61 protein-coding genes and 1 other RNA gene (1 of these 62 only partly in view) are annotated in these 54258 nt (G+C 64.3%); 35 read left to right on the top strand and 27 right to left on the bottom strand.

Annotation, left to right across the window (positions count from 1 at the left end):
* Positions 1-31: 31 nt before the first annotated feature.
* Both LCL94_RS10955 and LCL94_RS10950 read left to right on the top strand, forming a co-directional pair.
* Positions 32-652, top strand: a complete 621-nt coding sequence (locus tag LCL94_RS10955; RefSeq protein WP_224832225.1) for an SOS response-associated peptidase — start codon at positions 32-34, stop codon at positions 650-652.
* Between the two features lie 32 nt (positions 653-684).
* On the top strand, positions 685-2253 hold the full coding sequence (locus LCL94_RS10950; RefSeq protein ID WP_224832224.1) for a cryptochrome/photolyase family protein: 1569 nt from the start codon (positions 685-687) through the stop codon (positions 2251-2253).
* On the opposite strand, the gene LCL94_RS10945 is transcribed toward LCL94_RS10950, so the two are convergent.
* A complete protein-coding gene (locus tag LCL94_RS10945; RefSeq protein ID WP_224832223.1) occupies positions 2250-2837 on the bottom strand; it encodes a J domain-containing protein in 588 nt (195 codons plus the stop codon). The genes LCL94_RS10950 and LCL94_RS10945 overlap by 4 nt on opposite strands.
* 154 nt (positions 2838-2991) lie before the next feature.
* A complete protein-coding gene (gene ada / locus LCL94_RS10940; protein ID WP_224832222.1) occupies positions 2992-4020 on the bottom strand; it encodes a bifunctional DNA-binding transcriptional regulator/O6-methylguanine-DNA methyltransferase Ada in 1029 nt (342 codons plus the stop codon).
* Between the two features lie 103 nt (positions 4021-4123).
* On the opposite strand from ada, the gene LCL94_RS10935 reads away from it, so the two are divergent.
* A complete protein-coding gene (locus tag LCL94_RS10935; RefSeq protein ID WP_224832221.1) occupies positions 4124-5689 on the top strand; it encodes a S1 family peptidase in 1566 nt (521 codons plus the stop codon).
* Between the two features lies 1 nt (position 5690).
* On the opposite strand, the gene LCL94_RS10930 is transcribed toward LCL94_RS10935, so the two are convergent.
* Complete coding sequence (locus tag LCL94_RS10930; protein ID WP_224832220.1) at positions 5691-6518, bottom strand: TauD/TfdA dioxygenase family protein; 828 nt, start codon at positions 6516-6518, stop codon at positions 5691-5693.
* 182 nt (positions 6519-6700) lie between these two features.
* On the opposite strand from LCL94_RS10930, the gene LCL94_RS10925 reads away from it, so the two are divergent.
* The 7 genes from LCL94_RS10925 (at position 6701) to LCL94_RS10895 (ending at position 14105) form a co-directional block, all read left to right on the top strand.
* Positions 6701-7255, top strand: a complete 555-nt coding sequence (locus LCL94_RS10925) for a F0F1 ATP synthase subunit delta (protein WP_222554321.1) — start codon at positions 6701-6703, stop codon at positions 7253-7255.
* Between the two features lie 16 nt (positions 7256-7271).
* Positions 7272-8801 (top strand): F0F1 ATP synthase subunit alpha, encoded by a 1530-nt coding sequence (gene atpA, locus LCL94_RS10920; RefSeq protein ID WP_160606357.1) that lies wholly within the window; start codon positions 7272-7274, stop codon positions 8799-8801.
* Positions 8802-8832: 31 nt separating this feature from the next.
* On the top strand, positions 8833-9702 hold the full coding sequence (locus LCL94_RS10915; protein WP_224832219.1) for a F0F1 ATP synthase subunit gamma: 870 nt from the start codon (positions 8833-8835) through the stop codon (positions 9700-9702).
* 14 nt (positions 9703-9716) lie between these two features.
* Positions 9717-10079, top strand: coding sequence for a hypothetical protein (locus tag LCL94_RS10910; RefSeq protein WP_224832218.1), 363 nt, complete (start codon positions 9717-9719; stop codon positions 10077-10079).
* Positions 10080-10099: 20 nt separating this feature from the next.
* Positions 10100-11557, top strand: coding sequence for a F0F1 ATP synthase subunit beta (atpD, locus tag LCL94_RS10905; protein ID WP_224832217.1), 1458 nt, complete (start codon positions 10100-10102; stop codon positions 11555-11557).
* A gap of 4 nt (positions 11558-11561) precedes the next feature.
* Positions 11562-11819: an ATP synthase F1 subunit epsilon gene (locus tag LCL94_RS10900; protein ID WP_160606353.1), complete on the top strand. Its 258-nt coding sequence runs from the start codon at positions 11562-11564 to the stop codon at positions 11817-11819.
* Between the two features lie 153 nt (positions 11820-11972).
* Positions 11973-14105 (top strand): prolyl oligopeptidase family serine peptidase, encoded by a 2133-nt coding sequence (locus tag LCL94_RS10895; protein WP_318245582.1) that lies wholly within the window; start codon positions 11973-11975, stop codon positions 14103-14105.
* A 63-nt stretch (positions 14106-14168) separates the two neighbouring features.
* On the opposite strand, the gene LCL94_RS10890 is transcribed toward LCL94_RS10895, so the two are convergent.
* From LCL94_RS10890 to glmU, 3 genes are all read right to left on the bottom strand, one after another.
* Positions 14169-14843 (bottom strand): SOUL family heme-binding protein, encoded by a 675-nt coding sequence (locus LCL94_RS10890; RefSeq protein WP_224832216.1) that lies wholly within the window; start codon positions 14841-14843, stop codon positions 14169-14171.
* 57 nt (positions 14844-14900) lie between these two features.
* Positions 14901-15107, bottom strand: a complete 207-nt coding sequence (locus LCL94_RS10885; RefSeq protein ID WP_318245581.1) for a hypothetical protein — start codon at positions 15105-15107, stop codon at positions 14901-14903.
* 68 nt (positions 15108-15175) lie between these two features.
* Positions 15176-16543 carry a bifunctional UDP-N-acetylglucosamine diphosphorylase/glucosamine-1-phosphate N-acetyltransferase GlmU gene (glmU, locus tag LCL94_RS10880; RefSeq protein ID WP_224832215.1) on the bottom strand — a complete coding sequence of 456 codons (1368 nt, stop codon included), beginning with the start codon at positions 16541-16543 and terminating at the stop codon, positions 15176-15178.
* A gap of 61 nt (positions 16544-16604) precedes the next feature.
* Between glmU and LCL94_RS10875 the strand changes: the two genes are divergently transcribed.
* The 5 genes from LCL94_RS10875 (at position 16605) to LCL94_RS10855 (ending at position 20826) form a co-directional block, all read left to right on the top strand.
* Positions 16605-17273, top strand: a complete 669-nt coding sequence (locus LCL94_RS10875; protein WP_224832214.1) for an HAD-IA family hydrolase — start codon at positions 16605-16607, stop codon at positions 17271-17273.
* A gap of 131 nt (positions 17274-17404) precedes the next feature.
* Positions 17405-18334, top strand: a complete 930-nt coding sequence (locus LCL94_RS10870; protein ID WP_160606349.1) for an SDR family NAD(P)-dependent oxidoreductase — start codon at positions 17405-17407, stop codon at positions 18332-18334.
* 72 nt (positions 18335-18406) lie between these two features.
* Positions 18407-19234: a DUF4328 domain-containing protein gene (locus LCL94_RS10865; RefSeq protein WP_224832213.1), complete on the top strand. Its 828-nt coding sequence runs from the start codon at positions 18407-18409 to the stop codon at positions 19232-19234.
* Between the two features lie 71 nt (positions 19235-19305).
* Entirely contained in the window at positions 19306-20364 is a 1059-nt protein-coding gene (locus LCL94_RS10860; protein ID WP_224832212.1) for a hypothetical protein, read from the top strand.
* 72 nt (positions 20365-20436) lie between these two features.
* Positions 20437-20826: a hypothetical protein gene (locus LCL94_RS10855; protein WP_224832211.1), complete on the top strand. Its 390-nt coding sequence runs from the start codon at positions 20437-20439 to the stop codon at positions 20824-20826.
* 19 nt (positions 20827-20845) lie between these two features.
* On the opposite strand, the gene LCL94_RS10850 is transcribed toward LCL94_RS10855, so the two are convergent.
* Genes LCL94_RS10850 through LCL94_RS10835 form a run of 4 tightly spaced genes read right to left on the bottom strand, consistent with a single transcriptional unit; the run spans position 20846 to position 23767 of the window.
* Positions 20846-21196, bottom strand: coding sequence for a DUF2794 domain-containing protein (locus LCL94_RS10850; RefSeq protein WP_224832210.1), 351 nt, complete (start codon positions 21194-21196; stop codon positions 20846-20848).
* Entirely contained in the window at positions 21196-21897 is a 702-nt protein-coding gene (epsC, locus tag LCL94_RS10845) for a serine O-acetyltransferase EpsC (RefSeq protein ID WP_160606344.1), read from the bottom strand. The genes LCL94_RS10850 and epsC overlap by 1 nt, the downstream gene beginning before the upstream one ends.
* A 27-nt stretch (positions 21898-21924) precedes the next feature.
* Positions 21925-22542 (bottom strand): ATPase, encoded by a 618-nt coding sequence (locus LCL94_RS10840; protein ID WP_224832209.1) that lies wholly within the window; start codon positions 22540-22542, stop codon positions 21925-21927.
* 16 nt (positions 22543-22558) lie between these two features.
* Positions 22559-23767 carry a heavy-metal-associated domain-containing protein gene (locus LCL94_RS10835; RefSeq protein ID WP_224832208.1) on the bottom strand — a complete coding sequence of 403 codons (1209 nt, stop codon included), beginning with the start codon at positions 23765-23767 and terminating at the stop codon, positions 22559-22561.
* Between the two features lie 132 nt (positions 23768-23899).
* On the opposite strand from LCL94_RS10835, the gene purM reads away from it, so the two are divergent.
* The 3 genes from purM to LCL94_RS10820 are packed head-to-tail and all read left to right on the top strand — an operon-like array spanning position 23900 to position 26161.
* Complete coding sequence (gene purM / locus LCL94_RS10830; RefSeq protein WP_224832207.1) at positions 23900-24997, top strand: phosphoribosylformylglycinamidine cyclo-ligase; 1098 nt, start codon at positions 23900-23902, stop codon at positions 24995-24997.
* Positions 24990-25955 carry a phosphoribosylglycinamide formyltransferase gene (gene purN, locus LCL94_RS10825; RefSeq protein WP_224832206.1) on the top strand — a complete coding sequence of 322 codons (966 nt, stop codon included), beginning with the start codon at positions 24990-24992 and terminating at the stop codon, positions 25953-25955. The genes purM and purN overlap by 8 nt, the downstream gene beginning before the upstream one ends.
* Positions 25955-26161 (top strand): hypothetical protein, encoded by a 207-nt coding sequence (locus LCL94_RS10820; protein WP_224832205.1) that lies wholly within the window; start codon positions 25955-25957, stop codon positions 26159-26161. The genes purN and LCL94_RS10820 overlap by 1 nt, the downstream gene beginning before the upstream one ends.
* Before the next feature lie 15 nt (positions 26162-26176).
* On the opposite strand, the gene LCL94_RS10815 is transcribed toward LCL94_RS10820, so the two are convergent.
* From LCL94_RS10815 to LCL94_RS10790, 6 genes are all read right to left on the bottom strand, one after another.
* The gene (locus LCL94_RS10815) at positions 26177-26617 is read right to left on the bottom strand and encodes a nuclear transport factor 2 family protein (RefSeq protein WP_224832204.1); all 441 of its coding nucleotides are present in this window, start codon (positions 26615-26617) and stop codon (positions 26177-26179) included.
* An 85-nt stretch (positions 26618-26702) separates the two neighbouring features.
* Positions 26703-27125 carry a nucleoside-diphosphate kinase gene (ndk, locus tag LCL94_RS10810; protein ID WP_160606337.1) on the bottom strand — a complete coding sequence of 141 codons (423 nt, stop codon included), beginning with the start codon at positions 27123-27125 and terminating at the stop codon, positions 26703-26705.
* Positions 27126-27212: 87 nt separating this feature from the next.
* Complete coding sequence (locus LCL94_RS10805) at positions 27213-27665, bottom strand: hypothetical protein (protein ID WP_224832203.1); 453 nt, start codon at positions 27663-27665, stop codon at positions 27213-27215.
* A gap of 111 nt (positions 27666-27776) precedes the next feature.
* On the bottom strand, positions 27777-28220 hold the full coding sequence (locus tag LCL94_RS10800; RefSeq protein ID WP_224832704.1) for a DNA polymerase III subunit chi: 444 nt from the start codon (positions 28218-28220) through the stop codon (positions 27777-27779).
* A complete protein-coding gene (locus LCL94_RS10795; protein ID WP_261388682.1) occupies positions 28217-28363 on the bottom strand; it encodes a DUF2256 domain-containing protein in 147 nt (48 codons plus the stop codon). The genes LCL94_RS10800 and LCL94_RS10795 overlap by 4 nt, the downstream gene beginning before the upstream one ends.
* Before the next feature lie 25 nt (positions 28364-28388).
* Positions 28389-29849: a leucyl aminopeptidase gene (locus tag LCL94_RS10790; RefSeq protein ID WP_224832202.1), complete on the bottom strand. Its 1461-nt coding sequence runs from the start codon at positions 29847-29849 to the stop codon at positions 28389-28391.
* 100 nt (positions 29850-29949) lie between these two features.
* On the opposite strand from LCL94_RS10790, the gene LCL94_RS10785 reads away from it, so the two are divergent.
* The 4 genes from LCL94_RS10785 (at position 29950) to rsmA (ending at position 35629) form a co-directional block, all read left to right on the top strand.
* Positions 29950-32304, top strand: coding sequence for an LPS-assembly protein LptD (locus LCL94_RS10785; protein WP_224832201.1), 2355 nt, complete (start codon positions 29950-29952; stop codon positions 32302-32304).
* 145 nt (positions 32305-32449) lie between these two features.
* Positions 32450-33802 (top strand): peptidylprolyl isomerase, encoded by a 1353-nt coding sequence (locus LCL94_RS10780; protein ID WP_224832200.1) that lies wholly within the window; start codon positions 32450-32452, stop codon positions 33800-33802.
* A 29-nt stretch (positions 33803-33831) separates the two neighbouring features.
* Positions 33832-34812 carry a 4-hydroxythreonine-4-phosphate dehydrogenase PdxA gene (pdxA, locus tag LCL94_RS10775; protein WP_412070778.1) on the top strand — a complete coding sequence of 327 codons (981 nt, stop codon included), beginning with the start codon at positions 33832-33834 and terminating at the stop codon, positions 34810-34812.
* Entirely contained in the window at positions 34805-35629 is an 825-nt protein-coding gene (gene rsmA, locus LCL94_RS10770) for a 16S rRNA (adenine(1518)-N(6)/adenine(1519)-N(6))-dimethyltransferase RsmA (RefSeq protein WP_224832198.1), read from the top strand. The genes pdxA and rsmA overlap by 8 nt, the downstream gene beginning before the upstream one ends.
* Here rsmA and LCL94_RS10765 read toward each other — a convergent pair.
* From LCL94_RS10765 to LCL94_RS10755, 3 genes are read right to left on the bottom strand one after another with little or no spacing between them, the layout of a single operon-like run.
* A complete protein-coding gene (locus LCL94_RS10765; RefSeq protein ID WP_224832197.1) occupies positions 35626-36402 on the bottom strand; it encodes a DUF2189 domain-containing protein in 777 nt (258 codons plus the stop codon). The genes rsmA and LCL94_RS10765 overlap by 4 nt on opposite strands.
* Before the next feature lie 59 nt (positions 36403-36461).
* Positions 36462-36986 (bottom strand): hypothetical protein, encoded by a 525-nt coding sequence (locus LCL94_RS10760; protein ID WP_224832196.1) that lies wholly within the window; start codon positions 36984-36986, stop codon positions 36462-36464.
* 24 nt (positions 36987-37010) lie between these two features.
* A complete protein-coding gene (locus LCL94_RS10755) occupies positions 37011-39104 on the bottom strand; it encodes a malate synthase G (protein WP_224832195.1) in 2094 nt (697 codons plus the stop codon).
* A gap of 129 nt (positions 39105-39233) precedes the next feature.
* On the opposite strand from LCL94_RS10755, the gene LCL94_RS10750 reads away from it, so the two are divergent.
* The 5 genes from LCL94_RS10750 to LCL94_RS13440 all read left to right on the top strand — a co-directional run bounded on the left by LCL94_RS10750 (position 39234) and on the right by LCL94_RS13440 (position 43322).
* Positions 39234-40442 (top strand): hydrolase, encoded by a 1209-nt coding sequence (locus LCL94_RS10750; protein ID WP_224832194.1) that lies wholly within the window; start codon positions 39234-39236, stop codon positions 40440-40442.
* On the top strand, positions 40439-41455 hold the full coding sequence (locus tag LCL94_RS10745) for an arginine N-succinyltransferase (protein ID WP_224832193.1): 1017 nt from the start codon (positions 40439-40441) through the stop codon (positions 41453-41455). The genes LCL94_RS10750 and LCL94_RS10745 overlap by 4 nt, the downstream gene beginning before the upstream one ends.
* Positions 41452-42702, top strand: a complete 1251-nt coding sequence (locus LCL94_RS10740) for an N-succinylarginine dihydrolase (RefSeq protein WP_224832192.1) — start codon at positions 41452-41454, stop codon at positions 42700-42702. Before LCL94_RS10745 ends, LCL94_RS10740 begins: the two co-directional genes overlap by 4 nt.
* A 147-nt stretch (positions 42703-42849) precedes the next feature.
* Positions 42850-43107, top strand: coding sequence for a hypothetical protein (locus tag LCL94_RS10735; RefSeq protein WP_224832191.1), 258 nt, complete (start codon positions 42850-42852; stop codon positions 43105-43107).
* 92 nt (positions 43108-43199) lie between these two features.
* Entirely contained in the window at positions 43200-43322 is a 123-nt protein-coding gene (locus LCL94_RS13440; protein ID WP_263611777.1) for a hypothetical protein, read from the top strand.
* Between the two features lie 40 nt (positions 43323-43362).
* Here LCL94_RS13440 and ssrA read toward each other — a convergent pair.
* Together ssrA and mscL are read right to left on the bottom strand one after the other, a co-directional pair.
* Positions 43363-43708: a transfer-messenger RNA gene (gene ssrA / locus LCL94_RS10730) on the bottom strand.
* Between the two features lie 37 nt (positions 43709-43745).
* Positions 43746-44180, bottom strand: a complete 435-nt coding sequence (gene mscL, locus LCL94_RS10725; protein WP_224832190.1) for a large conductance mechanosensitive channel protein MscL — start codon at positions 44178-44180, stop codon at positions 43746-43748.
* 143 nt (positions 44181-44323) lie between these two features.
* Between mscL and LCL94_RS10720 the strand changes: the two genes are divergently transcribed.
* From LCL94_RS10720 to LCL94_RS10700, 5 genes are read left to right on the top strand one after another with little or no spacing between them, the layout of a single operon-like run.
* Positions 44324-44944, top strand: coding sequence for a LemA family protein (locus LCL94_RS10720; RefSeq protein WP_160606320.1), 621 nt, complete (start codon positions 44324-44326; stop codon positions 44942-44944).
* 20 nt (positions 44945-44964) lie between these two features.
* Entirely contained in the window at positions 44965-45807 is an 843-nt protein-coding gene (locus tag LCL94_RS10715) for a TPM domain-containing protein (RefSeq protein ID WP_224832189.1), read from the top strand.
* Positions 45807-46481 carry a TPM domain-containing protein gene (locus LCL94_RS10710; protein WP_224832188.1) on the top strand — a complete coding sequence of 225 codons (675 nt, stop codon included), beginning with the start codon at positions 45807-45809 and terminating at the stop codon, positions 46479-46481. Before LCL94_RS10715 ends, LCL94_RS10710 begins: the two co-directional genes overlap by 1 nt.
* Positions 46482-46490: 9 nt before the next feature.
* A complete protein-coding gene (locus LCL94_RS10705) occupies positions 46491-47063 on the top strand; it encodes an NUDIX hydrolase (RefSeq protein WP_224832187.1) in 573 nt (190 codons plus the stop codon).
* Positions 47064-47067: 4 nt separating this feature from the next.
* On the top strand, positions 47068-47850 hold the full coding sequence (locus LCL94_RS10700; RefSeq protein ID WP_224832186.1) for an SDR family oxidoreductase: 783 nt from the start codon (positions 47068-47070) through the stop codon (positions 47848-47850).
* 52 nt (positions 47851-47902) lie between these two features.
* Here the strand turns inward: LCL94_RS10700 and LCL94_RS10695 are convergent, their stop codons facing one another.
* The 3 genes from LCL94_RS10695 to LCL94_RS10685 are packed head-to-tail and all read right to left on the bottom strand — an operon-like array spanning position 47903 to position 48389.
* Positions 47903-48121, bottom strand: a complete 219-nt coding sequence (locus tag LCL94_RS10695) for a PspC domain-containing protein (protein WP_160606315.1) — start codon at positions 48119-48121, stop codon at positions 47903-47905.
* Positions 48118-48237 carry a recombination protein F gene (locus LCL94_RS10690; protein WP_160606314.1) on the bottom strand — a complete coding sequence of 40 codons (120 nt, stop codon included), beginning with the start codon at positions 48235-48237 and terminating at the stop codon, positions 48118-48120. The genes LCL94_RS10695 and LCL94_RS10690 overlap by 4 nt, the downstream gene beginning before the upstream one ends.
* 32 nt (positions 48238-48269) lie before the next feature.
* Positions 48270-48389, bottom strand: a complete 120-nt coding sequence (locus LCL94_RS10685; RefSeq protein ID WP_160606313.1) for a recombination protein F — start codon at positions 48387-48389, stop codon at positions 48270-48272.
* Positions 48390-48616: 227 nt separating this feature from the next.
* Here LCL94_RS10685 and recF point away from each other — a divergent pair, with 227 nt between their 5' ends.
* Complete coding sequence (gene recF / locus LCL94_RS10680) at positions 48617-49693, top strand: DNA replication/repair protein RecF (RefSeq protein ID WP_224832185.1); 1077 nt, start codon at positions 48617-48619, stop codon at positions 49691-49693.
* Here the strand turns inward: recF and LCL94_RS10675 are convergent.
* Positions 49690-50391: an arylesterase gene (locus LCL94_RS10675; protein WP_224832184.1), complete on the bottom strand. Its 702-nt coding sequence runs from the start codon at positions 50389-50391 to the stop codon at positions 49690-49692. The two genes, recF and LCL94_RS10675, sit on opposite strands and share 4 nt — an antisense overlap.
* A 47-nt stretch (positions 50392-50438) precedes the next feature.
* On the opposite strand from LCL94_RS10675, the gene LCL94_RS10670 reads away from it, so the two are divergent.
* Complete coding sequence (locus LCL94_RS10670) at positions 50439-51143, top strand: ABC transporter ATP-binding protein (protein WP_224832183.1); 705 nt, start codon at positions 50439-50441, stop codon at positions 51141-51143.
* Positions 51140-53647: an ABC transporter permease gene (locus LCL94_RS10665; protein ID WP_224832182.1), complete on the top strand. Its 2508-nt coding sequence runs from the start codon at positions 51140-51142 to the stop codon at positions 53645-53647. The genes LCL94_RS10670 and LCL94_RS10665 overlap by 4 nt, the downstream gene beginning before the upstream one ends.
* Here the strand turns inward: LCL94_RS10665 and LCL94_RS10660 are convergent.
* Together LCL94_RS10660 and LCL94_RS10655 are read right to left on the bottom strand one after the other, a co-directional pair.
* Positions 53644-54150: a DUF805 domain-containing protein gene (locus LCL94_RS10660; protein ID WP_224832181.1), complete on the bottom strand. Its 507-nt coding sequence runs from the start codon at positions 54148-54150 to the stop codon at positions 53644-53646. The two genes, LCL94_RS10665 and LCL94_RS10660, sit on opposite strands and share 4 nt — an antisense overlap.
* A 97-nt stretch (positions 54151-54247) precedes the next feature.
* Positions 54248-54258 carry the end of a TonB-dependent receptor gene (locus LCL94_RS10655; RefSeq protein ID WP_224832180.1) on the bottom strand. It continues 2593 nt past the right edge of the window, so 11 of the gene's 2604 nt are visible here — the last part of the coding sequence; its start codon lies beyond the right edge, outside the window — the gene reads right to left on this strand; it ends in the stop codon at positions 54248-54250.

Genomic DNA, 54258 nt, shown 5'->3' with positions numbered 1-54258 from the left:
CCAAGCGCTTTTGAAGCGATAGCCGGAGCCTATGTGCAACCTCTACCGCATGACCAAGAACGCGACCGAAGTCGCCCAGCTGTTCGACTTGGTGGCGGAAATCGGCAGCAATGCGGGCGGCGAGATTTATCCGGGATATTCCGGCCTCGTTCTTGCCGGCGGCAAGGTCGAGACGATGACCTGGGGCTTTCCGCTGCCGCGCAAGGGCGCGAAGGGCCAGCCGCTCAAGCCCAAGCCGGTCAACAATGCGCGGACCGACAAGTTGTCCGGCCCGTTCTGGAAGAGCAGCTTCATTGAGCGGCGATGCCTGATTCCGCTGGAAGGCTTTGCCGAAGCGCAAGGGCCCAAGGGGTCAATGACCCGGACCTGGATGACACTGCCGGGCAGCGAGGTGTTCACGGTCGCCGGGATCTGGCGAAAGAGCGCGGAATGGGGCGACTGCTATTCGATGGTCATGACCGATGCATCGGAGCAGATGTCCGCAATCCATGACCGGATGCCCGTGATCCTGACGGAGAGCGACCGCGAGACGTGGATGGACGGCTCGCCGGACGATGCCTTTGCCCTGTGCCGACCGTTCGCTGGCGAACTGGCGATCGACCGCACGGACATCCCGTGGGCCGGGCAATCCGCGCAATCGTCTCTCTTCTAGGCACCGGCGCTATCCTCGCGCATTGAGGGCGCATGGCAGACACTACCGGCGGCCCGATCCTCGTCCCCATCCTCGGCGACCAGTTGACCCGCGACCTCGCCAGCCTGAGGGGCAGGTCGAAGGACGATACGGTGGTCCTGATGATGGAAGTCTGGGACGAGGCGACTTACGTCCGGCACCACAAGCAGAAGATCGTGCTGGTCTTTTCCGCCATGCGCCACTTCGCCGCCGAGCTGCGCGATGCGGGGTGGACGGTCGAATACGTGCGGCTCGAAGCCGAGCACAATGCGGGCAGTCTGACCGGCGAGGTCGCCCGGGCGGTGAAGGAGCATTCACCCCGGGCCATTCATGTCGTTGAGCCGGGCGAATGGCGCTTGCGAGAGGATTTCGACCAGTGGGCCGACAAGTTTCCCTGCGAAGTTCTCATCCTGCCGGATGACCGGTTCGTTTCCACCCAGGCGGAATTCGATGACTGGGCCGAAGGGCGCAAGGAACTGCGGATGGAGTACTTCTACCGCGAGATGCGCCGCAAGACCGGCCTGCTGATGAACGATAACGATCCTGAAGGCGGCGAGTGGAATTACGATAGCGAGAACCGCAAGCCGCCCAAGGAAGGCCTGTCAGCGCCCGAACGCCCGAAGTTCGAGCCGGACGACATCACCGGGGAGGTCATCGCTCTCGTCGAGGAGCGGTTCGGCGACCACTTCGGCAGCCTCGAGCGGTTCGAATGGCCGGTCACGCGCGAAGAGGCCGAAGAGGCGGCCGATGCCTTCTTTGCAGAGCGTATCGAATGTTTCGGACCGTATCAGGACGCCATGATCGCAGGCGAGGACGATCTGTTCCATTCGATGCTTTCGACCAGCATCAACCTCGGCCTGCTCGACCCGCTCGAACTGTGTCGCCGCGCAGAAAAGGCGTACCGCGATGGCCGGGCTCCGCTCAATTCGGTCGAAGGCTTCATCCGCCAGATCATCGGCTGGCGCGAATATGTCCGGCGGTTCTACTGGCACCAGATGCCGCGGCTGCAATCGGCGAACGAGCTGGACGCAAGGCGCAAACTGCCGGAATTCTACTGGACCGGAGATACGGACATGGCCTGCCTTGCCGACTGCATCCGCTCGACGCGCGACAATGCGCACGCCCACCATATCCAGCGCCTGATGGTCCTCGGCAATTTCGCCCTGCTTGCCGGCATCGACCCGCAGGAGGTGCAGGACTGGTTCCTGGTCGTCTACGCTGACGCCTATGAATGGGTCGAACTGCCCAATGTGGCCGCAATGATCCTGTATGCGGATGGCGGCAAGCTGGCTTCCAAGCCCTATGCCGCGTCCGGCAATTACATCAACAAGATGAGCAATTACTGCTCCGGCTGCCGTTATGTGGTCAGCAAGAAAACCGGACCCGACGCTTGCCCCTTCAACCCGCTGTACTGGCATTTCATGGACCGCCACCGCGAGCGGCTGGAACGCAACGCACGGATCGGGAGGATCTATTCGACCTGGGACAGGATGGACGCCGAAAAGCGCCGGGAATATCTCGACAGCGCGGACGCGATTCTTGCCCGCCTCACCCCGGCGAAGAAAGGTTGGGCCCGCGCCTAGGCAGCCTCGTCTGTGCCGGTCTTGGCCTGCGCGATGAGCAGCTTTTCAGCCTCTGCGGTCCGGCTCATCGAGATGACGTGGTCGACGCCGTCGATAGTGATGGCGAGCTTGCCTTCCTGGGTGATCTCGATGAACCCCTTGGACTTCAGGTACCACGCGTGGAACTCGAAATTCTCGTCAGAGCAGTCGAGCATTCGCTGGAGGTAGTACCCCATCACGCCCGGATCGGTCGCGCTTTCACGACGCTGCTTGTAGAGGTGGAACAGGATTTTCTCGTGCGCTTCGGCGTCCTCGATTGCCGATTCCTCGGTTATCTGGACCGCTTCGTTGGCGGGGAAGGCGAAGAACGCACCCTTGTTGTGTTCGCGGTAGACACGGTCGTATTCCGCCCGTTTTTCCGGGTTCCGGAGGACGCTGTAGGCGGCGATTATTTCCTGGAACTTGTCGACATCGGCGGTGTCGGTGTGGTCCGGGTGATACATCTGCGCAGAATAGCGGTATGCCTTTTCCAGCATCTTCGCATCGCAGGTCGGATTGACCTGAAGCAGCGCATAATAATCTACGAATTCCTGTCCGCTATCCATCGCCCAATCCGCGTGAACCTGTATTTATTCGCACCCGCAGCATAACAGCGGGAGCCACACGAAAATTGTTCTAATCCGCCAATGGCAGAGCGCGACTTATGGGCTTTATTTTCCGCGATAGACGAGCGTTGTCAAAGGAAAGCTGCCAATTGTCTCAATCGCCCTGCTCTCGGCGCAGCAGTTCGGCCTTGATTGCGGTTCCATAGGCATAGCCTCCAAGACCGCCATCGGCAGCGATGACGCGATGGCATGGAATGAGCACGGCGATATTGTTAGCTCCGTTGGCGCCGCCTACGGCCCGACTGGCCTTGGGATTGCCGACTGCAGCGGCCAGTTCGCCGTAACTTAGGGTTTCACCTGCAGGGATTTGCCTGAGCGCTTCCCAAACGCGCTGCTGGAATGCCGTGCCCTTCACATCGAGTGGGATATCGACGGTCGTGGCTGTCGAAGGCTGTTCTACGGCAGACGTCACAGCCTCGAACAGGGTGCGGAAGTCCGCCCCTCCCTCAACCATGTCGGCCTTGGGGAAGCGGGCGCGCAAGTGGTCTTCTCCTTCGTTGAAAGACAGGCAGCAAACACCCTTATCGGTCGCGGCCACCAGCATCGGGCCCAGACTGGTATCCACTGTGGTCCAGTGGATGGTCCGCCCGCTTCCCCCGTCGCGCCAGTCGCTCGCACTCATTCCCAGCTTTCCCTTCGTACCTTCGTAAAATCGCGAAGCCGACCCATAGCCCGCCTCGTAAATCGCCCGCGTCACGCTGTCGCCCGAGCTAAGGGCATCGCGCGCACGTTCCTCGCGTAGTGCACGGGCATAGGCAGCAGGCGAAAGCCCCGTCGCGCGCTTGAATACCCGCTGGAAGTGCGAGGGCGAATAATCGGTGATTCGGGCCAGCACGGCGAGCGAAGGCGCATCTTCAGCCTGCCGGATCTCGTCGATTGCGGCCAGCACGGCGGCCTCGTCCCGTGCCACGTCGTCCGGCAGGCAACGCTTGCAGGCCCTGAGCCCGTGCACTCTCGCTTCCGCCCCATCGACGAAGAAGCGCACATTGGATCGCGCTGGATGGCGCGCCGCGCAGGACGGGCGGCAGTATATGCCGGTGGTCAGCACGCCGGTGACGAACCGCCCGTCGAAAGAGCGGTCGCGCCGCAATACCGCCTGCCATGCCTTGTCGCTGTCGATCATCCTGCCTGCTCCATAGCCGATTGGAGGACAATGTGCGGATGAATTGCACAGGTCGCATCCCGAAGCTTGCGGTCAAAGCCATTGAACGCCAGAAACGCATCCGATGGGACGCTTCCTTGCTATCTTGCTGACACTCTTGGCGCTCGCCCTGCCCTCGTTCGCTGCGGCAGAGCCGGCCGATATCGACGCCGCTGCGCGAGGGGTCGTGCGTGTCGTCATCATCGGCGAAGACGGCGGAGAGCTTTATCCGGTCAGCCATGGTACGGGTTTCGCCGTTACCTCGACCATGATCGTTACGAATGCCCACGTGGTACGCGACGCGATGCGCGACGAGGACCTGCGGGTCGGGATCGTTCCTTCAGGCGGGGCGGATGCGGTCTACGGACAGATCGTCGCTGCCAGTTCCCGCAATGACCTTGCGCTTGTCCGGTTGACCGGAAACCTGCGCCTGCCGCCCCTCGCCCTGTCCGGCGGACCTGTCGCGAGTTCGGGCGAGGTTACCAGCGTGGGGTACCCGATGAACGTCGACCGCGCACAGGGCCTCGACATTTCCGATCTCTTCCGCAGCCAGCCTCCGGTGAAGAGCCGCGGTTTCGTGTCCGGCGAACGCCCCAGCCGGCAATTCGATACCATCCTCCATACCGCGCCCATCGCGCGCGGGAATTCGGGCGGCCCTCTGCTTGACCAGTGCGGCCGCGTCGTCGGGGTCAACAGTTTCGGCGCTGACAATGACGGCGGCGATGCGGAATTCTTCTTCGCCGTGTCCAACCGCGAACTGGTCCCTTTCCTTCGTGCCAACAACATAGAGCCGCGCCTCAACGAGCAGCCCTGTCGCAGCATTGCCGACCTCGAGGAAGCAGAGCGCGAAAGGCTGGAGCGTGAACAGGCCGAGGCACGCCAGAGCCTCGCCGAACGTGCCGAAGCCACGCGCGAGAAGCGCGAGCGCGCGCAACTCGAAGCACAGCTTTCCGTCGCCCACGACCGCGAGGATCGCATGGCGCTGGCGTTCATCCTCGTCCTTGTCGCTTTCGGCCTCGGTCTATGGGCATGGAGCCAGCGCGGGCGGATCGATCCGGAAGCGGACGATGCCGCGCTCCGGCTGAAGAAGACCAACATCGCCTTTGCCGTCGCGGGCTTCCTCGTGGTCGTGGCCCTCATCGCCTTCCTGACCCGTCCCGGCCTCGACGAGGTCGACCGGCGCGTGGCAGGCCTGATGGCAGAAAGCGAAGGGGACGGCGGCCGTCCGCTCGCCGGAGAAGAAGGGGGCGACCTGGCGCTGACCTGCCGCCTCGTTCCGGAACGCAGCCGCGTGACCAGCGCCGAGACGCCCGATATCGAATTCGACTGGACCACGGCCGGCTGCGTCAACGAACGCACGCAATACGGCTATGCGGCCGGCAATTGGTCGCGGGTCTTCGTCCCGAACGACGAGGACGCGGTGTCAGTGAACAGCTTCGATCCCGATCGCCGTACCTTCAGGTCCGAACGCTATCTCCTCCCGCGAACTGCCATGACGGCAGCCCGCGAAGCGCGCGCCAAATATTCCGCGCCCCAGTGCGGCGACGATGGCGCCGCGACCAAGCTCGGCGACCTGCAGGGCGAAGTGCTCTCCCAGTTGCCGCAGCAACCGAACGAGCGCCTCGTCTACGAATGCGTGGCCCGGGACTAGCTCACGCTGCCAGCGGTTCTCCGCTCAGCGTGATGCGGTGCATCTCCCGCGCATAGCCCTGGTAATCGTTCATCGCGTAATGCCAGGTCGTGCGATTGTCCCAGATGGCGACCGTTCCCGGCTGCCATTCCACCCGGCACTGGTGTTCCGCCTTCATGGCATGGGCGAACAGCTCCTGTAGCAAGGGCAAGCTCTCCTCGCGGCTCATGCCGGTGAAATTGATCGTGAAGCCCGGATTGACATAGAGCAGCCGCTGCCCGGTGTGCGGGTGACGCACGACCACCGGGTGGGTGGCGCCGGTCTTCAATTCCTGCCCGCGCAATTCGCTGCCCTGGTCGGTCTGCGCATAGATCCCGTCCGGCGCATATATATGGTCCGCGGTGTGCCAGGCGGTGAGCCCCTCGATCTTGTCCTTGGTCGCTTCCGGCAGGCTTTCATACGCAGCGCCCATATGCGCCCAGAGCGTATCGCCGCCCGATGGCGGAAGCTCGCGCGCCACGAGGATGGAGCCCATGGCAGGCACCTGGTCGTAGGAATGGTCGGTGTGCCAGCCTCCGCCGATGTTGGTCACCTGGTCCTTGCGCTTGCGGACCACGGCGATCTCGGGATGCTCGTCCGTCAGGGGGAAATAGTTGTTGATGTCGATGCCGCCCCAGCGCCTGGCGAAAGCGATGTGATCCTCGGGCGAAAAGGACTGGTCGCGGAACACCGCTACGCCGTGCCTATATATAAGGTCGCGGATCGCTTCGAGATCGCTACCCTCGATCTTCGCCAGTTCGACGCTCGATACCTCGACCCCGCAATGCGGTGCCAGCTGCGTGGTTTCCATGCTCGCTCTCCCTCTAGTAGGAAAGTATGTCCAAGGTTCCTCCACGTTACAAGCTGACTCGGGTTGCCTTCGCCGAGGCCCTTTGCTAGGCGCGCGCCAACCTTGCCGGGGCGACTCATTTTCGCCCACCTCCGGCATGGCACGACAGACCTTTTTTCCGATCCTTAAAGGACGACAGACGCGTGGATATTTCCGCCGGTATTCAGGCTAGCCTGGCAGGGCGTTACGCCTCGGCCCTGTTCGATCTGGCCAGCGAGGCCGGGACCGTAACCGCGGTCGAATCGGACCTCGACAAGCTCGAAGCGGGCCTGGCCGAATCGGCCGAGCTCAAGATGCTGACCACCAATCCGCGCGTCAGCCGCGGCCAGGCCGAAAAGGCACTGTGGGGCGTGGCAGCGATCATGGGCCTGTCCGATCTCACCCAGAAGTTCCTCGGCACGCTGGCGCAGAACCGCCGCCTCGGCCAGCTTCCGGGCATCATCCGCGCCTTCCGCGCCATCGCCGCTGCCCAGCGCGGCGAAGTGACGGCCGAAGTCACCAGCGCCCACGCGCTGACCGATACGCAGCTGGAACAGCTCAAGGCCAAGCTCACCGCGCGTGAGGGCCGCACCGTAAAGCTTACTTCCAAGGTCGACCCCGATCTCCTCGGCGGCCTTGTCGTTACCATCGGATCGAAGCGTATCGACGCCTCGATCCGCACCCGCCTCAATTCCCTCGCCCAGGCGATGAAAGCCTGATCAAAGGACGATAATCATGGATATCCGCGCCGCAGAAATCTCCAAGGTCATCAAGGACCAGATCGCCAATTTCGGCACCGAAGCCGAAGTCAGCGAAGTCGGCTCCGTGCTGTCGGTGGGTGACGGCATCGCCCGCATCCACGGCCTCGACAAGGTCCAGGCCGGCGAAATGATCGAATTCGCCAACGGCGTTCAGGGCATGGCACTGAACCTCGAAGCCGACAACGTCGGCGCCGTTATCTTCGGTTCGGACCAGGACATCGGCGAAGGTGACACGGTCAAGCGCACCGGCACCATCGTGGACGTTCCGGTCGGCAAGGGCCTGCTCGGCCGCGTGGTCGACGCTCTCGGCAACCCGATCGACGGCAAGGGCCCGATCGAAGCCACCGAACGCCGCCGCGTCGAAGTGAAGGCGCCGGGCATCATCCCGCGTGAATCGGTTTCGGAACCGGTGCAGTCGGGCCTCAAGGCCATCGACGCGCTCGTTCCCGTCGGCCGCGGCCAGCGCGAACTGATCATCGGTGACCGCCAGACCGGCAAGTCGGCCGTCGCGATCGACACCTTCATCAACCAGAAGGAGCTGAACGCGGGCGATGACGAGGGCAAGAAGCTCTACTGCGTCTATGTCGCTGTCGGCCAGAAGCGCTCGACCGTCGCACAGATCGTCAAGCAGCTCGAAGAAAACGGCGCGATGGAATATTCGATCGTCGTCGCCGCAACCGCATCGGAGCCCGCTCCGCTGCAGTACCTCGCACCCTACACCGGCTGTGCGATGGGCGAATTCTTCCGCGACAACGGCATGCACGCCGTCATCGTTTACGACGACCTTTCGAAGCAGGCCGTCGCTTACCGCCAGATGTCGCTCCTGCTGCGTCGTCCTCCGGGCCGCGAAGCCTATCCGGGCGACGTTTTCTACCTGCACAGCCGCCTGCTCGAGCGCGCGGCGAAGATGAGCAAGGCAAACGGCGGCGGCTCGCTGACCGCGCTGCCGATCATCGAAACGCAGGCAGGCGACGTGTCGGCCTACATCCCGACCAACGTGATCTCGATCACCGACGGCCAGATCTTCCTCGAAACCGACCTGTTCTACCAGGGCATCCGTCCGGCAATTAACGTCGGCCTGTCGGTTTCGCGCGTCGGCGGCGCTGCCCAGACGAAGGCGATGAAGAAGGTTTCGGGCTCGATGAAGCTCGACCTCGCGCAGTACCGTGAAATGGCTGCCTTCGCGCAGTTCGGCTCGGACCTCGACGCCGCAACGCAGAAGCTGCTGAACCGCGGTGCACGCCTGACCGAACTGCTGAAGCAGGCCCAGTTCTCGCCGATGCCGTTCGAAGAACAGACCGTGTCGATCTTCGCCGGTACCAATGGCTACCTCGACGATATCGCGGTCAACCGCGTCAACGACTACGAAGCGCAGATGCTGAGCTACATGCGCAGCGAACACGCCGACGTCCTCAAGGAAATCCGCGAGACCGGCAAGTTCGAAGACGACGTGAAGAACAAGGTCGTCGACGCGCTCAAGACCTTCGCCAAGCAGTTCGCTTAAGCCCCAAGAGCACACGAGATAGGGAGCCGAAATGGCTAGCCTCAAGGAACTCAAGGGTCGGATCAACTCGGTCAAGTCGACCCAGAAGATCACCAAGGCCAAGCAGATGGTCGCAGCCGCAAAGCTGCGCCGTGCGCAGGCGGCTGCCGAAGCGGCGCGCCCCTATGCCGAACGCCTTTCGGGCGTGATGGCATCGCTCGCCTCCAAGGTGAGCGGCGACAGCGCCCCGCTGCTGCTGCGCGGCACCGGTTCGGACAAGCGCCACCTGCTGGTGGTCGTGAACACCGACAAGGGCCTGTGCGGCGGTCTCAACGCCAACATCGTCAAGGCCGCCAAGGCCAAGGCGCGTGCACTTGTGGCCGAAGGCAAGGACGTGACGTTCTACCTCGTCGGCAAGAAGGGCCGCGCCCCGATCAAGCGCGACTTTGCCGACAAGATCGAAAAGCACTTCGACACCTCCAACGTCCGCCAGCCGGGCTTCGAGGAAGCCGAAGCCATCGCCGACGACCTGCTCGAACGCTTCGAGAAGGGCGAATTCGACGTCGCACATCTCGTCTACCCGATCTTCAAGTCGGCACTGGCGCAGGACCCGACCGTGGACCAACTCATCCCCGTCCCCTCGCCCGAAGGCGCGGCCGGCGGCGATGCCGTGGTCGAATACGAGCCGGGCGAAGAGGAAATCCTCGAAGACCTGCTCCCGCGCTACGTGAAGACGCAGCTTTTCGGTGCCCTGCTGGAACGCGAGGCTTCCGAACAGGGCGCCTCCATGACCGCCATGGACAACGCCACGCGCAATGCCGGCGACCTGATCAACAAGCTGACGATCCAGTACAACCGCAGCCGCCAGGCCGCGATCACCACCGAACTCGTCGAAATCATCGCGGGCGCGGAAGCGCTCTGACAAGGACCGGAAAAGTGAAGAAACTCGCCCTTATCCTCCCCCTCGCGCTGCTCGCAGCCTGCGGCGAGGAGCCGGCTCCCGAGCCGACCCCGACCGAAACCGCGACGCCGGAACCGGTTGCCAGCCTGCCCGCGACCGACCAGGCCTATTTCAGCACCAAGTTCGCAGAGACCTGCGAAGGTGCCGAACCGGTCAAGAACGCCGTCTGCCGCCGCGCAATGGGTGCCGAACAGGCCCTGTGCGAATACGGTCTCGGCGAAGACGAATACATGCGTCACGAAGCCACTCTGGTTGCGAACGAAGACGGTTCGGACTGGATGATCGAAAACGCAGAAGCCCTCTGTGCCGAACACGGCGCACACCACAAAGCCTCCTGAGCCAGTAGGATACCAATATCATGGCCACCGCACCCAAGCTTAACCAGAGCCCCAATGGCGTCATCAGCCAGGTCATCGGCGCCGTCGTCGACGTAGCCTTCGAAGGTGAACTGCCGCCGATCCTGACCGCGCTCGAAACGAAGAACGGCGAAAACACGCTGGTCCTCGAAGTCGCGCAGCACCTCGGTGAAAACACCGTCCGCACCATCGCGATGGACGGCACCGACGGCCTGACCCGTGGTCAGGAAGTCGTGAACACCGGCGCGCAAATCTCGGTCCCCGTCGGTCCGAAGACGCTCGGCCGCATCATGAACGTCGTCGGCGAGCCGATCGACGAACGCGGCCCGATCGGCGCTGAAAGCACCAGCCCGATCCACGCCGAAGCCCCGCTGTTCATCGACCAGTCGACCGAAGCGGCCATCCTCGTCACCGGCATCAAGGTCATCGATCTTCTCGCTCCCTACGCAAAGGGCGGCAAGATCGGCCTGTTCGGCGGCGCAGGCGTCGGCAAGACCGTGCTGATCCAGGAACTGATCAACAACATCGCCAAGGGTCACGGCGGCGTGTCGGTCTTCGCGGGCGTCGGTGAACGTACCCGTGAAGGTAACGACCTCTATCACGAATTCCTCGACGCCGGCGTTATCGCCAAGGACGCCGACGGCAATGCAACCTCGGAAGGTTCGAAGGTGGCACTCGTCTTCGGCCAGATGAACGAACCCCCGGGCGCCCGTGCTCGCGTGGCTCTTTCGGGTCTGACCATGGCGGAGTACTTCCGCGACGTCGAAGGCCAGGATGTGCTGTTCTTCGTCGACAACATCTTCCGCTTCACCCAGGCGGGTTCGGAAGTGTCGGCACTGCTCGGCCGTATTCCTTCGGCCGTGGGCTACCAGCCGACGCTCGCCACCGACATGGGTAACCTGCAGGAACGCATCACCTCGACCACCAAGGGCTCGATCACCTCGGTCCAGGCCATCTACGTTCCCGCAGACGACCTTACCGACCCGGCACCGGCAACCTCGTTCGCCCACCTTGACGCAACGACCACCCTGTCGCGCGCCATCTCGGAACTCGGCATCTACCCGGCAGTCGACCCGCTCGACTCGACCTCGCGCGTTCTCGAACCGCGCGTCGTCGGCCAGGAGCACTACGAGACCGCCCGCCGCGTCCAGGAAACGCTGCAGAAGTACAAGAGCCTGCAGGACATCATCGCCATTCTCGGCATGGACGAACTGTCGGAAGAAGATAAGCTGACCGTGGCCCGCGCCCGCAAGATCCAGCGCTTCCTCTCGCAGCCCTTCCACGTCGCCGAAGTCTTCACCAACATCCCGGGCGTGTTCGTCCAGCTGGAAGACACGGTGAAGTCGTTCAAGGCAGTCGTGGACGGCGAATACGACCACCTGCCGGAAGCCGCTTTCTACATGGTCGGCGGCATCGACCAGGCGGTCGAAAAGGCCAAGAAGCTGGCCGAGGACGCGTAAGGACATGGCCCTCCACTTCGAACTCGTCACGCCGGCGAAGCTGGTCCGTTCGGAAGACGTCCACATGGTCGTCGTTCCCGGCACGGAAGGCGAATTCGGCGTGCTCGAGGGCCACGCGCCCTTCATGTCGACCATCCGCGACGGTGCTGTGCAGGTCTACAAGACCGAAGGCGCGGCCCCGGAAACCATCGAGGTCCGCGGCGGCTTTGCCGAGGTCGGCGAGAACGGCCTCACGGTCCTTGCGGAACACGTCGAAGGCTGAGCCTTTCGGGATCATCGCAAACAGGAAAAGGGCGGCCCTCGGGTCGCCCTTTTTCGTTTGTCCGTCGTGGTTTGTCCCTCGTCGAGCAAGTCTGTCCTTTCCTCCTGCGCGCGGCAGGGTAAATGCAGCCCGCATTATCTGCAGGAGAGGACTGTGAAACGTGTTTCCACGCTGGCAATGGCTGCTGTCATGACCATCGCCGCCCCCAATACGCTCGCCGCACAGGACGGCGTTCCCGGCCCGGACGAAGATCCCTACATCTGGCTGGAAGAGGCCCGTAGTGACCGCGCGCTCGACTGGGTCCGCAGCGAGAACGATCGCACGCTTGCCCATATGGAAGCCGACCCGCGCTTCGAGCAGCTCAAGAACGAGGCGCTGGCGATCTACGACAGCGAGGATCGCATTCCGTTCGTGTCGATCCGTCCCGACGGCCTCTACAATTTCTGGCAGGACAAGGCCAATCCCAAGGGCCTGCTGCGCCGCACCACGCTGGAAAGCTACCAGAGCGACGATATCGCCTGGGAAACCGTCCTTGATGTCGACGCGCTCGCCGCAGCAGAGGGCAAGGAATGGGTCTACAAAGGCAGCACCTGCCTGCCGCCCGACCAACGCATGTGCATGATCGCACTGAGCGACGGCGGCAAGGACGCCACCATCATGCGTGAATTCGACACCGTGACGAAGCAGTTCGTCGACGGCGGCTTCGTGCTCGACAGCGAAAGCCAGGGCAGCGTCCAGTGGCTCGACAAGGACACCCTGCTCGTCAGCCGCGATTTCGGCGAAGGTACGCTGACCGATAGCGAATATCCCTTCACCACCCGCATGTGGAAACGCGGCACCGACATCGCCAATGCCCCCGAAATCTTCCGGGGCGAATCGAGCGACGTGTGGTCGGGTGCCGGACTGCTCCGCGACAACAAGGGCGTGGTCCATGCCCGCACCGCATTCCGCGGGGTGAGCTTCCACGAAAGCATCAACTACGTCTGGCATGACGGCGAGTGGCTCGAACTCGACATGCCGAAAAAGGCGAACCTGGCCGGCATCATCGACGGGCAGCTGCTCTATTCCACCGACGTGGACTGGGAAGTTGGCGGCCAGACCTTCCCTGCCGACGCGCTCGTCTCGGTGGACCTTGAAGAGTGGAAACGCGACCCGAACGGGGCGAAGAAGACCCTCGTCTGGGCTCCTGCCGAACGCCAGACCAAGCAGGGCATCAGTTCGACCGCCAACAGCGCCTTCATCACCATCCTCGACAATGTCGTGGGCAAGGTTCTGAAATTCGATTTCGACGGCGGCGAGTGGGTTTCGACCGAAGTCGCCCTGCCCGACAATGCCACGGTCGGTGTCGCGGCGGCCTCGGACGAGAGCGACCAGATCATGTTCTCGGTCACCGATTTCCTCTCGCCGACCACGCTCTACTACACCGACGGTTCGGGCGATCCGGGAGTGCTCAAGACCTCGCCGGCCTATTTCGACGCCATGGGCATGGAAGTCGAGCAGCACGAGGCGACGAGCAAGGACGGGACGAAAATCCCCTACTTCATCGTCAAGCCCAAGGGCATGACGCTGGACGGCTCCACCGCAACCCTGCTGACCGGTTACGGCGGCTTCCAGGTGCCGCGCCTGCCTTCCTATCTCGGTACCACTGGCAAGCTGTGGGTCGAAAAGGGCGGCGCCTATGTCCTTGCCAACATGCGTGGCGGCGGCGAATTCGGGCCGATGTGGCACCAGAGCGCCATCCGCGAGAACAAGCAGCGCACGTGGGACGATTTCATCGCCGTGGCCGAAGACTTGGTGAAGCGCGGCTTCACCACGCCCGACCACCTCGGTATCCAGGGCGGTTCGCAGGGGGGCCTGCTGGTGGGCACGGCCTTCACGCAGCGCCCCGACCTGTTCGACGCGGCAATCGTCCAGATTCCGCTGTTCGACATGCTGCGCTATCACCTGATCGGCCGCGGTGCCTCGTGGATCGGCGAATATGGCGATCCGCGCATCCCTGAACAGCGCGCATGGATCGAAGGCTATTCGCCCTATCAGAAGATCGTCGAGGGCGTGGATTACCCCTCACCCTTCCTCTGGGCGTCGACCGCCGATGACCGCACCCACCCCGCCCACGCCCGCAAGGGTGCCGCCAAGCTCAAGGAACTCGGTCAGGATTACTGGTATTTCGAGGACATGACCGGCGGCCATTCGGGCGGCGTGGACAACGAACAGCGCGCCAAGCTCCTGGGCCTTCAGATGGTCTACCTGATGCAGCGCCTCATGGACGACAACAACGGCGGCTGATCCGGCTGTCGGTGCACTGAAATGGAAAGGGGCGTCCTCTCGGTCGCCCCTTCTCGTTTGTGGTCACTCAACCGGGATGATCACCTCGTTGCGCCGGAGCGGTGGCGGCACCATCGGTGCATCGTAGAACGCGAATTCGGCCGGACCTGAAGCCACCAGCCCTTCCTTGGCGATCCAGTCGCGAAGCGCCTTTTCTTTTTCGGCCAGATCAGCATCGGTCCCGCGGCCGGAGAAACGCACGGCCACCACGCGGCGGGATGGCACTTCGGTCAAGGTAATGTCCTGCGGCGGCGTGGGCAGCGTATCCATCGTGTACTGCGCCGGCATCACGAAACGCGTGCGCCATGTGCCGCTATCGTCATTGCCGTCCTGCATGACGGGCGCAGTCATGGCGATTTCCGCGCCCTGGTCCTGGATGACCGGTGCCGTCATCGCGATCTTTTCGCCCTGGTCCTGCATTACCGGACTGGTCATCGCGATTTCCTGGCCCGGCCGGTCCTCGGCAAAAATATAGGCGGCAAGACGCCGGAAGCCCGCGTTCAATGCGGGCCTGCGTTCGCCGGTGTGAACGACCTCCGCAACGATCATCGGTGCATATTCGCGCAGCTGAAAATCGCCATCTTCCCGGACGAGCGTGTAGTCCGGCTCGTCCACCGCCTGGCGGTAATAGGCATAGGTGGCAGTTGCGCCAGCAGCGAGGACGCCGAGGCCGATGGCTGCGGCTTTCCAGAGTTTCATGAATTCGGGCTCCTTGGTCTTTGACCCACAACGCCCGTGCGGCCCCGACGTTTCCTGCTATCGCGCCGTCCGGGTGGGCGCATGGAAGTCGGGCGGCTTGTCCGAAACCCAGCGCACGAACTTCGCCAACGCCTCGTTTTGCAGCAAGGCCTCGCGATCCTCGCCGATGCGGGCGAGCTCGGGATTGGTGAAATTGGCATGGATTGCCTTGTGGCAGATCGGGTGGACCGCAACGGTGAACCGACCCTTCTTCGCCTTGGGCACCGGATGGTGGAGCTGGACGCGCGTGCCGATATCGCGTCCGCACAGCCAGCAAGTGGTGCGTCCCGCGGTCAGCCCTTCTTCTCCGAAGCCTTCTTCTTCTTCATCGCGTCGTGGAAGCGGTCCGCCCAGCCGGGCTTTACGATCTGTTCGCCGCGCACCATCCGCAGGTCGCCTGCGGCCACGTCGCGGCTGACCGCGCTACCGGCAGCAACGATGGCGTCCGCGCCGATCTCGACCGGGGCGATCAGTGCGCTGTTAGAGCCGATGAAGGCACGCTCGCCAATCTTGGTGCGGTATTTGAAATAGCCGTCGTAATTGCAGGTGATGGTGCCGGCACCGATATTCGCGCCCGCGCCTACTTCGGCGTCGCCAAGATAGGTGAGGTGGTTGGCCTTGGCACCTTCACCGAGGACCGCCTTCTTCATCTCGACGAAATTGCCGACCTTGCTGCCCTTTTCCATGACCGCGCCAGGCCGCAGGCGGGCGTAGGGGCCGACTTCGCAGCCCTCGCCCACGCTCGCCCCTTCCAAGTGGCTGAAGGCACGGATGGTGGCGCCGCTGGCGACCTTTACGCCGGGGCCGAAAACGACATTGGGTTCGACTGTCACGTCGCTGGAAAGCTCGGTATCGTAGCTGAAGAACACGGTGTCAGGCGCGCGCAGGGTAACACCTTCGGCCATCCAGTAGCAGCGTTGCTCCTGCTGCCACAGGGCCTCTGCCGCCGCGAGTTCGCCGCGCGAATTGATGCCCGCGACCTCGTTCGGATCGTCCGTGGTGACGGCGGCGCAGATACGGCCGTCATGGATGGCGATGTTGACGATATCGGGGAGGTAGTATTCGCCCTGCGCATTGTCGTTGCCCACCCGGCCGAGCAAATCCCACAAATCCGCTGCCCGCGCGGCAAGCAGGCCGGAATTGCACAAATGGCAGGCCCTCTCGCCCTCGTCCGCATCCTTGAATTCTACCATCTTGGCGATGCGTCCTTCGTCGTCGGCGATGACGCGGCCATATGCGAGCGGGTCTTCCGGCTCGAACGCCAGCACCACTGCTGCAGGTGTGTCCGCAGCATGGAGCCGGTCGAGCATCCGTTCCATCGTGGCGGGGCGCACGAAAGGCACGTCGCCATACATGATAAGGACGTCGCCATCGAACCCGCCCAGCTCGCCTTGCGCTTGCTGGACCGCATGGCCGGTACCCAACTGGGGTTCCTGCAGGCACGTGCGCGCGCTGCCCGCCAGCGCTTCTTCCAGTTGTTCGCGCCCGGCGCCGACGACCACGACCTTGTGCGCGGGCGAGAGGCTGTCGACGCTCGCCATCAGGTGATGCAGCATCGGGCGGCCCGCGATCGGGTGCAGCACCTTGTGCAGCGCGCTCTTCATGCGGGTACCCTTGCCCGCGGCGAGAATGACGGCGGCGAATTGTCTGGTCTGGCTCATGTCACCGGCAATGCCACCAAATGCTTGCGGATTGAAGAACCATCCGCCACCCCTCCCCCGCATGAGCGACTTCCCTTTTGCCGCCGTCGGCTTCGATCTCGACGGAACTCTCCTCGAAACGCACCGCGACCTCGGCGCGGCGGTCAATCACGCGCTGGCACTTGGCGGTTTCGATCCGGTCCCTGCCGACCATGCGAGCGACCTCATCGGGGGCGGCGCCAAGATCATGCTGGCCCGCGCCGTGGACCAGCAGGGCGGGCTGCCGGAAGACGAGTTCCGCCGGCTCTACAAGGAAATGCTCGGCTACTATTCGCAAAACAATGCAGTCCACACCCGACCCTATCCGCACGCGATGGAAGCGCTCGATGCGCTGGCCGAACGCGGAGTGAAGATGGCGGTGGTGACGAACAAGTTCGAAAGCTTCGCTCGCCAGATCCTGACGACGCTTGACCTGGCTGACCGCTTCGAGACGATCATCGGCGGGGACACCATGGGCAAGGGCCGTGCAAAGCCCGAGCCGGATTCCGTTATCGAGGCCCGCGCGCGGTGCGGCGGCGGACGCCTCGTCTTCATTGGCGACAGTTCCTATGACGTGAAGGCGGCCCGCGCAGCGAAGGTTCCGGTGGTCGCCGCCGCCTATGGCTATTGCGACAAGCCTCCCCACGAGCTGGGTGCAGACGCGGTCATCGAATCGCTGGCGGGCCTCATTTCCGCCCTCGAAAAGCTGTAGGCCGCCATCCGGCCTTCGTCCTGCCCTTACGGCATGGCGGATCAGCGCGCATACGGTTGCAACACGGGTGCAAAAGTGCCAATCCGCGCGGCAATTGACCTTTACGTAAACGACAAAGCAGGAGCAGCCCCATGACCATCGACTTCAAGGACAAGGTAGCCATCGTCACCGGTGCGGGCGGCGGGCTCGGCCGCGAATACGCTCTCGAACTGGCGCGCCGCGGCGCGAAGGTCGTCGTCAACGACCTCGGCGGTTCGCGCGACGGCACCGGCCACTCCGACATGGCCCTCCAGGTCGTCGAGGAAATCGAGAAGATGGGCGGCGAAGCCATGTCGAACGGTGGCTCGGTCACCGAATACGACCAGATGGAAAAGATGGTCGCCGACGCCAAGCAGAAGTGGGGCGGCGTGCACGTGCTCATCAACAATGCCGGCGTCCTGCGCGACAAGACTTTCGCCAAGATGAGCCCGGAAGATTTCGAGTTCGTCCTCAAGGTCCACCTGACCGGTTCGGCATTCGTCACCAAGGCGTGCTGGGAAACCATGCGCGAGCAGGCCTATGGCCGCATCATGATGACCGCATCGTCGACCGGCCTGTTCGGTAACTTCGGCCAGGCCAACTACGGCGCGGCCAAGCTCGGCCTTGCCGGCCTGACCAAGACACTGGCTCTCGAAGGGGCGAAGTACAATGTCCGCGTCAACACGCTGTCGCCGGTTGCCGGCACGCGCATGACCGAAGACCTCTTCCCCGAAGAAGCCTTCAAGCTGTTCGACCCGGTGAACGTCGTTCCGGCCGCGCTCTTCCTCGTCAGCGAAGACGCGCCGACCAATGCCATCGTCGGCGCAGGTGCCGGTGGCTATCACTCGGCCTGGACCGTCATGAACGACGCGGTCTGGCTGCCCGAAGGCGAGCGGACGGTCGAAGGTTTCGCGGCCAACTGGGACAAGATCAGCGAGTTCTCGAACCTCAAGGCGCCCCAGTCGGGCAGCGAGCAGTCGGGTGCGATCCTGACCGCCATGCAGAAGGTCACCGGCACGGGACCGTCCTCGGCCCGCGGATAATCGCGCCGTCCTATATTGCGGGAAACCCCGCGCCGTTGCAGAACGGCGCGGGGTTTTTCTTTGGGGGGTCGCATGAATCTCGAAAACGGACTGCGCGCGCTGCGCACCTCGTCGCTGGTGGTGCGCATCAGCGCCATTGTCGTCCTGCTGGCCGGTATCGCTCAGCTCGTGCTGGGCGGGATCGCGGTAAAGCAGGAATACGAGCGGATCGCAGAAATCGAGGAGCTGAGCCGGCAGAACACCTATTACGGCTACCAGCTTCAGCAACGCGCGATCGATCAGCAATACAACCGCTCGAGCAGCGCCTTCTTTATCCAGGGCCGCTTCATGCCGTCCGAGGATTCGATGAAGCCCGACGCGCCCGGGGTGATCAGTCTTGTCGTCTTGCTCCTTTCAGGCCTGCTATTCGTCGGCGCAGCGCTGTTTTGGGTGTTTCGGGCCAACAGCAATCTGGCGCAGGTCGGAATCAAGAGCAAATACAGCCCGGCGCTGGCCACTGCGGCCTATCTCATCCCGGTCGCCAATCTCTTCCTGCCGTTTGAATCGATGCGCGAGTTGCACAACCGCAGTCACGGGGAAGAGGAAGACTTCGCCCACAGCCCGGTCGAGGACGTCACTGCATGGTGGACCGCGATGATGGTCGGCATGCTCATCTTTAGCGCCATGATCGTGAAATTCGCGCTCGATGTGGGGACCAATCTCGTCATCATGACGCCGATATGGATGGAGTTCACGATCATCGCCTTCGCGATGATCCTGTTGCTGGGCTCGGCATGGCTTTTCGGCAGGCTCACCCGCTCCATCACGACTGCACAGGCCGAATACCTGCCGCAGGTCGATACGAGCGCCCTCGCGGACGCCGCACCGGCACGGCCCACGGTCACCATCATCGGCACCTGAAGACCTAGGCGTATTGACGTATTAATACACCAAGGCTATACCTCTACCCTTCTCAACGGGGAGAAGGGCTTATGTATAGCCAGGAAGACTTGAACTCCGCCGTCGCGGCGGGTGCGATCAGCAAGGACGCGGCAGATGCCCTGCGCGCCCATGTTGCATCCAGCCGCGACGCAGTGCCGGCAGATGCGGAACATTTCCGCCTCATCACCGGCTTCAACGACATCTTCGTCAGCATCGGCGTCGTGATCATGCTGGTTGCCATGGCGGCCATCGGCGATGCCATCTGGTCGAGCAATGACGGCCCCTCGCCCGTCTCGGCGGCGATGGTTGCCGGCACGGCCTGGATGCTGGCCGAATTCTTCACTGCCAAGCGCCGGATGGCGCTGCCCAGCATCATCCTGCTGCTCGCCTTCGTGATGGGGACATTCCTCACCTTCGTCGGCCTGATCATCGCTACGCTGAACGATGTGGCGCCCAACGACACGCTCGGCATGCTGCTGCTCGCCGGTTCCGGCCTGCTTACCGCCGGTGCGGCCTGGCTGCATTGGAAGCGCTTCATGGTGCCTATCACCATTGCTGCAGGTACCGCCGCACTGGCCGGAACAGCCATCGCGCTGATCGTCGCGGCGATCGGTCCGGACACGGCGAATATCGAGAACATCATCCTCGGCCTCGTGTTTGCGGTCGGCCTCGTCATCTTCGGCTTCGCCATGCGCTGGGACATGAGCGATCCCACGCGCGAAACGCGCCGCAGCGATGTCGCCTTCTGGCTTCACCTGCTTGCCGCACCGATGATCGCTCACCCGATCTTCGCCCTGATCGGCGTGACCGAGGGCGAGAATATCGGTGCCCTTGCTGCCGTGCTGGTGCTGATGGTCTATATCGGCTTCGGCCTCGTCGCCCTTGCCGTCGACCGTCGTGCGCTGCTCGTCTCGGCTCTCGCCTACGTGCTGATCGCCCTGACCTTCCTGTTCAGGGAATTCGGTGCGGTGGAGCTGAACTTCGCGCTTACAGCTCTCGTCATCGGGTCGGCACTGCTGACCCTCTCGGCACTGTGGACCCCGATCCGCCGCGCCGTGGTGAAAGGCCTTCCGGCCGACCTCAAGACGAGGCTGCCTGCCACGGCCTGACCGGCCCGGTTTTGGAAAAAAGAAGGCCCGCGTTTCGACGCGGGCCTTTTTTCAAGAGTGGAGCGAAAGCGAATGCATATCTTGTCGGCCGCAAGGGAAGGCCCCCTTCGCCTGTTCCAGAGCCTCGTGATACTCGTGCTCGCCGGTCTGCTGATTTTCTATCACACCACGATGCTGGCGGATTTCAGCAACTCGCACGATCCGGCCAGCGGCCCGCTCTACAATGGCATACAAGGCGTGTTGCGGGCCGCGATCATCGTCAGCCTCACCCTTGTCCTGCTCGGGAAGCGTTTCGCTCTCTGGATGATGTGGCTGAGCATCGGGAGCCTTATCGCAACGCATTACTGGGCACATTTCGCACCAGTCACCGCCGATTTCACTGTCGGGCGTCACCCGCTTTCCTATCTCAAGGGCCTGATCTTCCCCTCGATCATCACCACGGCGTTTCTCTATCGCAGGTGATGAGAAGCACGCGGCACCCCTAGTCGTCGACCGCTTTCATCAGCCGCCGCTCGACCGGGGCCATGACGCCTGCCAGCTCGTGGCCGCGCTTCAGGATCTGTCCGTGCTCGCCATAGAGCGTCCACATACCCTGCTTGGCGCGCAGGGCAGGTCGCTTCTCGATGCGTGCCTGCGGGCGTTCGGCGGTCCTGCGAAAGGCTGCGAAACTCGCCATGTCGCGATTGAAATCCATCGCATAATCGCGCCACTGCCCGGCTGCGACCATCCGGCCATAAAGATCAAGGATGCGGGTCAGTTCCTCGCGGGTGAACCCCACTTGCAGCGGCTTGCGGCCGGGAAAGGCGACGATCTTGTCACCGAGGAAATTCATCAATCGTCCGTCCCGCTCCGCTGTGCAGGTTCACGCTCGGCGCGCAGGGCTGCGACTTCCTCGCGCAGGGTCTTGAGTTCGGCTTCCAGCTTCTCGAGGCAATCGCGCGCCGGACCGCTGGTTTCGGCGCATGGATCGTCACAAGGCGTGCCGTAGGGGATGAATTCCTTCAGCCAGTCCTCTGCCGGAACCAGCGTGCTTCGGGCCTTGAGGCCGATCATCGTGGCGCCTTCGGGCACGTCGTCAGTCACCACGGCATTCGCGCCGATACGGGCACGCCGGCCTACGGTAATCGGGCCGATGACCTGCGCGCCAGAGCCGATAATGACGCCATCGGAGATGGTCGGGTGGCGCTTGCCGCCCTTGCCGTTGGCCGGATTGGTGCCGCCGAGCGTAACGCACTGATAGATCGTCACATCGTCGCCGATATGGGCCGTCTCGCCGATAACGGAGAAACCGTGGTCGATGAAGAAATTGCGGCCGATCTTGGCGCCGGGGTGGATATCGATCCCCGTCACCATCCGGCTGAAATGGTTCACCAATCGCGCCAGGAAGAAGAGCTCCGCCTCGAACAGCCAGTGTGCGACGCGGTGATAGGCCAGCGCCCAGACGCCGGGATACAGCAGGACTTCCCACCGGCTCCGCGGTGCGGGATCGCGTGCTTTCACGCTGTCGAGATAGGCAATCAGCCGTTCCAGCATCGGGGTAATTCTCCCACCAAGGGCGGTTTAAAGCAAGCGGCCCTGCTCGGGGCCCTGCACGGCTTCCAGCGCATCGCGCCATATCGACATGGTGGCGGGCGCCATCCGTTCAAGGCTCAAACGGTCGATCTCGGCCACGATCCGCTCGATTGCCGCGTAAGACCGCTCCATGCGCGGGACGAGATAGGCGGGCGCGCCCTCGCCAAGCGAGAGACCGCGCTGGGCGGCCTGGCTGAGGATGAGTTCGGCGGCCATTTCATCGTCTGGCGGGCCGATCTCGAGCTGCAGGGCAGCGCCCATGCGGCTGCGCAGGTCCGGCAGGGCAATGTCCCATCCGCCCTCTCCCACCGTCAGGAGCAGGGGGTAACCGTCCTCTTGCGCGCGGTTCCAGGCGTGGAATATCTCGGTCTCGTCGCGGCCCTGCGCATCGTCGATCGCCCCGCCACCGGTGTGCGAGGCGAACCAGCGGGCGAAGAGCGACTTGCCCGACCGCGGGGGGCCGGCAAGTACGGCGGTGCGAAAGGGCCAGTCTTCTGCCCGTGCAAGCGCCTCGGCAACCGAGCGGTTGCCGGCACCGACCACTATGCGTTCCGGCTCACCGGAACGGGGATGCAGGAGCGGAAGGGCGATTTGGGACTGGGCCATGCGAAAACCCGGTCCATCAACGGCTGATAAGCAGCGCGTTGCTCCCCTGTCGGACCGTGAAACCGCGGTCGCGAAGGGCCTGCGCCAGCTGGCCGATCGATCCGGCGTAGCTGACAGTGAGGACGGTGGTGCCGCCGATAGCAGTGCTGCGCACGCCGATGGCGCGAACCCCGTTACCGCCGCGGATACCCGCCATGGCATCGTCGAACGAAGGCGCGTCGGGCGTGACCACCTGCACGGTATAAAGCGCGACCGACCCTTCCGGAGGGGGCGTGTTGATAGGCGCGGCGGTGATGGTGCCGTCGCTTTCTTCCGTCGGAACCTCGCTCCGCTGTTCGGCCACGGCATCCTGCGCCTTCAGGCGGCGGCCGAGCTCGACGAGGCGCGCTATCCGCGGGTCGAGGTCGCCCATGCCGATATTGAGCGTCGGATCGGGCTTCAGCGTGCCGTCGGCCAGCGCACGGGTGAAGATGGCATCGAATCGCGTCACTGCCTGGGCAAGCATTTGCGGCAGCTGCGCAGGGCTGTCCGCGCGCAGTTCGAACGATGCGAGGAATTCGCTGTCGGGGCCATGCCGCGCGGTGAAGCGCCCTTCTACCGGACCGCCGGGGAAGGTGTAATGGAGGTCGGCGATCGGGATCAGCACGTCGGCTGCCCCGAAATCGTCGAGGATATCGCGCCACCACACGCGGCTGCGGCGGCCGGTCTGGCCGTAAGTAAGCAGAAGGGAATCGCCGCCTGCACCGGCGGGACGGACATAGTTTATCCGGCTTGCCCCGGCCTGGTACTCGGCCCAGGCGCGCTGCCAGGGATTGCGCTGTTCGTAGACCATGGCCGTGCCGCCGGACATTGTGACCGGCAGCAGCAGCATCGGTGCGCTGCGCTGTGCCTGCCCTTCGGTACCGAGATAACGCGAAGCCCGGGCACGGTCGAAGACCACGCCCAGCGTCGCAATGTAGCGCTTGGGGCCGAGGCGCTCACGCTGGACCACGATGGCGGAGACGAGGCTGGCGATTTCGGAATCCGGCAGCTTGGGCCCGTCGATCTTTTCCCAGGCCTTCACCTGCGCCTCTACCCACGCCTTGTCGCGCGCTTCGAGGCCCGTATCGGCCTTCACATCGACCTCGATGCCAAGAACCTCTATGTCGCTGGAAGCAGCGATCGGCGCGATACCGCGCTCGCCACCCACTTGGGCGAGCGCAAGCCAGCCGGCACCGCCAGCCATGGCCAGGCCGGATGCAACGAGCGCGAGGCGCTTGGATCGGGAAAGGGAAAAAAGGTGCCGCATGGGGAAAACAGCGCGCCTTTTGCCCAATCGCTTCTGGAAATCCAAGCGCGAATGCGCAAGGGGGCAAACATGAGCAGCGACAACCAGTCCTATACCTACGAACAGGCCGGCGTTTCGATCGATGCGGGCAATGCGCTCGTCAAGGCGATCGGCCCGCTGGTGAAGGCGACCATGCGCCCCGGCGCAGACGGCGAAATCGGCGGTTTCGGGGGCTTTTTCGACCCCAAGGCGGCCGGATACAGGGACCCCTTGCTGGTCGCTGGCAATGACGGCGTGGGCACGAAGCTGAAGCTGGCGATCGATACGAACCGGCATGACACGGTCGGCATCGATCTCGTCGCAATGTGCGTGAACGATTTGATCGTGCAGGGTGCAGAGCCGCTGTTTTTTCTCGACTACTTCGCCACCGGCAAGCTGGAGAACGGCATTGCCGAACGCGTCATCGCGGGCATCGCCGAAGGCTGCAAGCAGGCCGGCTGCGCGCTGATCGGCGGCGAGACCGCCGAAATGCCGGGCATGTACGCGGCAGGTGACTACGACCTTGCCGGTTTTTGCGTGGGAGCCGTGGAGCGCGGCGAACAGCTGACCGGCGAACGCGTGGCACCCGGCCACATCTTGCTCGGGCTCGCCAGTTCGGGTGTCCATTCGAACGGCTTCTCGCTGGTCCGCCGACTTGCGGCAGACAAAGGCTGGAAGCTCGACCGCCCTGCCCTGTTCGACCAGGACCGCCTGCTCGCCGAGACACTGCTCGAGCCGACCCGCATCTATGTGAAGACGCTGCTTCCGATCGTGCGCGACGGACTTGTCGACGCGCTGGCGCACATTACCGGCGGCGGCCTGCTGGAAAATATCCCGCGTGTCCTGCCTGCGGGCGCTCACGCTGAAGTCGACGCCGACGGCTGGGAACAGCCCGGACTGATGGCGTTCCTGCAGGCACAGGGAAATATCGAGCCGGCCGAAATGGCCCGCACTTTCAATTGCGGAGTCGGCATGGTGCTGGCGGTCGATCCGGCCAATGTCGAAATCGTCCGCTCGCGCCTCGAAGAGGCCGGCGAAACCGTGCTCGCGGTCGGCCGCATCGTCGAAGGCCAGAAGGGCTGCACCGTGCGCGGGTCGCAGGGTACCTGGTCCGGCAAATCCGACTGGGAGGCCGTGCACCTTGGCTGACAAGGCGCAGGTCGCGATTTTTGTCTCAGGGCGCGGCAGCAACATGGCCGCGCTGCTCTATGCGAGCCTGCTGCCAGACAGTGCCTACGAGGTCTGCCTCGTCGCGGCCAACGATCCCGATGCAGAGGGCCTTACGCTTGCCTCGGCCGAGGGCGTGCCGACCTTTGCCCGCTCCCACCGCGGCATGACGCGAGTGGACCACGATGCCGTCATGGAGAAAGCCGCGAAGGAGGCCGGGGCGCAATATATCGTTCTCGCCGGATACATGCGGATACTCAGCCCCGAATTCGTGTCCCGCTGGCAAGGACGGATGCTCAACATCCACCCTTCGCTACTCCCGAAATATCCCGGTCTCGACACCCATGCGCGCGCGATCGAGGCGGGTGACAGCCATGGCGGCGTCTCGGTCCATCTGGTGACCGAGGAACTCGACGCCGGCGAGGTGCTGGGCAGCCTGTCCGTCGCGATCCGTGCTGGCGAGACGGCGGAGAGCCTCGCGGAACGGGTCCGCTTCGCCGAGCACCAGCTCTATCCGCGCGTCCTGTCCGATTACGTCTCGCGCGGAAGCGATCCGGGCTATCTTCTGGAAAAGGTTCGCACCCTCGCCCTCGCCCTGCCCGAGACACACGAGCGCGAGAGCCATGGTTCGCCCGGCTGGCGTGCGGGCAGCGAGAAATCGGGCAAGTATTTCGCCTATTTCAACGACCAGCACCACGGATCGGAACACATCGCGCTGCTGGTGAAAACGGGTAGCATGGACGAACTGCTCGATCTCGTCGAAGCGCAGCCCCATGCCTATTTCAAACCGGCCTACTACGGCGCGAGCGGCTGGATCGGCGTGATCCTCAACCGGCCGGGTATCGACTGGGATCACGTTGCCGATTGGCTAGAACGCAGCTGGCGCAGCGTCGCCCCTGCGCGGCTGGCCAAGCTGCTGAACGCAGCGGAGGAATTCTGATGCAGCGCATCACCCCCTACCTTTTCTTCATCCTCGCAGCAGCTGCGCTGGTGATGATCGCGGTCCAGGGCGATGCCGGTTTCGAGGAAGAAGTGAACCCGCTGCAGGCTGTGCTGGTCGTCGCAGGCGCGTTTGCCGGCGCGCACCTTCTCCGGTTTCTCGTGAAACGGTGGATGGCAGGCCGGGGTGGCGACGGCGCCCAATAGAGTTGCGATCAGCCGTCAGGCGAAGCTGGTCGCTCGCTCTTCCCTCTTCCTGAATACCGATGCGAAACGCGGCAGGCTGATACCGTCGGGATTGCGCGTGATCTCGATCTGCGAGATCGAAGTGCCCTCGAAGCTGACGCGCCACATGATAGTGCCGTTCACACGCTCGTCGCCGCCTTCGACATGGCCGCGGACCAGGACCTCGTCCCGATTGGGCTCGACCGAGACCAGAATGATGGTCGGATACCCCGCCGCTTTCAAAAACGAATCCTGCATGGCGAGATACCGCTCCCGCCCCTCGATCCGGTGTCCCGACTGGTCGTGCACCACAATTCCCGGCGCCACGTGGTTGCGCACGGCATCCATGTCTCGCCGGTTTAGGGCATCCCGAAAGCTTTGCACGGCGCGCACGTGACGCCTGCGCTCCCGGGTAGAGGGGAGAATCGCGGGAATCATAACGGGCGCAATCCTACCAGAGGATGCGCCCGTTACCTAACTCGTCAGAGTCCCCGGGGATGATCTCCCCGAAAGCCAACAAATGTTAGCCGACGATTTCGTCTTCGTTGAAGAAGAAGTCGATTTCGATCTTGGCGTTTTCGTCGCTGTCCGAACCGTGGACCGAGTTCGCTTCGATCGATTCGGCGTAGGTCTTGCGGATGGTGCCTTCGTCGGCATCGGCCGGGTTGGTGGCGCCCATCACGTCGCGGTTGCGCTTCACGGCGTCTTCGCCTTCGAGGACCTGCACGACGACCGGACCCGAGATCATGAAGTCGACCAGTTCACCGAAGAAGGGGCGTTCCTTGTGGACCGCGTAGAAGCCTTCGGCCTGTTCGCGGGTCATGTGGATGCGCTTGGAAGCAACGACGCGCAGGCCGGCGTCTTCCAGCATCTTGGTGACCGCGCCGGTCAGGTTGCGGCGGGTGGCATCGGGCTTGATGATCGAAAAGGTGCGGGTAACCGCCATGATGTGTGTTCCTTGCGAAGTGTCTTTTATGGGGGAGAGAGTTCTCGGGCGCGCCCCTAGCGCCGGGAGGGCGCGCGAGCAAGCTTGTTAGCCGATGCCCAGCCCGACGGTGATCTGCGCATCGGTGCCGTAATCCTGCGGCTTGGCCTGGAGTGTAAACGTCATTGCGCCTGCCGTCTTGCGTCCGGCGAGGATTGCGCCTGCCTTTCCGGGAAGGTCGGACGTGAGATCGAAACCACTCGACGTCGCGAGTGTACGATAGAAGTCCGCCAGTTCCACCACTCCCATGTCGCTGGTGAATTCGACCGTGACCAGCCTGCCCTCGCCTTGCTCGACGCGGGTTGCGCGAATGACCGTCGCGCCGCGCGGTAGTGCAAAGGGTGCGGGAAGCCCCGGATCGACCCTTTCGCCTGCGGCGAGGGTCGTGGTCACTCCCTCGGCATCGGTGTGCGTGGCGCGGACCTCGCCCGTTGCGCGGTCAACCGTATAGCTGCCGCCGGCATCCGCCACAGCAGAAGGGCCTTCTTCTGTGCGCGTCACCCTTTCTTCGCTCTCACAAGCGGAGATCAGCATGGCCATCATTGCCGCAGGTATCAGAAATCGCCCCATACACCTGATGACGGGCGGGAGGCGCTTGTGTTCCTGCGCGCCTCAGCGCCCCTCGCGCCAGCCGCCTTCGGGGGTCTGCTTGAAGATCCGGTTGTCGATATCCTCGCGCGGGGCAAGCTCGCGCCAGAGATTGCGCGCCGCTTCTGTCGCGGCCTCGTCGAACAGCAGCATAACGCGCGCAAAGGCAGTCGCCTCTTCCCGCCAGACACCGTCGGCGAGGATCGCCATGGAGGCTTCGTTCGGCGCCGCACAGCCGTCGGACACGAGGATCGGCTGGCGCGCGGCATGGGGCGCATCGGCCGAGCCATTGGCGAGGAAACTGCCGCCGCCCTTTGCCCACAGCGCCTTGCCCAATCGTTCGCGCAGCGCGGGATCGGCAGCGACCACCAGCAGCCGTTCACCGGCCTGCAGGACCTTACCCGCCAGCTTCACGACGGTCACGTCGACGGGGTCACGGCTGAGCTGGTAGAAATCCACCCGGGTCATGCGCTGGCCTTGCCCTTGCTGCGCCGGCACCGTTCCGAACAGTACCGGACGTTGTCCCAGTCCCGTTCCCATTTCTTGCGCCAGGCGAAAGGGAGCCCGCAGGCCTCGCAGACCTTGGTCGGCAGGTCTCCCTTTCGGCGCATCTTGGGAATGGGATCGCCCTTTCGATCAGCCTTCGACGGTTTCCGACACCAGCCGGTCGATCAGGCGCACACCGTAGCCCGTGGCGCCCTTGCCCCAGGTCCGGCCCGGCTTGTCCGACCACGCCTTCCCGGCGATGTCGATGTGCGCCCAGGGCGTGTCGTCGGCGATGAAGCGCTGCAGGAACTGTGCCGCCGTGATCGAGCCTGCTCCCTTGCCGCCGATATTCTTCATGTCGGCGATCGGGCTGTCGATCAGCTTGTCGTATGCCTTGCCCAGCGGCATCCGCCACATGGTGTCGCCGGTCGCCTCGCCCGCCTCGATGAGGTCCTTGGCAAGGCTGTCGTCGTTGGAGAACAGGCCGGCATATTCATTGCCGAGCGAGATGATGATCGCGCCGGTCAGCGTGGCGAAATCGACGATGCGGGTCGGTTCGAATTCCTGCTGCGTCCAGTGCAGCGCGTCGGCCAGCACCAGGCGGCCTTCGGCATCGGTGTTAAGCACTTCGATGGTCTGTCCGCTCATCGAGGTGACGACGTCGCCCGGGCGCTGCGCATTGCCGTCGGGCATGTTCTCGACGAGACCCATGACGCCCACAACATTGGCCTTGGCCTTGCGCTTGACGAGGGCGAGCATACCGCCCGCAACCGCGCCGGCGCCGCCCATGTCCCACTTCATGTCTTCCATGCCCGGCCCCGGCTTGATCGAGATACCGCCGGTGTCGAAGGTCACGCCCTTGCCGACGAAGGCGACCGGACGCTCGCCCGGCTCGCCGCCGTTCCAGCGGATGGCGAGGATGCGCGATTCGCGCACCGAGCCCTGGCCGACGCCGAGCAGCGAGCCCATGCCGAGCTCTTCCATCTGCTTTTCATCGAGCACGATCAATTCCGCACCCGTACCCGCAAAGCGCTGCTGGCAGCGTTCGACGAAGGTTTCGGGGTAGATGATATTGGCCGGCTCGGTCACCAGTTCGCGCGTGAATTCGACACCTTCGGCAAGCGCCGTCAGCTCGTTCCATGCCGTGTCGGCATCGTCGGGTGCTCCGACGACGGTGACTTTCTTCAAGGTGACCTTCTGGTCGTCCTTCATCTTCGTGCGATAGATGTCGTAGCGCCAGTTGCGCAGGCGCAGGCCCAGCAGGACATGGCCGACTTCTTCGGCCGAGAGGCGGTTCTCGGTAAAGTCGAGGACCAGTTCCTCGTCCCCGCTGCACTGGTATTTCGCCGCGAGCGCTGCGCCCGCTTTCTCAAGGTTGGCGAGGCGTGCATCGTCCGAAGCCTCGCCCGAACCCGCCAGCGCCAGCCGTGCAGCGCCATCCGCGGCTTCGATGAAACCATCGAAGGTCTGGCCGGTATTGCCCTTGAACCGCGCGGCGTCCGCGCCGGCACGCATTGCAGCGGGAAGCGACGAGGGAAGCTTGCCCTTGTCGACGACATGCGCAATGAGGCGCGCCGCTTGCGGTAGGGTCTGGCTGAACTGGATGTGCATGGAAACTCCCGGAAATCTGTCTGAAGCGGCCCTTTCGCTCGCTGCCGGGCCGCCAAGGATGGCGATTGCGATTAGGCGTGGGCGGTGCGATAGGCAAGCCATGCGCCAGCACCCCCGGACTTCGCGCCCTGCCCTGTTGCACGCCCTGGGGACAGGTGCGGGTCTCGTTGCGCTCATGGCGGCAACGCCGCTGGCTGCGCAGGACGGAGCAGCGACTGGAACCGGCACGGTCGAGGAACCGCAGGGCGAGGCGCCGAGCGACCTCCCGCCGCCGCTCGCCCGCGAGGTAGAGCTGCTTGAGCCGGCCAGCGAGCTCGACCCGCCACCCGGACCCGAATTCAACGAGGCGGGCGAACGGCAGATCGCCTTTGCCTCCGATATCCTGAGCTATGATGCCGACGCGGAAATCGTCACGGCCGAAGGCAATGTGGTGCTGCGTTCTGGCGAACGGTCGGTACGCGCGGACAGCGTCAGCTGGAGCAGGCGCACCGGCGTCATTGTCGCGTCCGGCAACGTCCGCTTCGTTGACGACAACGGCAACCAGCTCTTCGCCGACCAGGTCGAGCTGACCGACGAGTTCGAGGCCGGTGCGCTGGAGAACCTGCTCCTGGCCCTGCGCCAGGGCGGCCGGCTTGCCGCCAATCGCGGGATTCGCGAGACCGACGGCACCATCTCGCTCGAGCAGGCCGCCTATAGCGCCTGCGCAGTGGTATCGCCGGACGGCTGCCCGAAGGAGCCCAGCTGGCGCATCACTGCCGAGCGGGTGATTTACGACCCCGCCGATTCGCAAGTCCGGTTCAGGGGCGCCTACCTCGAACTGTTCGGTGCCCGGCTGCTTCCCCTTCCGGGCCTTGCCATTCGCACCGACGGCGGCGCGGTCAGCGGTTTCCTGGTGCCCGACCTGCGGATTTCGGAAAGCAACGGCGTCGAGGTTTCGGGCAGCTATTACATCCGCTTCGACGACAGCAAGGACCTGACGGTTTCGGGCTATGTCTTCACCGAAGCGCCGCCCATGGTGTCCGCGCAGTGGCGCCACCTCACCGACAAGGGTGCCTACCAGATTACCGGCCATGCCACGCACAGCCGCCGCCTGACCGCTGCCGGAAGCAATGAGTCCTTCGACAGCGAAGCGCGTGGCTACGTCTTTGCCAACGGGACTTTCCAGTTCACCCCGGAATGGAGCCTGACGAGTTCGATCCGGCTCGCCAGTGACCGGACCTTCCTGCGCCGCTACGACATCAGCCGCGACGACCGCCTGCGGTCCATGGTCGAACTGGAGCGGATCGACCGCAACTCCTATTTCTCGCTGGCCGGCTGGGCCACGCAGACGCTGCGGCTGAACCAGGACCAGGGGCAGGTACCGATCGCCCTGCCCGTGCTCGATTACCGGCTGAAGCTCGACGATCCGGTTTTGGGCGGCAATGTCCTGCTGCAGGCCAATACGCTCGCCATCACCCGCGACATCGGACAGGACACGCAGCGCGCCTTTGCCAAGGCGCAATGGGACCTCAGGCGCGTCACCGGCATGGGACAGGTGGTGACAGTTACCGGCATGCTGCGCGGCGATGTCTACCATTCCGACCAGAACGATCTGACCCAGACCGTCTCCTATCGCGGGGATACCGGCTGGCAGGCACGCGGCGTGGCGCTGGGCGCGATCGACGTGCAATGGCCCTTCGTGGGCGAACTTTTCGGCGGAACGCAGGTCTTCACTCCGCGCGTCCAGCTGGTCGCCACACCTCCGATCCGCAACCTTGCCATCCCCAACGAGGATGCACGCGCAATCGACCTGGAAGACTCGAACCTCTTCGCGCTCAACCGCTTCCCCGGGTATGACCGGGTCGAGGACGGCGCGCGCGTGACCTATGGCTTCGACTGGGAGCTGCGCCGCCCCGGCTGGGAGATCAAGACGACGCTCGGCCAGTCTTACCGTCTGGATGCCGACCGCGAGATTTTCCCCGATGGCACAGGCCTGTCAGAACGTGTCAGCGACATCGTGGGCCGCACGGAACTGCGTTTCCGCGATTTCGTGAAGTTCACCCACCGGTTTAGGCTCGACAAGGACAACCTCGCTGTCCGCCGGAACGAACTCGATGCCACGGTCGGGTCCAGCAAGACCTACATGGAAGTCGGCTACCTGCGCCTCAACCGCGACATCACGACGGTGGAAGACCTCCAGGACCGCGAGGAATTGCGCGCGGCTGCCCGCGTCTCGATCGCCAATTACTGGTCGGTCTTCGGATCGGGCGTGTTCAACCTCACCAATCGCGACGAGGACCCGACCCTGTCGAGCGACGGATTCCAGCCGATCCGCACGCGCCTTGGCGTTGCCTACCAGGACGATTGCCTCGAAATGGGCCTGACATGGCGGCGCGATTACGTGTCCGCAGGCGACGCGGAACGAGGCGATACCTTCCAGCTCTATTTCAGCCTCAAGAACCTGGGCTTCAGATAGGCGGTGATCGCTTGGCCGGGCGTGGTTGGCAGCGCGGAGCAAACGCGCTATCCGCGCCCACCAATCAGCTACGGTTAAGCCGCTGTGCGGCAAAGGCCGGAACTACCCGGGCGCGCTGGCCGCGCCGCAACTGGATTTGAGACGCGTGAACGCAAAACTGCTTGCCAAATATTGCGGCGCTGCCGCACCGGTCGCCGCCGCACTTGCCTTCGCTGCCAGCCCGGCAGGACTGCTTGCGCAAGCCAGCGTGACCGCGAACACGCTCGACCTGCCGCAACAGGTCACCATGCTGACCAATCCCGACCCGAACGTCCGCAAGGCGACCGCGGTGGTGAACGGCCACGTCATCACCGGCACCGATCTCGATCAGCGCGTGGCGCTGCTCGTCGATGCGAGCCGGGGCGAGATGTCGCCCGAGGAAATGCAGCGCGTGCGCGCACAGGTCCTGCGCAATCTCATCGACGAGACCCTGCAAATCCAGGCTGCCGAAGCCGAGGACATCAAGATCGAGCAGGCGGAAATCGACCAGACCTACGCCCGTCTCGCCGCGCAGAACGAACGCCCGCTCGCGGAAATGGACAGCTACCTGCGCTCCATCGGCTCCGCGCCGGCCTCGCTCAAGCGCCAGATCCACGGCGAACTCGCCTGGCAGCGCCTGCTGCGCCAGAAGGTCGCTTTCTTCGTGAACGTGTCGGCCGAAGAAGTGAACGAGCTCATGCAGCGCCTCGAAGCCTCGAAGGGCACCGAGGAATACCGCCTTGGCGAAATCTATCTCTCGGCAACGCCTGAAAACCAGGCCGCGGTCGAAGCCAACGCGATGAAGATCGTGGAGCAGCTGCGCCAGGGCGGCAGCTTCGTCGCCTATGCGCGCCAGTTCTCCGAAGCGTCCACCGCTGCCGTTGGCGGCGACCTTGGCTGGATCCGCCTGCCGCAGCTCAAGAATGCACAGCTCGAAGCGGTTGCGCGGGAAATGCAGCCCGGCCAGCTGGTCGGCCCGATTGCCATCCCCGGCGGCTATTCGATTCTCTACCTGATCGAGAAGCGCCAAGTGCTCACCGCCGATCCGCGCGACGCGATGCTGAGCCTGAAGCAGATCCAGATCCAGTTCGACCCGAACGCCACCCAGGCGCAGAACGAAGCCAAGCTGCAGGGTTTCCTGCAGGGCCTCGAAACCATGCGCGGTTGCGGCAGCGCGAACGAGATCGCGGATTCGATCGGTGCCAGCGTGGTCGACAACGACCAGCTGCGTGCCCGCGCGCTTCCCGAGCAACTCCAGCAGCTGATCCTCAACCTCAACATCGGCGAGATGACCCCGCCCTTCGGCGATGCGAAGGACGGTGTGCGCGTGCTCATGCTGTGCGGCCGGGACGATCCGGAAGTGCAGGCAGGGCCGGACTTCGACACGCTGATGCAGCAGATCGAGGACGAGCGTATCAACCGCGCCGCGCAGCGTTACCTGCGCGACCTGCGCAACGACGCCTATATCGAATATAATTGACGCCGGCCCCGCTCCCCCTCGCCGTATCCTTGGGCGACCCTGCGGGGATCGGGCCGGAAATCATCGCCGCAGCCTGGTCTAACCGCCGGGCAGAAGGACTTGCGCCCTTCTTCGTGACGGGCGGTGCAGGCGTGCTTGGTGCCGCAGCGCATTCACGCGGCCTTTCGGTGCCGGTAGAGCGGATCGCGAGGCCGGAATATGCGGCGCAGGTTTTCGACCGGGCGCTGCCTGTGCTCGGGCTTGAGGACGCACCTTTTCGCCCAGGCCAGCCTGACGAAGGCGGCGCGCGCCTTGCCCTGCAGTCGCTGGAGCAGGCGACCGGGCTGGCCCTTCGCGGCGAGGCAGGCGCAGTCGTCACCGCACCGATAGCCAAGGGCGAACTGGCCCGCGTGGGTTTCGACCATCCGGGCCAGACGGAGTATCTTGCCGCCGCCTGCGGGCTCGACCAGCGCGATGCGGTGATGATGCTGGCCGGCCCGAGCCTGCGCGCCGTACCGCTGACCGTCCATTGCGCACTGTCCGAAGTGCCGGATCGGCTGAGCGAGGACCTCATCTGCCACCGCGCGCGCATCGTCCACGCTTCTCTCAAACGCGATTTCGGCATCGAAAACCCGAGGCTGGCGGTCTGCGGCCTCAACCCACACGCAGGCGAGGACGGACGGTTCGGCGACGAGGAACAGCGAATCATCGCGCCGGCCGTCGCCCGCCTGCGCGCCGAAGGGCTCGAAGTGACCGGTCCGCACCCCGGCGATGCACTGTTCACGCCCCGCGCGCGCAAGTCCTATGACGCGGCGCTCGCCATGTATCACGACCAAGCGCTTATCCCGCTCAAGGCGCTCGATTTCGACGAGGGCGTCAATGTGACACTCGGCCTGCCGATCGTGCGCACCAGCCCCGACCATGGCACCGCCTTCGACATCGCGGGCAAGCGCCTGGCCGATCCCGGCGCGATGATCGCAGCGCTGCGGATGGCGGGTGAAATGGCACGCAGGCGCGCCGCGCATGGCTGACCTGCCCCCCTTGCGCGAAGTCATTGCGCGCCACGGCCTTTCCGCATCGAAGGCGTTGGGCCAGAACTTCCTGTTCGACGAGCAATTGCTCGACCGGATCGCGGCCATCCCCGGCGACCTTTCCGGCAAGCAGGTTCTCGAAGTCGGTCCCGGCCCCGGCGGCCTGACCCGCGCCCTCCTGAGAGCCGGAGCGCGCGTCACTGCCATCGAGATGGACCGCCGGTGCCTTCCCGCGCTTGCCGAACTGGGCGAGGCGTTTCCGGGCCAGCTACGCGTCATCGAAGGCGACGCGCTGAAGATCGACCATGCCGAATTGATGGGCGGCGAACCCTTCGCGGTCCTGTCGAACCTGCCCTATAACGTGGGCACCGCGCTGTTCGTGCGCTGGCTCGTTGGCGAGGAATGGCCGCCGCTCTGGACCAGCCTGACGCTGATGTTCCAGCAGGAAGTGGCCCAGCGTATCGTCGCACCAGCAGGCGGTTCGGCCTACGGCCGTCTTGCCGTGCTCGCCCAGTGGCGCGCGGAGGCGAAGATGGCGATGAAGGTCCACCGCAGCGCCTTCACCCCGCCGCCAAAAGTGATGAGCGCCATCGTCCATGTAACGCCCGGCACCATGCCCGAGGGCGTCTCCGCCCGCGTGCTCGAACGGTTGACGGAAGCTGCCTTTGGCCAGCGCCGCAAGATGCTGCGCCAGAGCCTCAAGGGCGTGTCAGGCGCGGTCGAGGCGCTCGAGGCGATCGGCATCGATCCCCAGCGACGGGCAGAAACGCTGTCGGTCGCGGAGTTCGTCGGACTGACGCGCGCGCTGACGAACTAGTCCGCGTCGCGCACGGTGCGGCGGTAAAGGTGCCAGGTCGCGTGCCCAAAAACCGGCAGCAGGACCAACAGGCCCAGAAATGCCGGGATCATCGCAGCCATCAGCGCAATGGCGATAATCGCCGCCCAGATAATCAGCATCGGCCGGTTGGACCGGAATGCGGCAAGACTGGTAATGATCGCCGTCAGGAAATCGACTTCCCGGTCGACCAGCATCGGCAGGCTCATGACCGTCACCGCGTAGAATGCCAGCGCGAGGATTGCGCCGACAAGCGTGCCGACCGCCAGCATCGCCATGCCGGCAGGAGTCGTGAACGCCTCCAGCGATTCCCCGACGCCCGATTCCGCCATGAAGATCGCGAAGATACCGTGGGCGATAATCATCCAGAAGCTGAAGGCCACGAAGACGATGCCGCCCATCATGATGAGCTGTTCATCGCCCTTGCCCCGGATCGCGCCGAGGACGGCGCCCCATTTCACCGGCTCGCCCGCCTCGCGCCTGCGGCTGACTTCGTAGAGGCCGACCGCGGTAAAAGGCGCCACCAGCGGAAATCCGGCAAAGGCGGGAATGAGCCACAGAGGCTCGCCCCACTGGAACAGGGCCACGGCGAGGAACAGGCCCGCGCCTACATAGATGGAGGCGAAGAAGAGGCCATATTGTGGGCAGGCGATGAAGTCCGCGAAGCCGGCTTTCAGGGCCGCCGCGAGATCGGAAAATCCCAGGTTCCTGGCTACCCTGACCGGTGCAATCGGCGCGTCTGTTGTCGCTTCCATGAAGCTCTCTCCCCGCAAACCCCGTTATGCAGGTAGTCTGCTACAGCTTCTCGCCAGCATCAAGTATCGCGCTGTTCGCGCAGCAGGTCCGCCCTTTTCACCATCAGGCGGAGCACTTCCGAATGCTCGGCCAGCGCGGCGATAGTGGTGCTGTAGGCCTGAATCTCGATGCCCTCGACACCTTCCATCCGCAGGCCGTAGTCGCCTTTGCCAATGGTCCACGGGGCTGGTTCGACCGTCATCTCCGCAAACGGCAGGAACAGGTCGCGGCAACCGTATTTGAACGGCGGCATCACCGACAGCGCCAAGCCCTCGTTATAGAGGTCGAAGGTCACGGGCGGGTAGACGCGCGACTTGAGATCGCCCGACAGGTGACCGAAACGGAAGCCCGGCTGCGCGATACGGATCGCGCCCGCTTTCTCGGTGAAGACCGGCTTGCCGATATCGCGCGCAGGATAGAGCGCCTCGAACTCCCGCCAGCGCGAGGTGGTCGCCCGCATGATGAGATAGAGGATGAAGAACATGCCCACGAGGCTGACCGTGCTCACCACGGTCATGTAGATGCTTTCGAGCATGTCCCCCACGGCGCCCCTCCTCTCAGGCGCCTGTTATCGCGCCTTTTTCTCCCGTCGCCAAGCGTGGAGGAGCGGCTCGGTATAGCCGCTCGGCTGTTCGACGCCCTTGAAGATGAGGTCCCTAGCCGCACTGAAGGCCGGACCGTCCTCGTTCTGCAGCAGCGGTTCGTAGAACGGGTCGCCCGCGTTCTGTCCGTCGACCTTGGCGGCCATGCGGCGCAGGCTGTCCATCACCTGCGCTTCGGAGATGACACCGTGAAGCAGCCAGTTGGCGATGTGCTGGCTGGAAATGCGCAGCGTCGCGCGGTCTTCCATCAGGCCGACGTCGTTGATGTCGGGCACCTTGGAACAGCCCACGCCCTGGTCGATCCAGCGCACGACGTAGCCGAGCAGGCCCTGGCAATTGTTGTCCAGTTCCTCGCGGATTTCCGCCTCGGACCAGTTGGTACCCTCTGCCAGCGGAATGGTGAGGAGATCGTCGAGAGCGGGCACGTCGCCCAACCCCTGCTGGATCGCGAACACGTCCTCGCGGTGATAGTGGATCGCGTGGAGCGTCGCTGCAGTCGGGCTCGGCACCCAGGCAGTGTTGGCACCTGCGCGCAGATGGCCGATCTTCTCGATCATCATCTGTCCCATGAGGTCGGGCGCGGCCCACATGCCCTTGCCGATCTGCGCGCGGCCCGACAGCCCGTGACGCAGGCCGATACCGACATTGCGCGCTTCATAGGCCTTAAGCCAGGCGGAGGACTTCATCTCGCCCTTGCGCATCATCGCTCCGGCACGCATCGAGGTGCGGATCTCGTCGCCGGTGCGATCGAGGAAGCCGGTATTGATGAATACGATGCGGTCTTTCACCGCATGGATGCAGGCGGCGAGGTTCGCCGAAGTGCGGCGTTCCTCGTCCATCACCCCGACCTTGATCGTGTGGCGCGGCAGGCCGAGCAAGTCCTCAACCGCGTCGAACAGGTCGTTGGTGAAACCGCATTCCTCCGGCCCGTGCATCTTGGGCTTCACGATGTAGATCGAGCCGCAGCGGCTGTTGCCGTACTTGCCCAGCCCTTCGACATCGTGCGCGCCGATGGCGCTGGTGACGACAGCATCCATGATGCCCTCGGGGATTTCCATGCCGTCCCAGCGCATGGCGGGATTGGTCATCAAATGGCCCACGTTGCGCACGAACATGAGGCTGCGACCGGGCAGCTTGCGCTCCTCGCCATCCGGTCCGGTGTAGACCTTGTCCCCCGACAGCATGCGCGTGAGCGTCCGGCCGCCCTTTTCGAAGCTTTCCGACAGGTCGCCGCGAATGATGCCGAGCCAGTTGGTATAGGCGACGAGCTTGTCCTCTGCATCGACCGCCGCGACCGAATCCTCGCAGTCCGCGATGGTGGTCAGCGCGGCTTCCAGGACGATGTCGGAAATGCCTGCCTTGTCGGTCCTGCCGACCGGGTGGTCACGGTCGAACTGGACCTCGATGTGGAGGCCGTTGCTGCGGAACAGCAGGCCCTTTTCGGTATGCCCGACCCACTGGCTTTCGTCCTTGAGCTTGCCGTCGTGCTCGTTGGCCAGATCGACCCAGCTCTGGTCGACCAGCGGCAGAGCCTCGTCGAGGAAGCTGCGCCCGGCAGCGATCACCGCTACGCCGCGTTCCTCGTCATAGCTGCCAGGCCTGGCGGGCGGCGCATCGAGCACATCGGTACCGTAAAAGGCATCGTAAAGGCTGCCCCAGCGTGCATTCGCGGCGTTGAGCAGGAAGCGGGCGTTGAGGATCGGTACGACCAGCTGCGGCCCTGCCATGGTGGCGATTTCGGGATCGACGTTCTGCGTCCCGATGGCGAACTCGCCCGGTTCGACGACAAGGTAGCCGATCTCGCGCAGGAAGGCCTGATATTCGGCCTGGTCGACCTTCTGGCCGGCACGGTCCTTGTGCCATGCATCGATCTTCGCCTGCAAATCGTCGCGCTTTGCCAGCAGCGCCCGGTTGCGGGGCGCGAATTCGCCGAGCAGCGCGGCAAAACCCTGCCAGAAAGCGCCTGCATCCCGCCCGAGCGGGGCAAGGACATCGGTTTCGATGAAGGTGGCCAGCGCCGGGTCGATCTCGATACCGGCGCGCGTCACGTATTCTGTCATGGAACTCCCTTGGGTATGCATAGCGGCAATGTGGACCCGGGGAGGAGCGAGGTGACCTATGCCGCCAGCGGTTGACGAATGCAAGCCACGGGGTGGACACTGGAAATAGCCCGACTAAGGACGTTGCCGATGAAACCGGATTTTGCCCCGCAAGCCCTGCTCGACGCCGTCGATCGCGACACCATGCTGCGCGAGGTACAGGACTGGGCTGCGATCAATACCGGCACTGCCAATATCGCAGGTCTCGACCGGATGGCAGGCGTGCTCGCCGACGCCTTCAGCGTGCTGCCCGGAGATGTGGAGTTGGTCGATCCGGCCCCGGTCACGGCAATCAGTGCCGAGGGGCGCGAATTCGAAAAACCCCATGGCCGCCACATGGTGCTTCGCGTCCGGCCCGAGGCGGAGCGCCGTTTCGTCCTGACCGGCCACATGGACACGGTCTTTCCAGCCGAACATCCTTTCCAGGAAGTCCGCTGGCTAGACGACGATACCATCAACGGCCCCGGCACGGCGGACATGAAGGGCGGGCTCGACGTCATCCTCCACGCGCTCAAGCTGTTCGAGACGACCGAGGGGGCCGCACGCGTCGGCTACGACGTCATGATCAACTCGGACGAGGAAACCGGCAGCCTCGCCAGCCGCGGACTGATCGAGGAGCTGGCGCGGGGCAAATATGCCGCGCTGACCTACGAACCCTCCGCCCTGCCCGACGGCACGCTGGCCCATGCGCGCGGCGGAACGGGCAATTACTCGATCACCATCACCGGACGCTCCGCCCATGCCGGGCGCAATCCGCACGAAGGACGCAATGCCATCGTCGCCGCGTCGGATCTCGTGCTGCGGATCAAGGCGCTCGAGGCCCGGGACATCACTGTCAATCCGGCCAAGATCGAAGGCGGCAGCGCGAACAATGTCGTACCCGACCTTGCGGTTCTGCGCTTCAATATCCGGCCCAAGTCGACCGATGCCATGAACCGCTTCGACGGCGAGCTTGGCGCCATCCTGCGCATGATTGAGGCCGAGCACGAGGTCGGCGTGCATTGCCACGGTGGCGTCACCCGCCCGCCCAAACCGGTCGACGCGAAAGCGCAAGCCCTGTTCGATCTCGTCAAGGAATGCGGGGCGCAGCTCGGCCAGCAGATCGGCTGGCAGCCGAGCGGCGGCGTGTGCGACGGAAACAATATCGCCGCCACCGGCGTGCCCGTGGTCGACACCATGGGCGTGCGCGGCGGCGCCATCCATTCACCGGACGAATACATGATCGTCCCCTCGCTGAGGGAGCGCGCGGCACTGTCCGCCCTCGTCCTGGCGAAGCTTTCCACCGGAGACCATTTGTGACCTATCGCCTGCGCGCCGCGAAACCCGGCGACCTGGAACATCTCTACGAGATGGCGAAGCTGACCGGTGGCGGGTTTACCAACCTTCCCGCAGACCGCGCGGCGCTGACGCGCAAGCTGGAACGGGCGCAAAAGGCCTTCGATCGCAAGGATGACGCGATCGGCGACGACCAGTTCGTCCTGATCCTCGAAAACACCGAGACGGGCGAAGTGCGCGGCACCTGCCAACTGATGAGCATGGTCGGCCAGCAGTGGCCGTTCTATTCCTATCGCCTCAACACGCTGACCCAGCACAGCCAGGAACTCGACCGGACGGTGCGGGCCGAACTCCTCAGCCTCGTCACCGATCTCGAAGGGTCTTCCGAAGTCGGCGGCTTGTTCCTCCACCCGGCAGCGCGCGCAGGCGGCCTCGGCCTGCTGCTGGCACGTAGCCGCTACCTTTTCGTCGCCATGCACCGCAAACGGTTTGCCGACCGCATCCTTGCCGAACTGCGCGGCGTGATCGACGATCGCGGCGGCTCGCCCTTCTGGGACGGTGTTGCAGGCCGGTTCTTCGGGATGAACTTCCAGGAAGCGGACTATTTCAATGCGATCAACGGCAACCAGTTCATCGCCGACCTGATGCCGAAGCACCCGGTCTATGTCGCTATGCTCAACAGCGAGGCGCGCAAGGTCATCGGCGTGCCGCATCCCACCGGCCGCGCGGCCATGCGGATGCTGGAGAACGAAGGCTTCGCTGCCGAAGGCTACGTCGACATTTTCGACGGCGGCCCGACCATGACTGCCCGCACCGACCAGGTGAAAAGCATCCGCGAGGCCAAGGCGGCCAAGATCGCAGCAGCCACGCTCGAAAAGGGCGAGAAGGCGCTGATCGCCACCGGCCGTCTCGACAGCTTCCGCTGCTGCTACGGCCTGCGCGAATTCGGCGAGGACGGTAGTATCTCGATCGATGCAAAAGCCGCCGAAACGCTCGGCGTCGGCATCGGCGACGAAGTATGGAGCGTGGCACGATGAGCCTGGTCGAGATCAATTTCGACGGCATCGTCGGCCCCTCGCACAATTACGCGGGCCTCAGCCTCGGCAACATCGCCAGCGCCAGCCATGGCGGAGACGTGTCCTATCCGCGCGCCGCGGCGCTGCAGGGTGTCGCCAAGATGCGCGGCAACATGGAGCGCGGCCTTGCACAGGGTTTCCTCCTCCCCCTGCCCCGCCCCAATTTCGGCCTAATCCGCGATCTCGCGATCGACGCATCGGCACCGCGCCAGTTGCTTGCTGCGGCATGGTCGGCATCGAGCATGTGGACGGCCAATGCGGCGACCGTCAGCCCCGCGCCCGACACGGCCGACGGACGCTGCCACCTGACGCCTGCCAATCTCGTGACCATGGCGCACCGTGCGCAGGAATGGCGCGACACCAAGGCCCAGCTCGACATCGCATTCGGTAACCGCGACCATTTCACGGTCCACGACGCGGTACTGCCGACTTTCGGCGACGAAGGCGCGGCGAACCACATGCGCTTCTGCGAAGGGCACGGCAGTGTCGGCGTGGAAGTCTTCGTCTATGGCCGGCAGGGCGGCAAATTCCCGGCAAGGCAGCACGAACAGGCCAGCCGCGCGGTCGCACGCCTCCACGGACTCGACCCCGCAAAATGCGTCTTTATCGAGCAGAACCCCGAAGCGATCGAAGCCGGCGCGTTCCACAATGACGTGGTCTCGGTGGCGAACGAGCGCGTGCTGTTCACGCACGAGCGCGCCTTTACCGACCGCCAGGGCGCCTATGACGCCATCGCAGCCGCTTTCCCTGCGCTGCAGGTGGTTGAAGTGCCCGAAAGCGCGGTCAGCCTCGACGAGGCGATCCGCAGCTACCTCTTCAACGCCCAGCTTCTAACGCTGCCCACGGGCGAGATGGCGCTCGTCATTCCGACCGAGTGCCGTGACAGCGCCAGCGTCTGGGCCTGGTGCGAGAAGATGCTCGCCTCCAACGGTCCAATCCGCCAGGTCATTCCGGTCGATGTGAAACAGTCGATGGCAAACGGCGGCGGCCCGGCCTGCCTGCGCCTGCGCGTCGTGGCCGATCCGGCCACGGTCGACCCGCGCTTCATGCTCGACGAGATGAAAGCCGACCGGATCGAGGCGGTCATTGCCCAAACGTGGCCCGAACAGATCGATCCCGCCGACATCGGCACCGACGCGCTGGCGAAGACTGTTATCGAGGCGCGCGAGGCGCTGCTGACTGTCCTATCCTTGGACACTCTCGCATAAGCGGCCGCTGCAGGGTTAACGCGCTGGACTCGCCTTGTCGGGCGGGCTTACACTCCTCGATGCATTAACCATTGCATCCCGCAGGCCTGCGTTGCTGGCACGGGTTTTGCTGATCGAATGGTTAAGCAAGAGGAGTAGACCGGCCCCATGTGGACCAAGTTCAAACGGCTGTTCGTGATCAAGACGCGCTTCGAAGCGTATCTGATCATCTATGGCCTTGCGCTTGGTGCCATGACGCGCGGTGCGCACTACACGCAGGAGTATCCTGGCGTTGGCGGCTATCTCCTGTTCGCAGCAACCGCCGGTGCCGTCTTCCTTGGGGGCGCGAAGATCCTCGACGCCATCCGCTACGAAACGGAAGCGCGCGAGGCCGCGGAAGCTGATGCTTCCACCACCAACGAATGAAACGGACAGACAGGAAGCTATTCCACCGTCTCGGTTCAGGATTTATCCCTGACACTGTGGCAGGATGGGGCTGCCTCTTGCTAGCAATTCTGGTGATCGCTCCTGCCGGAATGCTCGCGAGCACCACCGAAAGCATCCCGGTGCGGATCGCCGCCATCGCGATTGGAATTGTGACCTTCGTCGCGCTCATGGTGTTCGCGAAAAAGCATAGCTGAGGAAGGTGGGGGTTTCTGTTGCTAGCTACCCCCGGAGCCCCGGAATCCGCTTCTGTTGCCCGGTGGGTCCAACCGCGCTTTAGCTTTGTAAGATCAGGCCGTTAGGCCGTCAGGTTACGCTGCGAGAGCGAGTGCTTCGTTGTCGTTGGCACTTATGTGTTGTGAACAGTTTTACGGGTTACTCAGCCCGGGCAAAAACACCGTCTTTCAGCACACGTCGATCCTGGTTCGGCCCCGTCAGAAACCGCGTGTTTTCCGCGGGTTGTGGTGGAGCCGCCGGGTACTGCCCCCGGGTCCGTTGTACCTATTGCACGGCGCAGTTTATCGCCATAGCCGGCCGAAACCGGCAGGCCCTATATAGCGACGCGAGGCTTAATGTGAAGTGAGCGGCGGGACGAAATCGCTTCGCCCCGCCGCTATGCGTCAGCTGCGCTTCTTCAGCTCGTCCCGGATTTCGGTGAGCAATTCGATCTCGGTCGGACCGGCAGGCGCTTCGTCCTGCTTTTCTTCGAATTCCGCCATCACCTTCTTGGCGTAGCGCACCAGCAGGAAGATGATGAAGGAGAGGATCAGGAAGTTGATGATCGCGGTAATGAAGCTGCCGTAACCGATCATGGCTGCACCCGCTTCCTTGAGGGCGGCATAGTCGGTCATCGAGCCTTCGTATCCTTCCGGCGTGCTCAGCAGGATGAAGTAGTTCGAGAAGTCCGCACCGCCGAAAAGCGCGCCCACGAACGGCATGATGATGTCATCGGTCAGCGAGGCGACGATCGTGCCGAATGCCCCTGCGATAATGACCGCGACGGCCAGGTCGATCACATTGCCCTTGGCAATGAAGTCCTTGAAGTCCTTGAGCATGATTTACAGTCCCTCCCGCGCTGAACCGCTGAAAACCGCAGTTTTCTGCCAGTTGGGCGGCTTTGTCACAAGTCCCTGCAATCCTTGAATGCACAGCATAGCGTGCTATCTATGTAAAACAGTCTTCAGAAGGGGATTCTTCGATGAAACGTCTTGCCGCTTTCCGTGTCGCCCTGGTGGCGGCCTTCGCGATGGCCGTGTCCGCTTGCGGGATCAATTCGGTGCCCACGGCGGAAGAAAACGCCAAGGCGCGCTGGGCCGACGTGCAGAGCGCTTACCAGCGCCGCGCCGACCTCGTCCCGAACCTGGTATCGACCGTTCGCGCCGCGGCCAACTCGGAAGAGGAAATCCTCACCCAGGTGATCGAGGCCCGCGCGCAGGCGACTTCGACAACGATCAATGCCAACGAGCTCGGCGATGCGGAGAAGTTCCGCGCTTTCGAACAGGCGCAGGGCAATCTCGGCAGCGCGCTGTCGCGCCTGATGGTCGTCGTCGAACGCTATCCCGAACTGCAGAGCCAGCAGCGCTTTGCCGACCTGATGGTCGCGCTGGAAGGCACGGAAAACCGGATCGACAACGCCCGCACCCGCTACAACGAAGCGGTGCAAGGCTATAACACAACGATCCGCACCTTCCCCGATATCATCGGCGCGAAGATCATCCACGGTGCAGAGCCGATGGAAACCTTCCAGGCCGATGCTGCGGCGCAGAGCGCTCCCACGGTCGACTTCGGCGACATGGACCCGGCGAACAGCGAAAACTGATCGCTGCGTAGCCAAGCGTGATGCAACGCCTGATCCTCTTCCTTGCACTGGTGCTGGCGGCGCTCGCGTCGCCGGCACTGGCGCAGGACTTCCCTGCGCGGCCCGACGGTCCCGTTTACGATGCGGCCGATCTCCTGCCTGCCGCCGAAGAAGAGGCGCTGGCGGCACGGCTGACCGAATACACCAGTGTCACGGGCAATGCAGTGGTCGTCGCGACCGAGCCGACGACCGGCGGCCGCGATATCGACCTCTATTCGCGCGATCTAGCCGAATACTGGGACATCGGCGGTGCGGAGACAGAGAGAGGCGTCCTCGTCTACATCGCACGTGACGACCGCCAGATGGCAATCAAGACAGCTCGCGGCGTTCAGGGCGTGCTGACCGACATTTCGGCAGGCAGGATCATCCGCGACACCATGCGCCCGGCCTTCCGCGAAGGCGATTTTCCCGGCGGGATCAACGGTGCGGTAGACCAGATCATCGAACGGCTCGCCATGGACCCGGTCGACGCAGCCGCGATAGCCGAAGCGGAAGCCGCATCCGAAGCCCAGCGCGAAACCGAAGGCAGCTTCCCGCTGGGCGGGTTCATCTGGCTGGCCTTCATATTCTTCTTCTTCCTCCTTCCCATGCTGCGCGGCGGACGCAAGGCGCGTCGCTATAGCCGGGGTCCGTGGGGAGATACCGCCCGCGACATTGTCCTCTGGGAAGTTGGCAAGGCCGTCGTGCGCGGGCTGGAAGACGGCGGACGCGGCGGTGGCTGGGGCGGCGGAGGCGGCTTCGGCGGAGGCGGCGGTGGTGGCTTCGGTGGTTTCGGCGGCGGAGGCGGCGGTTTCAATGGCGGCGGCGCCTCGGGGGGCTGGTGATGCGATATCTCGACGAAGCACAGCACCGTATCGTCAGCGAGGCGGTAGCGGGCGCCGAATTGTCCACCAGCGGGGAAATCGTCCCCGTGCTGGCCGAAAGGTCGGATGGCTATACCGATGTCGCGCTGTGGTGGGCCGCGGCGTTTGCTTTCACCGCGATGAGTGTTTTCGCGCTGTTTCCCGATGTTTTCCTCGACCTGCGCAGCGCCATTGCCGGCGCCTGGGCAGCTGAACCGACGCTTGGCGAATCCTTCGCCCTCATAACCGGCTTCGGTCTGGTCATATTCTTCGCGGTACTCGCCCTGCAGCTGATCCAGCCGGTCAAGTTCACCCTTATCCCCTCGCCCGTCAAACGCCAGCGCGTGCGCGACGCCGCGATCAGGCATTTCAAGGTCGGTGCGGAACGGCGGACGCACGGGCGCACGGGCGTCCTCCTCTACCTCTCCATGAGCGAACACCGCGCGGAGATCGTCGCCGACGAAGCGATCGCCGCTATCGTCCCGGCCGAGGTATGGGGCGAGGCCATGGCCGACATGCTCAACGAAATTAAGCAAGGCCGCATCGCCGAAGGCCTTGCGGCAGGCGTGCGCGATGTCGGCGTCGTGCTGGCCGAACATTTCCCTCGCGGCGATGAAGACCTGAACGAATTGCCCGATCGCCTCATCGAGGTATAGGGACGGCCCATGGCCGAAAACATTGAAGTGCCGGGCCGGGACGCGGACGCCGACAAGCCTGAAGAAATCATGTGGCAGGGGCGGTTCGTCACCACGAAGCGCCGCGGACGCTGGGAATATGCCAGCCGGTCCCGCGGCATCCGTGCTGCCGCGATCATCGCCATCGACGACGAGGATCACGTCATTCTCGTCTCGCAATACCGCGTGCCGCTGGGACGCATCTGCCTTGAAATTCCCGCCGGCCTTATCGGTGACGACGAAGGCAAGAGCGGCGAAAGCGCGGAGGCTGCCGCTGGGCGCGAACTGGAAGAGGAAACCGGCTACCGCGCCGCGCGGATGGAGAATTTGGGCGAATTCTATTCCTCGCCCGGCATGGTCAGCGAAAGCTTCACCCTGCTGCGCGCGCACGGCCTCGAGAAAGTCGGCGATGGCGGCGGGACCGACAGCGAGGATATCGTCGTGCACCGCGTTCCGCGTACGGGACTTGCGGAATTCGTTGCCCGCTGGCGCGCGATGGGTCACGGTGTCGACGTAAGGATCGCCATGCTGATGGCATCCGCCGGATTACTCACGGGAGAATAGGAAAATGGCAGGACGGTGTGCGGGCAAGCTGGCCCTGGTGACGGGGGCGGCGCAGGGTCTTGGACGGGCCCATGCCAAGCGGCTGGCGGAAGAAGGCGCGCGGGTCTTGTGCACCGATATCAACGGCAACGGGGCGCAAGCCACCGCTGCCGAAATCGTCGAGGAAATGGGTGCCGGCCATGCCTATGGCATCCAGCACGACGTGACCAATCCCGAGCATTGGGAACGTGCTGTCGAAACGGCCGATGCCGAACTCGGCGGGCTCAATGTGCTGGTCAACAATGCCGGGATCGGCGTGGCGGGCAATATCGAGACTTGCGATTTCGAGGACTGGAAGCGCTGCTTTTCGGTCAATGTGGATTCGATTTTCCACGGCTGCCAGAAGGCCCTGCCCCTGATGCGCGAACACGCGCCGGGGTCGATCATCAACATCTCGTCGATTGCGGGCCTGATCGCCAGCGACACCATGCCGGCCTACAATGCGTCCAAGGCCGCGGTGTGGATGCTGTCGAAATCGATCGCGCTCCACTGCGCCAAGAAGCAGATGCAAATCCGCTGCAATTCGATCCACCCCACATTCGTCGACACGCCGATCCTCGACGGGACGGCGCGGCATTCGGGGCTGGACAAGGATGTGCTGCTGGAAAAACTCGCCCGGCAGATCCCGCTCAAATTCGTTGGCGAGCCGAACGATATCGCCAACGCGGTCGTTTACCTCGCCAGTGACGAGAGCCGTTTCATGACCGGGGCCGAACTCAAGCTGGACGGCGGCATTTCGGCCATGTGACCCGCACGGCGGGCGGGTGGTTGAGGACGCGGAATTGCCCCCGCGTCCTCTGTCAGTCTGCAATCAGCGCGATGCCGAGGTAGACGAGGATGAAGCTGCCGAAGCCGAGCAGCGTACCCAGGACGAAGCCGACGCGAACCAGCGTGGTGTCGATCCCGAAGTAGCGGCCGATGCCGGCGCACACACCCATCAGCTTGCCGTTCTGGCGATCCAGGCGGAAGCTACGGCTTTCGCGGATGGGCTGGTCTTCGCGGAACTTGAGGTCGTTCATGCCAGGGCTCCGGTCGGCGTTGCATTGACGATGGCGGTGGCGAAGAATGCCGCCGAAATCATCAGCGATGCGGCAGCGGCGAAAAGTCGGCCACCAAAGTTTTCACTGTCGAACATTTCTATCGATCCTTGCATTGAAAGTGGGTTGATCAGGCGACGAGGCCAGCGGGCGTTGCCGGGATGATGGCGAAGGCCATGCTCAGAGCCGAAAGGCCGAGGGCGAAGACTGCTGCGAAGGCCTTGCTGCTGTCGAAATCGAAGACGGACATTGTGTAATTCCCTTTTATTCCTGTCGTTTCCCGGACCATCCGGGGGACATGACAAGCATTGCAACGGGCGTGCCAAACTCGAAAAATGGCAGAAATCCGCCATTCTCGTCTTAACAGCGAGCTGACTGGCTGTTCATCAATCCGAAAGGTTGGGAAATTTCACCAACTGTTGGAAATGGCATTTTTCTGGCGGTGAAGGAGCGCGCACGCTAACCCTCGAACAGCCCATGCTCGAGCGCATTTCCCTCACCCATTTCCGCAATCACACGGCCTCTGATCTGCGCGATACCGCGCGTTTCAACCTGCTCATGGGGGAAAACGGCGCGGGCAAGACGAACGTGCTCGAAGCCCTGTCGCTCCTCGCCCCGGGTCGCGGCCTGCGCCGCGCCGCGCTGGCGGAGATGGTGGAGCATTCCGCCATGACCGGCTTCGGCGTCGGGGCGGACCTGATGCAGGACGGCGAGGCAGTCCGGCTCGGCACCTATACCGAAAACGATGCGCCCGGCAGGCGCAAGGTGCGTATCAACGGCTCCGAGAGCACGGCGACCGCGCTCGGCGAATGGCTGGCGCTTACCTGGCTGACACCGGCGATGGACGGCCTGTTCACCGGCCCTGCTGCGGATCGCCGGCGCTTCATGGACCGCATGGCCCTCGCGCTCGATCCCGCCCATGCGAGCCACGCGGCACGCTACGAGGCGGCTTTGCGCGAGCGGAACCGTCTGCTGTCGGACGATCGCACGCCCGATGGCGCGTGGCTCGATGCGATCGAGGCGCAGATGGTCGAGCACGGCGGGCGGCTTGTCCAGGGGCGCCGCCTGCTGGTCGATACACTCATGGCCCGCATCGCGCATATGCCCGCCGAACCCTTTGCGCGCCCTGCCCTGACCTATGCGCCGGGCGGTGCCGACAGCAGCGAAAGCCTGTCGCAAGCCCTGTTCGAGAACCGCGCCCGCGACCGTGCGGCGCAGCGCACCCTGTCGGGCCCGCACCGTGACGAACTGGAAGTCGTCCATGCAGCCAAGCGCGTGCCCGCAGCGCAAAGCTCGACCGGCGAGCAGAAGGCCATGCTGGTCGCCATCACCCTCGCCCATGCCGCCATTGCAGCGCAGGGGCGCGCAGGTGTGCTGCTGCTGGACGAGGTTGCCGCGCATCTCGACCCGGTGCGCCGCGCCGCGCTGTTCGACCAATTGTCCGCCAGCGGCGCGCAGGTCTGGATGACGGGTACCGAACTTGCCCCCTTCGACACCATCGCGGATGAAGCCGCTATCTGGCGTGTCGACGCCGGCGTAATTCGCCGCGCCTAGCCCGCGGGCGGAATGGCCGCCTCGACCTGCTCGACCGTCGCCGCAACCAGCTTGTCGATCCCTTCGTTCGTCGGGTGGATCCGATCGTCCTGGAACAGCGAGGGGTCCTGGTAGATCGTTTCCAGCCAGAAGGGGATCAGCGTCGCGCCATACTGCCTGGCGAGTTCGGGATAGAGCGCATCGAACGCCTGCTGGTATTCCGGGCCGTAGTTCGGCGGCGAACGCATGCCCATCAGCACGACCGGAATGTTCCGCTGCTTCAGTTCGGCCAGCATGCTTTCGAAATTGGCGCGCGTTTCGGCAGGCGAAAGGCCGCGCAGCATATCGTTGCCGCCCAGTTCCAGCAGGACGAGGTCGGGTTTCACCGGCTGGTTGTCGAGCGCGAAGGCGAGGCGTTTGGCACCCGCAGCGCTGGTCTCTCCCGATACGGCCGCATTGGTCACGCGGGCATTGATGCCCCGCTCGCGCAAAGCCCTCTCGAGATCGGCCGGATAGCTGTTTTCGAGGCCGATGCCGTAGCCTGCGAAAAGACTGTCGCCGAACGCGAAGATGTGCCGTTCAGGCCCGGCGACCTCGATAGGGGCTGCAGCTTCCGCGCTCGCTGCGGCTTCGGGCGCGCGCTCGGCCGTATCGGCATCGCTCCCGCAGGCAGCGAGGGCAAGAGCGACGGCGAGCATCGACGAACTACGCAGGACCATCGGCGGACTTCCTTGTGACTTGTGGTGCCTTCTGCCATCGCAGCCGCGTGACGACTTCTCAAGACGCGATTTGCGCCCGTGACCTGCGCCTCACTCTCGGCTCTGCCGAAGCGCCGGTGGAAATCCTCAAGGGGCTCGACCTCACCATCGCCCGCGGCGAGACGGTGGCCCTGCTCGGCCCGTCCGGTTCGGGCAAGAGTTCGCTCATGGCGGTACTCTCCGGCCTGGAACGCGCGACCAGCGGAACGCTGAGCGTTGCGGGGCAGGATTTCGCCGCCCTGGACGAGGACGCGCTGGCCCGCGCCCGGCGCGGCCGCATCGGCATCGTGCTCCAGGCCTTCCACCTGCTGCCCACCATGACCGCCCTCGAAAACGTGGCGACGCCGATGGAGCTTGCCGGAGACACCGATGTGCAGGCCCGCGCCCGTGCGGAATTGGAGGCAGTGGGCCTCGGCCACCGGCTCGACCATTACCCGCAGCAGCTTTCGGGCGGCGAACAGCAGCGCGTGGCCATCGCCCGCGCCATCGCGCCGCGCCCCGACCTGATTTTCGCCGACGAACCGACCGGCAACCTCGATGCCGCAACCGGCCACGAGATCGTGGAGCTGCTGTTCGCCCGGCGCGCCGAAACGGGCGCGACACTGCTCGTCATCACGCACGATCCGGAACTGGCCGACCACTGCGACCGCGTCCTGACGCTCGGTGACGGGCGCATCGCCAGCGACACCGCCGGGAAGACCGCGCGCGCATGAGCTGGGGCACGGCATGGCGGATTGCCCGGCGTGACCTCAACGCGCGCTTCAAGGGCCTGCGCCTGCTGCTGGTGTGCATCTTCCTCGGCACGGCGGCGCTTGCCGCCATCGGCACGCTGACCGCCGCGATCGAACGCGAACTGGCTGCAAACGGCCAGCAATTCCTTGGCGGCGACCTGCAGATCGAGTTGTGGCAACGCTCGCTCAATGACGAGGAACGCGCCGCGCTGGAGGAACTGGGCACGGTATCCGCCGGCACCCGCCTGCAGGCCATGGCCCGCAAGGACGACATTGCCGCGCCAATCGAGCTGAAGGCGGTCGATGCGCGCTATCCGCTCTACGGCTCGCTGGTGCTGGACGGGGGCAGGACTGTAGGCGCGCCCGAGGGGAACGAAGCCTACCTTGCCCCCGGCGCCGCCGACCGGCTCGGCGTCGCGGCAGGCGATACCATCCTGATCGGTACCGAGACCTTGCAGGTCGCGGGCATCATCGAGGACGAGCCCGACCGCCTTGGCGAAGGCTTCCAGCTCGGCCCGACAATCATCGTTGCCGAAGACCTGCCGGAGCGCGCAGGTCTGCTTGCGCCCGGCTCCATGTACCAGAGCAAGACGCGCGTCGCCTTCGGCGGCCAGCGCGACCTCGAGGCCACCGAGGAAGCACTGAAGGCGCGTTTCCCAGAGGCCGGTTTCGACATCGACACGGCCGATCGCGCAGCGCCAGGAACCGACCGGTTCGTCAGCCGCATGAGCGAATTCCTCACGCTCGTCGGGCTGGCCGCGCTGGTGATCGCCGGGATCGGCATCGGCGGGGGCGTTTCATCCTATCTCGATGCGCGCCGCCAATCGGTCGCCACGCTCAAGATCCTCGGCGCGACCAGCAGCGACATCGCGCGCATCTATGCCTTGCAGATTCTGGCCGCCGCCGCGGTGGGAAGCCTTGCGGGCCTCGCGGTCGGGGTTGCTGCCGTGCCGCTGCTGGCGACCGCGCTGGAAGGTCTGCTTCCAGTCGACACGGGGTTTGTATTCGATGCTGGCGCGCTGCTTCTCGCGGCCAGCTACGGCCTGCTGGTGGCCTTGGTATTTGCAGCGCCGCCGCTGATGCGGGCGCGGCATTTTCCCGCCATGGAGCTCATGCGCGCCCGCGTGGCTCCCTTGGCCCGTGACAAGTCCGCACTGCTGGTCGTGCTGGCAGGACTTGCGGCAATCGTCGGCCTTGCGCTCATCACGGCGCAGCAGCCGATGTTATCGGGCGGCTTCCTTGCCGGTGCTGCCGTTGTCCTCGGCCTGCTTGCCGCACTCGGCTGGACGATCCGGGCCGTCGCCGCCGCCCTGCCCCGCCCGGCGAGCCCCGTGGCACGCGCGGCGCTGGCCAATATCCATCGCCCGGGCTCAAGCACCGGCGCGCTGGTCACCGCCCTCGGCTTCGGACTGGCAGCCTTTGTCCTCTTGGCGGCGGTACAGAGCGCGATCGATGGCAATATCGAGAAGCGCGTTCCGGCGCAGGCGCCCGACTATTTCGTGCTCGACATCCCGCGCGAGAGCGAGGCGCTGTTCCACGCTCTGGTCCACGAGACGGACCCGGATGCGAAGATCCGCACCGTTCCTGCCCTGCGCGGAGCCGTCCTCGCCTTCGGGGCGAAGGACAAGATGACCCGCACGGCCACACTTGAGGAAATTCCCGACGGTGCCTGGGCGCTGCGCGGAGAACGCGGCCTGACCTATTCGGACACGGTGCCGGACGGCAATTCGGTGACGGACGGCGAATGGTGGGGCCAGATGTACGACGGCGAGCCGCTGGTATCCATCGACGAGGAATTCGCCGAAGCTGCCGGGCTGAAGATCGGCGACCGGATCACCTTCGGCGTCCTCGGAGCCGAGATCCAGACCCGCATCGCCAGCACGCGCCGGATCGACTGGGAAAGCATGGGCTTCAACTATGTTTTCGTGCTCAGTCCCAATGCGCTGCGCGACACGCCGCACAATCTTGCCGCAACGGTGGAACTGACCAAGAGTAAGGCGACCGGCCCGCTGCTCCAGTCACTCGTGCGCACCTTTCCTTCGAGTTCGGTGATCGAGGTCGGCGGCGTATTGCAACAGGCGCGCACGATCCTCGAACAAGTCGGCCTTGCGACCCTTGCCGCTGCCAGCGTGGCCGTGCTGGCGGGGCTCGCAGTGCTTCTCGGTGCAATTGCCGCCGCCCGTGCCGCGCGCACTTACGATACGGTCGTACTACGCGTGCTGGGGGCCGACCGGCGGCAGATCCTGACGATGCAGCTGGCCGAATACGCTTTTCTTGCAGGTGCGCTGGCGATCGTTGCGCTCGGCCTCGGGACACTCACCGCCTGGCTGGTAGTCACGCAGCTGTTCGAATTCGACTGGCTGCCTGATTGGGGCGAAGTATTCGGAGTGCTCGGCCTTGGCCTCGCTGTTGTGCTGGGCTTTGCCTTGGGGGGCTCGCTACCGCTGTTGCGAGCCAAGCCCGCCCAGGCCCTGCGCGCGCTCTAACCTTCGCGAATGCGTGCCGCCGGAAGCGGCATGGTGTCCAACTGGTCGTCCGCAAAGCGAGGCAACTGGTCCCGTCCCTTGGGATCGGGCCCCCACTTGTTTCCATAAGGCTCGCTATCCTTGATGAAGAGCCACAAGAGGATCAGCACGCCAACGTATGGCAGAAACACGACCAGATAGGCCCACCAGGTCCGCCCGGTATCGTGCAAACGCCGGATCGATAGCGGCAGGTGGACGGCTGCGAAGAACAGCAGCAGGGGCCGGGACAGCATGTTGAAGAACCGGTGCCCGTCCGGACTGAGTGTCACGGGGTCTTGCGGTCCGGCAGCATTCGATGGGTCGGGCACCTGCCCCTCGGCAAGGGGAAACAGGACCTCGGCAAGCGTGTAAAGCGCAGCCCATGCAAGGACCATTGCGAGCGTAAACAACCAGAATTCGCGCCTGCGCGAGCGGCCCCGGTAATCCGTGATCCGTCGAAGCGGCAGTAGCGCCCAGTGCAGCATCGCGCCGATCCTTTCCGCCAATCACGATAGCCACATTGAAGCAAAGAAAAAGGGGGCCGCGAGAGCCCCCTTCCCCTTTGTTCATGATGGAAAGCGATCAGAATTTGA

Origin of the sequence: Qipengyuania gaetbuli (genome assembly GCF_020171365.1) — a bacterium.
GTDB classification, from domain to species: Bacteria; Pseudomonadota; Alphaproteobacteria; order Sphingomonadales; family Sphingomonadaceae; genus Qipengyuania; species Qipengyuania gaetbuli_B.
The sequence above is the reverse complement of the archived record's forward strand: the minus strand, read 5'-3'. Positions and strand labels throughout refer to the sequence as shown.

Excerpts from the sequence above, each read along its gene's own strand:
- LCL94_RS10685 (WP_160606313.1), bottom strand. The coding sequence starts at position 48,389 with ATGTCCGTCTTCGATTTCGACAGCAGCAAGGCCTTCGCAGCAGTCTTC.
- LCL94_RS10690 (WP_160606314.1), bottom strand. The coding sequence starts at position 48,237 with ATGTTCGACAGTGAAAACTTTGGTGGCCGACTTTTCGCCGCTGCCGCA.
- LCL94_RS10790 (WP_224832202.1), bottom strand. The coding sequence starts at position 29,849 with ATGCACATCCAGTTCAGCCAGACCCTACCGCAAGCGGCGCGCCTCATT.
- LCL94_RS10930 (WP_224832220.1), bottom strand. The coding sequence starts at position 6,518 with ATGGAAACCACGCAGCTGGCACCGCATTGCGGGGTCGAGGTATCGAGC.
- LCL94_RS10715 (WP_224832189.1), top strand. The coding sequence starts at position 44,965 with ATGCAACGCCTGATCCTCTTCCTTGCACTGGTGCTGGCGGCGCTCGCG.
- LCL94_RS10710 (WP_224832188.1), top strand. The coding sequence starts at position 45,807 with ATGCGATATCTCGACGAAGCACAGCACCGTATCGTCAGCGAGGCGGTA.
- LCL94_RS10820 (WP_224832205.1), top strand. The coding sequence starts at position 25,955 with ATGCAGCGCATCACCCCCTACCTTTTCTTCATCCTCGCAGCAGCTGCG.
- LCL94_RS10695 (WP_160606315.1), bottom strand. The coding sequence starts at position 48,121 with ATGAACGACCTCAAGTTCCGCGAAGACCAGCCCATCCGCGAAAGCCGT.
- LCL94_RS10765 (WP_224832197.1), bottom strand. The coding sequence starts at position 36,402 with ATGGAAGCGACAACAGACGCGCCGATTGCACCGGTCAGGGTAGCCAGG.
- LCL94_RS10840 (WP_224832209.1), bottom strand. The coding sequence starts at position 22,542 with ATGGCCCAGTCCCAAATCGCCCTTCCGCTCCTGCATCCCCGTTCCGGT.
- LCL94_RS10700 (WP_224832186.1), top strand. The coding sequence starts at position 47,068 with ATGGCAGGACGGTGTGCGGGCAAGCTGGCCCTGGTGACGGGGGCGGCG.
- LCL94_RS10675 (WP_224832184.1), bottom strand. The coding sequence starts at position 50,391 with ATGGTCCTGCGTAGTTCGTCGATGCTCGCCGTCGCTCTTGCCCTCGCT.
- atpD (WP_224832217.1), top strand. The coding sequence starts at position 10,100 with ATGGCCACCGCACCCAAGCTTAACCAGAGCCCCAATGGCGTCATCAGC.
- LCL94_RS10755 (WP_224832195.1), bottom strand. The coding sequence starts at position 39,104 with ATGACAGAATACGTGACGCGCGCCGGTATCGAGATCGACCCGGCGCTG.
- LCL94_RS10795 (WP_261388682.1), bottom strand. The coding sequence starts at position 28,363 with ATGCGCCGAAAGGGAGACCTGCCGACCAAGGTCTGCGAGGCCTGCGGG.
- LCL94_RS10955 (WP_224832225.1), top strand. The coding sequence starts at position 32 with ATGTGCAACCTCTACCGCATGACCAAGAACGCGACCGAAGTCGCCCAG.
- LCL94_RS10870 (WP_160606349.1), top strand. The coding sequence starts at position 17,405 with ATGACCATCGACTTCAAGGACAAGGTAGCCATCGTCACCGGTGCGGGC.
- mscL (WP_224832190.1), bottom strand. The coding sequence starts at position 44,180 with ATGCTCAAGGACTTCAAGGACTTCATTGCCAAGGGCAATGTGATCGAC.
- LCL94_RS10785 (WP_224832201.1), top strand. The coding sequence starts at position 29,950 with ATGCGCCAGCACCCCCGGACTTCGCGCCCTGCCCTGTTGCACGCCCTG.
- LCL94_RS10850 (WP_224832210.1), bottom strand. The coding sequence starts at position 21,196 with ATGAATTTCCTCGGTGACAAGATCGTCGCCTTTCCCGGCCGCAAGCCG.
- LCL94_RS10865 (WP_224832213.1), top strand. The coding sequence starts at position 18,407 with ATGAATCTCGAAAACGGACTGCGCGCGCTGCGCACCTCGTCGCTGGTG.
- LCL94_RS10915 (WP_224832219.1), top strand. The coding sequence starts at position 8,833 with ATGGCTAGCCTCAAGGAACTCAAGGGTCGGATCAACTCGGTCAAGTCG.
- LCL94_RS10900 (WP_160606353.1), top strand. The coding sequence starts at position 11,562 with ATGGCCCTCCACTTCGAACTCGTCACGCCGGCGAAGCTGGTCCGTTCG.
- LCL94_RS10855 (WP_224832211.1), top strand. The coding sequence starts at position 20,437 with ATGCATATCTTGTCGGCCGCAAGGGAAGGCCCCCTTCGCCTGTTCCAG.
- LCL94_RS10720 (WP_160606320.1), top strand. The coding sequence starts at position 44,324 with ATGAAACGTCTTGCCGCTTTCCGTGTCGCCCTGGTGGCGGCCTTCGCG.
- LCL94_RS10935 (WP_224832221.1), top strand. The coding sequence starts at position 4,124 with ATGGGACGCTTCCTTGCTATCTTGCTGACACTCTTGGCGCTCGCCCTG.
- LCL94_RS10740 (WP_224832192.1), top strand. The coding sequence starts at position 41,452 with ATGAGCCTGGTCGAGATCAATTTCGACGGCATCGTCGGCCCCTCGCAC.
- atpA (WP_160606357.1), top strand. The coding sequence starts at position 7,272 with ATGGATATCCGCGCCGCAGAAATCTCCAAGGTCATCAAGGACCAGATC.
- epsC (WP_160606344.1), bottom strand. The coding sequence starts at position 21,897 with ATGCTGGAACGGCTGATTGCCTATCTCGACAGCGTGAAAGCACGCGAT.
- LCL94_RS10800 (WP_224832704.1), bottom strand. The coding sequence starts at position 28,220 with ATGACCCGGGTGGATTTCTACCAGCTCAGCCGTGACCCCGTCGACGTG.
- LCL94_RS10735 (WP_224832191.1), top strand. The coding sequence starts at position 42,850 with ATGTGGACCAAGTTCAAACGGCTGTTCGTGATCAAGACGCGCTTCGAA.
- LCL94_RS10665 (WP_224832182.1), top strand. The coding sequence starts at position 51,140 with ATGAGCTGGGGCACGGCATGGCGGATTGCCCGGCGTGACCTCAACGCG.
- LCL94_RS10835 (WP_224832208.1), bottom strand. The coding sequence starts at position 23,767 with ATGGCTGGCGGTGCCGGCTGGCTTGCGCTCGCCCAAGTGGGTGGCGAG.
- LCL94_RS10660 (WP_224832181.1), bottom strand. The coding sequence starts at position 54,150 with ATGCTGCACTGGGCGCTACTGCCGCTTCGACGGATCACGGATTACCGG.
- ndk (WP_160606337.1), bottom strand. The coding sequence starts at position 27,125 with ATGGCGGTTACCCGCACCTTTTCGATCATCAAGCCCGATGCCACCCGC.
- LCL94_RS10815 (WP_224832204.1), bottom strand. The coding sequence starts at position 26,617 with ATGATTCCCGCGATTCTCCCCTCTACCCGGGAGCGCAGGCGTCACGTG.
- LCL94_RS10890 (WP_224832216.1), bottom strand. The coding sequence starts at position 14,843 with ATGAAACTCTGGAAAGCCGCAGCCATCGGCCTCGGCGTCCTCGCTGCT.
- recF (WP_224832185.1), top strand. The coding sequence starts at position 48,617 with ATGCTCGAGCGCATTTCCCTCACCCATTTCCGCAATCACACGGCCTCT.
- LCL94_RS10705 (WP_224832187.1), top strand. The coding sequence starts at position 46,491 with ATGGCCGAAAACATTGAAGTGCCGGGCCGGGACGCGGACGCCGACAAG.
- LCL94_RS10750 (WP_224832194.1), top strand. The coding sequence starts at position 39,234 with ATGAAACCGGATTTTGCCCCGCAAGCCCTGCTCGACGCCGTCGATCGC.
- LCL94_RS10875 (WP_224832214.1), top strand. The coding sequence starts at position 16,605 with ATGAGCGACTTCCCTTTTGCCGCCGTCGGCTTCGATCTCGACGGAACT.
- rsmA (WP_224832198.1), top strand. The coding sequence starts at position 34,805 with ATGGCTGACCTGCCCCCCTTGCGCGAAGTCATTGCGCGCCACGGCCTT.
- LCL94_RS10950 (WP_224832224.1), top strand. The coding sequence starts at position 685 with ATGGCAGACACTACCGGCGGCCCGATCCTCGTCCCCATCCTCGGCGAC.
- LCL94_RS10945 (WP_224832223.1), bottom strand. The coding sequence starts at position 2,837 with ATGGATAGCGGACAGGAATTCGTAGATTATTATGCGCTGCTTCAGGTC.
- purM (WP_224832207.1), top strand. The coding sequence starts at position 23,900 with ATGAGCAGCGACAACCAGTCCTATACCTACGAACAGGCCGGCGTTTCG.
- LCL94_RS10860 (WP_224832212.1), top strand. The coding sequence starts at position 19,306 with ATGTATAGCCAGGAAGACTTGAACTCCGCCGTCGCGGCGGGTGCGATC.
- ada (WP_224832222.1), bottom strand. The coding sequence starts at position 4,020 with ATGATCGACAGCGACAAGGCATGGCAGGCGGTATTGCGGCGCGACCGC.
- glmU (WP_224832215.1), bottom strand. The coding sequence starts at position 16,543 with ATGAGCCAGACCAGACAATTCGCCGCCGTCATTCTCGCCGCGGGCAAG.